The sequence below is a fragment of the Flavobacterium psychrotrophum genome, assembly GCF_003403075.1.
In the GTDB taxonomy this organism is placed as follows: domain Bacteria; phylum Bacteroidota; class Bacteroidia; order Flavobacteriales; family Flavobacteriaceae; genus Flavobacterium; species Flavobacterium psychrotrophum.
The window spans coordinates 2,421,270-2,478,940 of record NZ_CP031557.1; the positions used below are offsets into that span (position 1 = coordinate 2,421,270).

A 57,671-nucleotide genomic window follows, 5' to 3' on the forward strand; every position below is an offset into this window, starting at 1 on the left:
GCTTCTACACCAAAGACGGCGCTGCCGAAAACTTTTATGAGCATATGGAATGATTGGAGGCGTGAAAGTACGGAAAATATACTTTTAATAGTAATCTGCCATTTTTCTTTGGCCATTAATTATAAACAAAGAATTTTATACAATGTTAATATTTTTTTTCTTACAACATTTGGTAATATAAGAAAAAAATCTACATTTACAGTATTAAAATTTAAATCAACAACCTAATGAAAAAATTTATTTTAGCCGCTTTATTAGTGTGCACCGGTATTTGTGTAAATGCACAGAATCTTTTTGAACTTAAATATGACCAACCATTCACTACGCAAGTAGAAAGTTCTGTTCCCGGAAAAACTGCTGCTGATCTGTATTTAAACACATTAAAATGGATAAATACTGATATGGCAAATGTGCAGGTACATGGCACTAAACATGAAATGGACAAAACGGTAACTCTTGAGGCTGAATACCCTGCTCTTATGGCTGTAAATAGTCTTGGCAGCAAAGTTACTTATAAAACCCGTGTTTACATAAAACTCGAGTTTTTCGACAATAGATACACATTTAAATACCTTAGCTTGGAATATTACAATCCAACTTTGGGAAAATGGGTAGAATTTTTCATAAACGATCAAAAAAATCTTTTCAATAAAAAAGGAGAGTTAAGAAGTATGAATAAGCATGTTGCTGATATTCCTGTGGCTATAAATTCACTATATTTTGATCTCGACAAATATTTAAAAGATAGTAAATAATATTTCTTTTTTAACTGTTTACCTACTTAGGGGTTAAAAAAATTATAAACCGCCTCACTAATAGCCAAAGCACCGTTTGTTTTGGCTATTTTTATAGGATGCCACATTATTTTAAACCCGATAATTACACGCTCATCCTGCTGCTTGCAGGCGGTATTGCACTGCTTGCTGCGGTTGTGCCCACCATGCTGCGCAAAAGATATATCTCTGCCCCCATAGTATACCTGTTTATAGGCGCGGCAGGTTTTTTTATGTTTAATTATGACGATGTACACCCCTTAGAACATCTGGGCGAAATACAGCACGTTTCTGAGTTTGTAGTACTCGTAGCCCTTGCCAATGCCGGCCTGCGTATTAAAGAGCCCTTTAAATGGAGCAGCTGGAAATATGCCGTGCGCTTACTTGTAATTACCATGCCGCTAACCATTATTGTGGCGGCAGTTTTGGGTTGGCAGTTTATGGGTTTTGCCCCGGCTACGGCAATGCTGTTTGGCGCACTCATTTCGCCAACCGATCCGGTTTTGGCAAGCGAACTGCAAACATCGGCGCCCGGCAAAGACGACCGTTCTCAAAGTAAACTTGGCCTAACTGCCGAAGCCGGAATTAACGACGGACTGGCTTTCCCTTTTACATGGCTGGCAATAGCCCTAGTGACTAAAGGCAATGATTACAAAGAGTGGATAGGCATCTGGCTGCTACATGATGTGCTGATAAAAATGGCATTGGGTGTGGGCATTGGCTTACTAACCGGCTGGGGATTATATAAAATCATTTTTTCTATAAGCAATAAAGAAGATACCTTGGGGCGCATAAGCCGTGGCATACTGGCACTGGCACTTATACTCCTGCCCTACGCGCTGTGCGAAGTCACGGGCGGCTACGGGTTTCTTGCCGTGTTTTTTGCAGCCTGTATGTTTAGCCGTTATGAAAAGGGACAAAAGCACATGCACAGCCTGCACGATTTTAATGAGGAGCTGGAAGCCTTTGCAGTAGCAGCCATCTTTGTTACCATAGGCATTTTTATAGCCCTGCATTACCACTTGCTGCTAAACTTTAACATACTGGCAACGGCACTTATCATGGTGCTAGTTGTGCGGCCTTTAACCGGATGGATAGCTTTAGCAGGCAGCGGGCTGAATAACTTCCAAAAATTCGTACTTTCGTTTTATGGTATGCGCGGCATCGGCTCGCTGTTTTACCTGGCTTTTGCGTTGCAGCAGGCCGATTTTGACCAGCCTAAAAAACTGGTTGCCGTTACTACTGCCACTATTTTCTTTTCGGTGCTGATACACGGTATTTCGGCAAGGCACGTACAAAAGCGCATCAAAAAATATGATTTTAACGAATAACATTTTATGGATCAAGATACCCTGGTTATTATAGGTGGCGATGCAGCCGGTATGTCGGCAGCCTCAAAAGTGCGTCGTGTACATCCTGATAAAAAGATACTGGTTTTTGAAAAATCATCCTATACTTCCTACTCTGCCTGTGGTATTCCTTACTTTATATCAGGGCTGATAGCATCTGCTGAGAAACTGGTGCGCCGCAGTCCTGAGGAATTCCGCGAAAAATTTAATATCGATGTACGCACGCAACACTTGGTACAGGAAGTAGATACTAATAACAAACGCATACGCGTACTGGATAAAGAGAAGAATACCGAATTTTGGCAGTCTTACGCCCAATTGCTTATTGCTACTGGCGGAAAAGCCTATTGCCCTACCGATATAAAAGGGCATGATGCCGAAAATGTTTTTGGCGTAACTACACTAAAAAGTGGCATTAATATTGAAAATTACATTAAAGATAAAAAGCCGAAGACTGCCGTTATTATTGGCGGCGGCTATATAGGCCTTGAAATGGCTGAAGCTTTGCTGATACGCAATATTGAGGTAAAGATCATTAACCGTGGGGAGCAACTCATGAATACCCTAGACCCGGATATGGGTATTTTGATAAGCCAGGCGGTACACAACCTGGGCGCCAAAGTATATTTAGGCGAGGCTCTAAAAGCCTTTGAAGTTAAAGATAATAAGGTTACAAAGATTATAACCGATAAGCAGGAAATCACAGCTGATATTGTTGTTTTTGGAATGGGTTCATCTCCTAACACGGCATTTTTAGAGGGTTCAGGAATAAAACTGGGAGTCAAAAATGCAATAAAGGTTAATGCCCAGATGCAAACCAACATACCCGATGTATGGGCAGCCGGCGACTGTACCGAAACCCTGCATCTTGTAAGCAAGCAACATGTACATATAGCACTGGGCACGGTAGCTAATAAGACAGGACTTGTGGCAGGCAGTAGCATTGCCGGCGAAGCCGCTGTATTTCCGGGGGCGGTGGGCACAGCAGTATGCAAAGTATGCAGCTATGAGGTGGCACGCACCGGGCTTCAGGAAAAAGAGCTTGAAAAACTGGGTATTGAATATGTAGCTACCACTACCGATAGCCGCACCCGTGCCAACTACTATCCCGGCAGTAAAAAAATAGTGGTTAAGCTACTCGCCGAAAAAAACAGCGGAAGACTTTTAGGCGGACAGATAATAGGCGAAGAAGGTGCAGCAAAACGCATTGATGTATTGGCTACAGCCGTTACACACAACCTGACATTACAAAACATCATTGATCTCGATTTATCTTACGCCCCGCCATTCTCTCCCGTTTGGGATCCCGTGCAAACGTGCGCCAGAAAACTTGTAAAAATGGTGTAATGCTCTAACCCGGTTGCATACCAAATGCTTAAGCAAATAGGTATCAATTTATAGTTCATGGCAAAAAATAAGGCGAATCCCGTTTTCCTATTCCCCTTAAAAACCTTATATTTGCGCGCATAAATAATACAACACAAATATTTATGCATCAATTATCTGAGCTGAATGCCATATCGCCTATAGACGGCAGGTACAGGAGCAAAACACAGTCGCTTTCCCCTTATTTTTCTGAACAGGCGCTTATTAAATATCGCGTACTGGTAGAAGTAGAATACTTTATTGCACTTTGCGAACTGCCGCTTCCTCAACTTTCCGGCGTAGACAAAAACCTGTTTGAAGCCCTGCGCGATATCTACAGGAATTTTTCGGCAGATGATGCACTTTCCATCAAAGAAATAGAAAAAACGACTAACCACGACGTAAAAGCCGTGGAGTACTTTATAAAAAGCGCTTTTGATAAACTGGGCCTTGATGCTTATAAAGAGTTTATCCACTTTGGCCTTACCAGCCAGGACATTAACAATACGGCTATTCCGCTTTCAACCAAAGAAGCGTTTGAAAACGTATACCTGCCATCGTTAATTGGCCTTATATCTAAATTAAAAGAACTGAGCACAGAGTGGGCAGATATCCCTATGCTTGCCCGTACCCACGGACAGCCGGCATCGCCTACCCGCCTGGGCAAAGAAATACATGTATTTGTAGAACGCCTTGAAGAGCAGCTGCGTTTGTTGTTTAACGTGCCGTTTGCCGCAAAATTTGGTGGTGCTACAGGTAACTTTAATGCACACTTTGTAGCTTACCCTAAAAACGACTGGAGAAAATTCGGCCAGGATTTTGTTGAAGGTACACTGGGGCTTAAACACTCTTTTCCTACTACACAAATAGAGCATTACGACCATTTTGCTGCATTTTTTGATGCCCTTAAACGCATCAACAACATCCTTATCGACCTGGATCGCGACATCTGGACGTATGTATCTATGGACTATTTTAAACAAAGGATAAAAGCAGGCGAAGTAGGATCATCGGCCATGCCACACAAAGTAAACCCTATCGACTTCGAAAACTCAGAAGGTAACCTGGGTATTGCCAATGCGCTGTTTGAGCACCTTTCGGCAAAACTTCCTATCTCAAGGCTGCAACGCGACCTTACCGATAGTACTGTGCTGCGCAACGTGGGCGTGCCGATAGGCCATACCATAATTGCTTTTGAGGCTACCCTTAAAGGGCTTAACAAACTACTGCTTAACGCAGATAAATTTGCCGAAGACCTTGAAAAAAACTGGGCAGTAGTTGCTGAGGCCATACAAACCATATTGCGCCGTGAGGCCTACCCTAACCCTTATGAGGCACTTAAGGAACTTACACGTACCAATACCGTTATCAATAAAGAATCTATGCACGCCTTTATAGGCACACTTAATGTAAGCGATGCTGTAAAAGCAGAGTTATTAAATATAACACCTGCAAATTATTTAGGCATACAGCCATAAATGTTAAAGCCTGTTTAAATTTAGCCAAAAGGACGGTGTAAAGCCTATTTTTGGAAAAAGCACTGCAATTTTAAGGAGATAAATCCGTATATTGCTTGTGTCCAACTAAATTTAAACAGGCCTTTTTATGCCCAATAAGATACTGATTCTTTTTGCCCATCCGTTGTTCGAAAAGTCGAACGCTAACGGTGCGCTGGTAAAAAACATTCCCCAATCAGACAATATAACATTTCACGATTTATACGAACATTACCCTGATTTTGATATTGATGTAAAGCGGGAGCAGGAACTACTGCTCATGCACGACATTATAATATGGCACCACCCCATGTACTGGTACAGTTGCCCTCCGCTGCTTAAGCAGTGGATAGACCTGGTTCTTGAACACGGCTGGGCTTACGGGCGTGAAGGTGTTGCGCTTAAAAACAAACTCATTTTTCAGGCCATAACTACCGGTGGCCAGCATGAAAATTATACCCCACAGGGGCGCGACCATTTTACCATATTACAATTATTAGAGCCATTTTGCCAAACGGCAAAAGTTTGCAATATGCACTACCTGCCCCCTTTTGTGGTACATGGCGCACATTTTATTAAAGAAGATGATTTTGAACAATATGGCAAACTATACGGGCAACTGCTTCAATACATAGAAAACAAAACGTTTGACATTAAAGATATGGCAGGCCACTATTACATAAACGACTGGATAGCAACTAAAATCTCATAATCATGGCAGACGGATTCTTTTTTCAGGCAATTATTTACCTGCTGGCCGCCGTAATATGTGTTCCTATAGCAAAAAAGCTGGGGCTTAGTTCTATCATTGGGTATCTCTTTGCCGGTATCATCATAGGGCCTTATGTATTAGGGTTAATAGGACAGGAAGGACAGGATATTATGCACTTTGCAGAGTTTGGCGTTACCATGATGCTGTTCTTGATCGGGTTAGAACTTGAGCCGTATAAATTTTGGCGCATGCGGCAATTTATTGTTGGCATGGGTGCGCTACAGTTAGTGGGTACCACGGCAATAATTTTTATAGCCTGCTCTATTGTAATGCGCTGGGAATGGCAAACCACACTTATCATATCGCTGGCACTCGCACTCTCGTCTACCGCAATTGTAATGCAGACGCTTAAAGAAAAAGGGCTTTCTAAAACCTCTATGGGGCGTTCATCTTTTGCAGTGTTGCTGTTTCAGGATATTGCTGTAATCCCTATACTTGCCATACTACCATTACTGGCAGACGGACACGTTGAGCACCAAACCACAAACCATTCCCTTATTGGCGAATTCGACAACTGGCTGCAAACCCTTATTGTGTTTGGCACCATTGGGTTAGTTTATGTAGGCGGCAGGTACATTATCATACCGTTGCTGCACGTTGTAGCTAAAACACGGCTTCAGGAATTGTTTACCGCGTCTGCATTACTATTGGTTATGGGCGTATCGTTTATGATGCAGCTTGTAGGCCTTAGCCCGGCATTGGGCGCATTTATAGCAGGTATGGTACTTGCAAACAGCGAGTTTCGCCATGAACTGGAAGGCGATATTGCGCCTTTTAAAGGGTTGTTGTTAGGCTTGTTCTTTATAGGTGTAGGCGCTTCTATAAACTTTAACATCATGATGGCAGACCCTGTATTCATCATTGTGTTTACAACACTATTTAATGCTATAAAATTCCTGGTACTGCTGGGTGTAGGAAAAATATATAAAAAGAGTTCTGACCAAAACCTGCTGTTTGCCTTTGCACTGAGCCAGGCAGGAGAATTTGGGTTTGTAATTTTTGGCTTTGCCCTGCAATTAAATCTCATCGCTACAGAGCTTTCTAACCAAATGATGGCTGTTATTGCACTGAGCATGGTGGGTACACCTTTTTTATTGCTGATAAATGAAAAATGGATAGACCCTTATTTTGGCGTAAAAGAAAATCCTAAAAATAAGTACGACAATATAGAAGAGCAAAATGATGTTATCATTGCCGGCTTTGGTAATTTTGGCAGTACCATAGGACGCCTGCTTAAGGCTAATGGTATTCCTACAACCGTATTAGACATGGACTCTGACCGTGTAGATTCCCTCCGGAAAATGGGCTTTAAGGTGTATTACGGGGATGCTTCGAGACTTGAACTGCTTAAGGCTGCCGGGAGCGAAAATGCAAAGCTGTTTATAGCTGCCATAGATAACCCACAGGTTAACCTACAGGTGGTAGAAATGGTAAAAAAACATTTTCCGCACCTTAAGATATTAGCCCGTGCACGAAACCGCAATGATGCTTTTGACCTTGTAAACATGGGAGTCAACGATTTTTATCGCGAAAATCTTTATAGTGCGGTAAACCTGGGTATAGATGCCCTTACAGAAATGGGACACCGACGCTACACAGCTACACGCCAGGGACAACGGTTTATACGCTATGATGAAGAAGCAACCCTTAGGCTGGCACAGAAAAAAGGCGACAGGAAAGCACTCATTGCCGGTACACTACGTGAAATAGAGATACAGGAACAACTTTTAAAAGAAGACATATACAGCGCCCTGAGAGCACAGGATCATGGATGGGAAAGTGCCGACCTTAAAAGGGAAGAAAACCAAAGAAGCTAAAAATGACCATTTGATAATGCCACTGGCAATAGGGTAAATAAGCATATAAATGCTTAATAGGAAAACAGCAACAAATAACTTATTCGCATACTTTGTTTTTGCTAAAAACCAATTAAATAAAAACCATGCTAAAAAAAATGCTCTTTGCAGGTCTGCTTATTTTAAGCACCTGCTACAATGCCAGTGCGCAGTGCGACACGCCGTTAACATCAATCAACGAAAACTTTCAGGCATTTCAGGAAGATTCTTTTCCACAAAATTGCTGGACAAGCTCCAGCCTTCAAACTAATGTAATAGACTGGCATAGCGACGGCAATCTGTCTGTCTTTATGCTTACAGGACCCGGTGCACAAAACGCCTCATATCTTGTATCGCCACTAATAACACTAAGCGCAGCACGCACACTTACGTTTCAAGCTACAGGAACAGGTACGCTACAGGTAGGCACACTAACATCTGCCACAGATTTTTCTACTTTCGTACCATTAGTAACCTCTAATGTTTATGCAAATACTATGCAGTACCATGCTATAGTACCCGCGGCACAAACAGCGCAATATATAGCATTTAAAGTACTACCGGCACCCACAACATCACATATCTTAATAGACAATGTTGTTTTACCCTCAACGCCCGGTTGCGAAGTAGAAATAGCTTCGTTTGATGAAGATTTTTCATCTTTTGAAACCGGAAGCGCATCGCAGCACTGCTGGGTGGGCAGTATCGAAGAAAGCTATATGACCGTAACAGGTACAACCAGCAAGTCTATTTTAATGGTATGCGAAACTACCGAAAATGTAAACGAAATTTATCTTGTAAGCCCGCGCATTACAAGCCTTGCCGGAAACCATATCTTATCGTTTAGGGCATCGGGGGCAGATGGGCAGTACCAGGCAGGCACCCTATCGTCTCCTTATGATTTTAGCACCTTTACACCCGCCGGGAGCCCCGTTGTGATTACATCGGAACTACAAAATTTTAATATACCTATATCGGCCCCGGAAACGCATCATTACGCAGCGTTAAAATTTACCGTAATGCCGGGTTTAGAAAACGCCCTTGGCAGGTTGCGTCGCATAGCACTGGATAACCCTTTACTAACTTCGGATTTTGAAAATAAGGTCCTGTCAGTGTATCCTAATCCTGTCAATAATACTTTGAATATATCTGCTGCCTCCTCAGTCATACAAGCTAACATATTTGACATGAGTGGCAGGCAGGTAATAAGCACTAATGCTTCGGCTATCAATGTATCGCAACTTAATGCAGGGATATATTTACTAAGTGTAAAAGATGGAAACAAAACCATGAATACCCGCTTTATAAAAGAATAACATTTAATTTTTTGGTTACAAAGTCCCTCAATTAAGTTACAAGTCCACAGGGCTATCTGTCGAACTTTGCTTTATCAAAATTTAAATATAAAATTATGGCTGATAAGCAGGAAACTTCAGGAAACAATAAAGTATGGTTCATTACCGGAACCTCAAGGGGATTTGGCCGTGTGTGGACAGAAGCTGCATTAAAAAGGGGCGACAAAGTAGCAGCTACAGCCCGCAAGCTGGAAAGCATTGCCGATTTTAAGGAAAAGTATGGCGACAATGTGCTGACGCTGGAACTTGATGTAACAAATGCTGAGCAGGTAAAAAGTACCATAGAACAGGCTCACGCATACTTTGGCAGGCTGGATATTGTGTTTAACAATGCAGGATACTCGCTTGTAGGTACTATAGAAGAGGCCGGTGCCAATGACATTAGAGCGTTATATGAAACAAATGTTTTAGGACCTGTCGCAGTTATACAGGCGGCACTACCTATTTTAAGAAAACAAGGGTATGGGCACATACTAGGCACATCAAGTAATCTGGGGCATGTAACATTACCGGTTGTTGGCTATTACTGCTCATCTAAATGGGCATTTGAAGCCATACACGAAAGCCTTGCTAAAGAGGTGGCTGCTTTTAATATAAAAGTTACCATTATAGAACCGGGAGCTTTTGCCACTGAGTTTGGAAGCCAGGAATCGCTTAAGTTTGCACCGGAGCTTGATATTTATAACGACTTTAAGCAGGAGTTTTTTGGTTCTTTGCAAAACATGGAACGTGGCAACCCCGAGGCAACCCCTGATGCTATATTTGCGGTAGTAGATACAGATACCCCACCATTACGCTTATTTTTAGGTAGCCACAACCTGCCCTGGACACGCGGAGCTTATGCAGAACGTATGGCTACATGGGAAGCATGGGAAGAAGTAGCTAATGCAGCACAGGGTGAGACAAAATAATACCCCACGATATTGATTTACAACAAACGATAACCGATATTTACACTACCGGTTATCGTTTTAATTTTTTAGGCTATGAAAAAAGAAGAAATTGACGTCCATAAATTTGGATCCATATCAGAAGCACATGAAATTATGGGCCTGCCCAAGCCTAAACATCCGCTGATAAGCCTTATTAACGGATCTGACATTGAGGGCGAAGTAAGGATGCCCACGGGTACGCACATACTACAGTTTTATAAGATGTCGTACAAGCCAAAGCTGGGTGGCAAATTAAAGTATGGCCAGGGCTATTATGATTTTGATGAAGGCGGGTTGCTGTTTGCATCGCCCAACCAGGTTATTGGCCAGAATGAAAACGAAAGTGTAGCCGATTGCTCTCAATATACGCTGCTGATACATCCTGATTTTTTATGGAATTACCCATTAGCAAAAAAGATAAAACAGTATGGTTTCTTCTCTTATGCTACAGATGAAACACTACATCTTTCTGAAACGGAAAAAGATACGATCATGTCTATTTTTAAAATGATCGAAGCAGAGCTTAACAGCCGTATTGACGATTTTAGCCAGGACGTAATGATAGCACACATTGAGCTCTTACTAAGTTACGCCAATCGTTTTTATAAACGCCAGTTTATAACCCGTAAAGCGGTCAACCATGAAGTATTACAAAAGCTTGATGACCTGTTAGAAAATTATTTAAGTAACGAAGCAACAGTAAACCAGGGGCTTCCTACCGTACATTATCTGGCTGAAAAACTTAACCTTACCCCTAGTTATTTAAGTGATATGTTAAGGTCACTCATTGGGCAAAATGCACAGCAATACATTCATGCAAAACTTATAGATAAGGCAAAAGAGCTACTGTCTTCTACTACCCTTTCTATGTCGCAAATAGCCTACCAGCTGGGTTTTGAGCACTCACAATCGTTCAGTCGCCTGTTCAAAACAAAGACCAGCCTGTCGCCTCTTGAGTTCAGACAGTCTTTTAACTGATAATTACCAAAACCTGAAAGCTACCCTTCAGGACTATTTACTGTAGGAAAATTTGAGTATATTAGCCCGGTTATGTATGAACTTTTTCAAAAATACCTCGACGATAAAACAACTCTTACAGAGACAGAGTCAGCGCGTATCTGTTCGTTTGCCATCATCAAAAAACTACGTAAAAAGCAATACCTGCTTCAGGAAGGTGATATCTGGAAATATGATGCCTTTATAACTAAGGGCTGTTTACGCACCTACACTGTAGATGAAAAGGGTAGTGAACATGTAAACAGTTTCAGTATTGAGAACTGGTGGACGGGCGATCGCGAAAGCCTCTTATCCCAACAGCCGTCACGCTATAATATTGATGCGATAGAAGACAGTGAACTGATACTGTTTACCCATGATAATTTTGAGCTGCTGTGTAATGAGATACCTGCATTCAATACTATGATCAATACCATATTACAGCGCAGTTTTATAGCGGCACAAAACCGTATACAGGCAGCGCTGAGTTTTACCGCTGAAGAAAAATACCTTAATTTTATAAATAAATACCCGGGCTTTGCCATACGCATACCACAAACCATGATAGCTTCGTATCTGGGTATGACACCGGAGACCTTAAGCCGCATAAGGAAACTAACAGCAAAAAAATAACAATATAAAAACAAGGCTTTAAAAGGCCTTTTTTTATATCCTTTCCTCCCATTTCTGAACTCTTGATCTATATCAAGTTTTTACTTATTTCTAATCAATGTACAGGTTTGGTATCTGCCGCACCTTTGTAATGTTCAAAAGAAACATTATAAACATTTAAAATTTAGAAATCATGTCAAAAACAATTTTCATTACAGGTACAAGTTCGGGCTTTGGAAAACTTACAGCAATAACATTAGCTAATGCAGGGCATTCGGTTATTGCAGGAATGCGAAATACAGCAACTAAAAATGCGGCGGCGGCGCAGGAGTTATCTTCAATTGCAAATATTGAAGTAGTAGATATTGATATTACAGACGATGTATCAGTAACTACAGCTTTTGAAAAAACACTTGCTAAATATGGCAAAATTGATGTACTGGTAAACAATGCCGCTGTTAGTGGCTTCGGATTACTTGAAGGCTACTCAATAGAACAGGTGCGCAAAATGTTTGAGGTAAATGTATATGGCGTACTGCGCACTTATCAGGCAGTACTACCCTCAATGCGCCGGGAGAAAAGCGGCCTTATTATCAACATTACTACCGGTGCCAGCGGCCATACGCTTCCTTTTATGGTGCCATATATCTCGTCAAAACTTGTAGTAGAAAGTATTACTGAAGGCTTACAGGATGAACTTTCTGATTACGGTATCGAAAACGTAAGCATACAGCCGGGCGTATATCCTACAGAAATGAACAACGGCTCTAAATCGGGCATTAACGCTGATAAGGAGGATATTATTACTGATTATGGCACTGACGCTGCAAACAAGTTCAATGCCTTAGGAGCAGCACTGTTTGGTAAAATGGCAGAGTTTGATATGAATCCACAAACTATAGCTGATGGCATACTGGAACTTGTTGCCATGAAAAAGGGAGAACGCCCGCTTCGTTTCCCGCTTGATGCCATTGCCCAGGGCACCGATAAAGAATTTATACAGGCACGCGCAGATATTAAAGCTAAATGGCTTGCCGCTTATAGTAATTAATTATCAACCTTCTTAAAATATTTCATTCAACAACAATAAAATAAAAGTCATGATAACAAATCGTAATACTTCAAATCAAAAAGTACAGGCTTCTGCCATTGCCCTGCTTAACTTAGTAATGTTTTTCTCATCCTCAGAAAAGGCAACCGCGCAAAACGGTGCCGGAATTATTGGCATTGACCATGTGGGTATAAATGTGCCCGACCTTGCCACAGCCATACCTTTTTTTAGTAACGTGCTTGGTTTTACACCCGTAACTCAACTTGGCCCTATTCCGCTGGATGCAGCCTGGAAAAATCTTAACCATATTAATCCCAATACCGGGGCAGTAACTATAAAAATGATAAATGCGGGAACAGGCGCCAGCATTGAAGTTTTTCAGTATGCTGATAATAAGGGCAGCCGCATACAACCTAATGCCGATGATATTGGAGCATCGCACATAGCATTCTACACATCGGACATTAAGGCTACAGTAAGCCATCTTAAAAGCAAAGGTGTAAAAATACTGGGCGAACCTTTCCTTACCCCTTCTGGCGATACGGCAGGAGAAACATGGGTATATTTTGAAACCCCGTGGGGCTCTAAAATGGAACTTGTTTCGTATCCTGACGGCAAAGGCTATGAAAAAACAAGTCCTAAAACCGTGCTTTGGTCACCTAAAAATAGTACAATAGAAAAAGTGCCTGATGCTGCCAGCATGGATATCGAAAAAAATAAAGCACTGGTTGAAAAACACTTTGCACTATGGAATGAAAAAAATGCTGTAAAGCGTCTTGCCTTAATGCAGGAAATTTATGCTCCTGATATTGAGATGACTGACCGAAATTTTGTTGCCAATGGAAACAATGAGATCAACACATTTATTGTTGGCCTGCAACAAAAAAATCCCGATGCCGGGTTTGCAGTTAAATCAGTAACGGCACACCATAATATAGTACGGCTATACTGGGAGAATGGCCCAAAAGCAAACCCTGCTGCCGTAACAGGAATGGACCTCTTTGTCATTGAAAATGGCAAAGTACAAAAGCTGTATGTTTTTGTAGACGATGTTGAATAATTAAATTACCAAATACCCTAAACCGTGCCAACAGCAGGGTTTAGGGTATTTGCTAATATATACAAATGGTATTCTTAAATTTTTTAAAGTAGCTCCAGCCTTTTTGCAGCAGCCAGTAACACATCATCTGTCTTGGCAAAGCAAAAACGTATCAGCCTGTCATCCTGATGATCTGTATACAGACGGGAAACAGGTATTGCTGCCACGCCATATTCTTTAACCAGCCTTTCACAAAACGCAAGGTCGCCCTCGTCAGATATTGCCGAATAATCATATAACTGAAAATACGACCCCGGGCAGCTAAGCGGTTTAAACTTAGTAGTAGCCATAGCCTGCCTGAACAAATCGCGTTTTTGCTGGTAGAGTGTATTAAGGTTAAGATACTCATCACTTTCTGACAGGTACAGTGCAATGGCTTTTTGCAATGGGTGTGGTGTACTAAAAACCGAATTTTGGTGCACTTTTCTCAGTTCTGCAGTAAGCAGTGGCGGAGCAACGGCATAGCCTATCCTCCATCCTGTTATGTGTAGCGTTTTACCAAAGGAGTATACCGCAACGGTACGCTCCCTGAGTTCAGGATATTTGAGCGGGCTTTCGTGTACGGCACCATCAAAAACCATGTGTTCATACACTTCATCACTTAATATAATAATATTGGTACCTGCGGTAAGGCGTGCGAGTTCCTGCATATCTTCCCTGCTCATCAGCGCACCGGTGGGGTTGTTAGGTGTGCTAATGCAAATCATGCGTGTTTTTGGGGTAATGCACGCCGCCAGTTCTTGCCAGTCGATACTAAAATCGGGTGCTTTCATTTTATACACTACAGGCACACCCCCTACTACATCTATGGCAGGACGGTAACAATCGTAACCGGGCTCTATTATAATAACTTCATCTCCCGGCCATATAAAGGCAGTAATGGTATCAAATATCATTTCGGTAGCACCACAGCCTATGGTCACCTCGGTGTCAGGGTCAACGGCTACGTTAAAGCAGCATTGTATTTTTCTTGCTATTTCTTCGCGTAGCAGTGGCAGCCCGGGCATGGGTGCATACTGGCTTGTATTTTCAGAGAGGCATTTCGCTACCAGGTTTTTAAGCACTGCATCAGGCTCAAAATTAGGGAAACCCTGAGACAGGTTAATGGCATTATACTGGTTTGCGAGCCCGGACATATAAGAAAAGATGTGCGAATGTATGTAGGGTAGTTTTGATTTGAACTGCATAAGTGCGGGGTTAGTTTCTGTCCCGAAAATACAAATAAAACATTTACCATTTATTTTCTGTGCTAAGTAAAACCTAAGCCTTTTGTTGCTTACTGAGTAATAAACCGTTGCTGTAGCATTACATTTACCAAGCCCGTATTGTTAATAAATAAGCATCTTAAACGTTAGTTAAAGCCTTTTTACAAGTCTCAAATTTTAGTAGTTTTGCCCACTGAAACGAATGTGAAGAGCCGGGGGAATTACATTTCCGGAGTAATTTTTAAGGTTTAAAACATAGCGATATATGGGGATGTTTGTAATTAGCAAACGCGAAAACGGCGACTACAAGTTTGAATTTACATCCCGTAAGGGAACCATTATTTTTACCAGCATAAGCTGTAAAAACAAGTACGACTGCGAACGTATTATAGATGCTGTACGCGAAGACCTTACCTTATTTAAATTTACAAAAAACACCACTGTAGGCCGCAAGTTCTTTTTCAGGATATCGCGTGGCGGGCTTGTACTGGCTACCAGCCGCAGGTATTCTACAGAATTTAGTTTGCAAAAAGGCATTACCGAAATACACAAACAGGCGCCACTTGCAGAGACACTCGATTTTTCTGAAAATAGTTTTGCATTTCCTGATGCCGATGCTGTTTTTATCTAAGCACAGGATATTTAAAAAAGCGCACATCTTTACAGACAATAATCAGGTTATCAAAATTTTATGTAAATTTATGGTATAACCTATTCTTTATGAAAAAGCTGCTTTTCATGGCACTGCTTACAATAACGGTAAGCGCTGCCGCACAAACACAAGAACTATCAAAGCCTGATTATACCGGAATCGAAAAAAACATTAAGGATAAAACCTCTCAGTATTTTTATAAAAAGCTGTTTGCCCGCTTTACTACTGCCGATAGTACACTAACGCTGGAAGAGCGTCGACACCTGTATTATGGCTTTTCGTTTACCGAAAAATACAGTCCTTACAGCAGTAGCCCGAGTGGAGATGAATTAAAAAAACTGTTAGAGAAAGAGAATCTTACTAATAAAGAAATGCAAAAGGTGGTCTTGCTGGCCGGTAGGGAACTCGACCTTTATCCGTTTAACATCAGGATGCGTGAGTATCGCCAGTACTTCCTCAAAAAACTGGGCAAAAATGCTGATGCTGCCTTAGAAAATTCCCGTATCGAAATAATACTTGATGCCATACTCAGCACCGGAGACGGCACCAGTAAAGACAATGCTTTTTATGTAATAGAAGTAGGCAATGAATACCAATTGCTGGATATACTGGGTTTTGAATACGGTGGCGAGCAAAGCCTTGTAGAGGGGCGTTATGACTACCTTACACTCCAAAAAAATGCATATAATGTAGAGGGATTTTATTTTGATGTGAGCCGCAGCCTGCAAAGCATGCGGCATTAATGGTGTTAAACTAATGCTATAGTTGTACTAACGCTAAGCCAATTAAGTAAAACTTAAGGATAAGTAACTGTAACTTTATAAGTATAAAAAATGCAGGACTTATGAGAAAGATACTTACCTTACTGGCTTTCCTGATGGTATCAGGAACCACTTTTGCGCAACAAACCACTGCTCCTGATTATGCGCTTATCAAAAAAAATATTACTGATAAAACTTCAGACTACTACTACCCTAACCTTGTAGCACGCTATACAGCCGCCGATACCAGCATGACGCTGGAACAGCGCAGGCACCTGTATTATGGTACTGCAACTATAAATGCCAAAACAGACCGCAATGCCAGTACTGAGGCATTAAGAAAAATGAGCGAGTTACTTATGAAACCGGAACCAAGCCGCGATGACCTTGAGGCGGTACTTGATTATACCACCACGATACTGGCCTATGATCCTTATAGCATTACCATAAAACAATACCGCCAGTACTGCCTTAGAGAACTGGGGTATTACAAGCAGGCAATAGCCGAAAGGGCACAAACAGAAATTATTGTAGATGCCATACTTAGCAGCGGCGACGGCAGCACTGTAGATAATACAATACACGTTGTAAGCCAGGAAACCGAGTTTGAAATAGTACACCTCTTAGGCTTTGAACCCGAAGGTGACGAATATGCCACGAATGGACAGGTAGATTATATAACTTTAGGAAAAAACGCTTACGGCAAGCCCGGGCTTTATTTTGAAGTTCCCCAGCAGTCTAAACAGCTTACCGGCCTCTAAGCCGGATATTTTTGCCCGAAGCCCGCCTGCTCACAGCGGGCTTCTTTTATTATAGGTGGTAAACTGGCACAAAATTGGCTATAGAAGGAAAAAAACGTAAATTCGCACCCATGATGACACGCGAAGATATCGATACGGTAAAGCAGCTGCTTACCGCGCCTAAAAAAATAGCCATAATTCCGCACCGCAACCCCGATGGCGATGCTATGGGTTCTACCCTTGGGCTATACCACTTTTTACAGCAAATGGGCCATACGCCCGTGGTTATTACACCAAATGAGTTTCCTGATTTTCTTGCATTTCTTCCGTCTAGCGAAACCGTAAAGGTTTTTGAACGCGATATAGATGGTTGTACCAAATTATTACAGGAAGCTGAGCTTGTTTTTACACTAGATTTTAATACCCTTAGCCGTACAGGAGATTGTATGGCCGCGGCACTTAAAAATCTTACCGTGCCGTTTGTAATGATAGACCACCACCAGGCGCCAGATACCTATGCCGTAGTAACATTTAGCGATACAAGCTTTGGCTCTACCTGCGAAATGGTGTACCATTTTATACAGCAGCTGGGCGAAAGCCAATATATAAACAAAACCGTAGGCACCTGCCTGTATACCGGTATTGTTACAGATTCCGGTTCTTTCCGTTTTCACACTACTACCGGCACTACGCACCGCATAGTTGCTGAGTTTATTGACCTTGGGGTAGATAACAGCGCCATACACAGCCTGCTGTATGACAACCATTCGCAAAGCCGCATAAAAATTCTGGCAAAATCGCTTCAAAATATGCAGGTACTGCCACAATTTCATACTTCGTATATGTTTCTTACGCAGGAAGATCTTAATAGCTTTGGGCACAACAAGGGCGATACAGAGGGCATTGTTAATTACGGACTTAGCATGAAAGGCATTTGTTTTACTGCCTTTTTTACCGAAAATAAAGATGAAGGCATCATTAAGATATCATTCCGTTCTAAAGATGGTTTTGATGTAAATAAATATGCCCGCGAACATTTTAGCGGCGGAGGCCACATCAATGCAGCGGGAGGTAAAAGCACTGAATCTCTTGATGCTACCATACAAAAATTTATTGCTACATTAGCGCACATAAAAATTGAAGGATAATGAAAAAGATTTTAAGCACCGCTATGATACTTGCAGCGCTTAGCCTTGCAGGCTGTTCTCAGCAGCAGGCACGCAGGCCGGTATCACAAAGCTCTGGTACTTTTATGAAAGAGAGCATTGAGCGCAATAAAAAGCTGATCGCTAATGAGGAACAGCAAATAGATTCGGTAATGAAAAGTAATCCTTCTGTAAAATATACAGCTTCGACAAAGGGCTACTGGTACTATTACCAAAAAGAAAATACTACAGATACCATAACACCAAAACGCGGCGATATTGCTTATTTTGAGTATGATATAAAAGATGTAAAGGGTAACGTTATTTATAGCCAGACAGAACTGCGCCCGCAGGTGTACCATGTAGATAAGCAAAACATAATGATGGGCCTTAGAGATGGCATTAAGCTAATGAATAAGGGAGAAACGGTTACTTTCATGTTTCCGTCGCACATGGGCTTTGGTTATCATGGCGATAACGACCGAATAGGCACAAATGTGCCGTTAATATGCACCGTAACGCTTAATGACATTAAGCCGGAAAGTGAAGCACAAGAGAATTAATATAATATAAATGAAACCAATGACAAGTCTTTTTTTAGGTTTAATAGCCCTGTTTACATCATGCGTTAGCACGCCTCCGGCTAAGATAGATGCCGACAAATTAAATGATGGCCTGTATGCTGAAATGGTTACCAATAAAGGAACCATACTTTTACAACTGGAATACCAAAAAACGCCACTTACTGTAGCTAACTTTGTTACCCTTGCTGAAGGCAAGAACGAAATGGTAAGTGCAGAATATAAAGGAAAGAAATTTTATAACGGCCTTACATGGCACCGTGTTATTAAAGATTTTATGATACAGGGCGGCGACCCTAAAGGCGATGGCTCTGGCGGGCCGGGCTATAAATTTGCCGATGAAATAAATGCCGACCTTAAGCACACCGGCCCCGGCATATTAAGTATGGCTAATGCAGGCCCTGCAACTAACGGAAGCCAGTTTTTTATTACCCATAAAGCTACACCGCACCTGGATGGTATACACACTGTTTTTGGACATGTGGTTCAGGGTATTGAGGTTGTAAACGCCATAGAGCAGGGTGATAAAATTGAAAGCGTAAAAATTATCCGTGTGGGTAAAGAGGCTAAGAAATTTAATGCCGAAAAAGTATTTAAAGAATACTATGAGAAAGCTGCTGCCGAACTGAAAGCTAAAGAAGCTGCACTTGCAAAACATAAAGCTGACAAGCTTGCTGAATTTGCCGACCTTAAAACAAATGGTACTAAAACACAATCAGGCCTTATTTATAAGATTACTAAAAAAGGTGCTGCTGCAAAACCTGCAGATGGTACACAGGTACTTATAGATTATTCTGGCTACCTGGAAGATGGTTACCTTTTTGACTCAAGTGTGGCGCAAACGGCTAAAGATATGGGCAACTACATTGCACAAAAAGATGCTGCCGGCGCTTATAAGCCAATTCCTTTTAGCATTGGTACAAAAAGCGGAATGATCCCGGGCTTTTTAGAAGGTCTTGAGCAAATGGCTCCTGGTGATGAAGCTATAATTTACATCCCATCGCACCTTGGCTACGGAGAACGTGGCGCACCAAGGGGCAAAATTCCGGGCAATGCTAACCTGGTGTTTGAACTAAGAATGCTACCCGCAAATTAGATTTTTTGAATAATCAGATTTTTCAAAAATCCGGTTACCAAATATAAAAAAGAGGATTCTGTATAATACAGAATCCTCTTTTTAGTTTGTACTGACAAGCTCTAATATCCTGTCAATCTTTTAACTTATAAACATATCTACCCAGCGGCACTTTGCTTTCTGTTTATGATAGCTATAATAGCTTCGAAATTAAGGCTAATCTATATTCATAAATGGCATAAGAGAGTTCAACTATTTTTCTCTCGCTAAGGGAGCATTAAGTCGCAAATTTAGTAGCTCGGCTTTTCTGTATGACATTTAAACCATTGGAATAAATAAACGCTTTAAACATAAAAATACCCTGCACCACAAAAGTGGGCAGGGTATTAAATAAAAACTGAGAACTTATTTTTATCGCTTTAGTAAACGTGTAGTAAGCCATTTTCGTACCGGGGCATCATAAAGTTTAAGTGCCGCATAAGCTGCTACTATTGATACTATGAATACCAGTATCCCCATGGGCCAGGCATCTTCGGTTGCTACATTATTATTCTGTATCCAGGCATAATACAAATAAATCCAGGCATAGTGCGTAATGTATATAGGATATGAAATATCTCCCAAAAACCTGCAAACCTTTTGCATTGCAGTATTTTCTATCCTGCCACTTGCCCCTATGTATATAATTACAGGGAACATCAGTATAATAGCCAAAGAATCATAAATACCATTCATCCAAAGGTTATCGCTGCCACCCACGCGAGGGAAGGCAAGCACAGCGGCAATTAACAGGCTGCTCCACAAAAAGGCGTTCTTAACATTTCCGCCTTTATAAAGCCTCCTGAGTAACATACCCGCTAAAAACGGGAATGATAGCCTGGTTAAGCCCAGCCTTATCTGAGCGATATCTAAAGACCAGCCGCCTATAACATCTCCCTGGCCGCCAAATACGGCAAAGTGTACCAGCGCAGCCCCTGCAATTACTGTAAGAATGGTAAGCACGGTATTAGATGCCTTTCTTAAAAACAGGGCATAACAAATATTAGCTACGTATTCGTAAAAGAGCGACCAAGCAGGCCCGTTAGTAGGATACATTTCTCCCCAGCCCCTTATATCAAGCGCAGCCGTTACAGGAAGTAACGTAAACCCTATAACAGTTACCAATAACAGCTTCCACACCGGGGTGCTTTCTATAGCCGGAAACATGGCTGCCGCGCTCGGATAAAAACAGATACCACCTATAAGCATACCCATAATAATCATGGGGTGCAGCCTGATGATCCTGCGTTTAAAAAACCCTTTTAATGTCATTTTACCCCAACGGTCATCATAGGCATGTACAATTACAAACCCCGATAGCAGGAAGAAAAAGTCTACCGCCAGGTAACCATGGTTAATGATTTGTTTGGTATGGTCTCCACCTGCAAAATATTCAAATATGTGAAATGCCACCACAATAACTGCGGCAACACCCCTAAGGCCATCCAGTATTTCAAAATGCTTTTTAGAATCCGGAAAAACCGCTTCTGTTGAGGCTACGCTGTTCATTATTACTTAAGGGTAAATGTTGCAGTACCTTTTACATCCTGAGATGAAGCACCTATAATAGCCTGGAAATCGCCCGGCTCTGCTACCCACTCATGTTTTTTATCGTCAAAAAAGCTAAGTGCCGTTTTATCAATGGTAAAGGTTACCGTTTTTTCTTCGCCTGCTTTAAGGTTTACTTTTTCAAATCCTTTAAGTTCTTTTACCGGTCTTGGTAATGATGATTTTACGTCGGCTATATATAATTGCACAATCTCAGCACCTTCGCGCTTGCCTGTGTTTTTTACTTTAACAGATACCGTTACTTTACCATCTTTAGTAACCTGCTTTTTATCCAGAGTTACAGCGCCGTACTTAAATGTTGTATAGCTAAGTCCGTGTCCAAATGGAAACAATGGTTTTATCTTTTTGTTCTCATGCCAACGGTAGCCTACAAAAATGCCTTCGGTATAGTTTACGTCTTTAGTACCCGGAAACTCTCCTACCGAATGTGCAGGATTATCACTAAGTTTTACAGGGAAACTAAATGTAAGCTTGCCCGATGGGTTAACATCGCCAAAAAGCACTGCTGCAAGCGCATTACCTGCTTCTGTACCTAAATACCAGCCCTGCACTATTGATGGCACCTGCGTTACAAATGGCATAGCCACCGCATTACCGGATATGTTTACAAACACAAGGTTCTTATTAACTTTAGCCAGTGCGCTTATTAGGTCGCTTTGGTTATATGGCAGGTCTAGCTCTTTACGGTCGCGGCCTTCGCTATCCTGAAAATCGCTCTTGTTAAGACCACCTACAAAAATTACCACATCGGCACCTTTAGCCGCATTTAATGCTTCAGCCTTTAGTTCTGCTGCAGAACGGGTTTCTTTCAGGTTCTGCCCAGATACCACACCGTTATAGTCGCCACTGGCATCGCCCACATAACCACGAACGTATACTACCTCAGCATCTTTACCTACCCTGTTTTTTATTCCGTCAAGCGGAGAAACTTCATATTTTGCTTTAAGCGAAGAGCTACCGCCACCCACAGTCATCATCTTAATGGCATTTTCGCCAATAACCACGATCTTTTTGCTTTTGTTTACATCAACCGGTAGCACATTGCCTGTGTTTTTAAGCAGTACAATACCTTCTTCAGCAATCTTTCTTCCCGCAAGGGCGTGTTCCTGTGTACCAAAAGAACCATACGGCCTGTTTGGGTTCATGGTAGTGCGGTAGGCAAGGCGCATAATGTTGCGCACCTTCTCGTCAAGTTCTTTAGTACCCACTTCTCCGGATTGTATCATCCTCAGGTAAGGATTTGCCAGGTAGTAACGATCATATACATTTTTTTCTCCTTTAGAAAGACCATCTGTCCAGGTACCAAACTCCATGTCAAGCCCATTAAATATTGCTTGCTTGGTATCGTTAGCCCCACCCCAGTCGGCCACTACAACACCGTTAAAACCCCACTCCTTGCGCAGGATGTCCTGTAGCAGGTACTCGTTATGGCAATTGTACTGGTTACGGTATTTGTTGTAAGAACCCATTATAGCCCAGGCATCACCTTCCTGCACAGCTGCTTTAAAGGCAGGCAGGTAAATTTCGTATAAAGCACGGTCGTCTACATTAACGTTTACCGTGTGGCGGTTTGTTTCCTGGTTATTAAGAGCAAAGTGTTTAACACAGGCGGCAACACCACTACCCTGTACACCTTTGATATACGGTACAACCATTTGCCCGGCAAGGAAAGGATCTTCGCCCATGTACTCAAAGTTACGGCCGTTTAACGGGCTGCGGTAAATATTTACACCGGGGCCTAATAGTACATTCTTATTACGGTAACGGGCTTCTTCGCCAATGCTTTTACCATATAGTGCAGACATTTCCCTGTTCCATGTAGCTGATAAAGCCGTTAGTGCCGGGAATGCGATACAAGAGTCGTTATTCCAGCCGGCCTGGTCCCACTCATCCCACAACACTTCAGAGCGTATACCGTGAGGACCATCGGTCATCCAGTTTTCAGGGATACCAAGCCTTGGCACGCCCGGCGAACTGAATTTAGACTGTGCGTGTATCATGGCTATCTTTTCTTCAACCGTCATTTTAGAGACTGCATCTTCTATGCGCTCCTCTACAGGCTTAGAATTATCCAGGTATACCGGGAGTTTTTGCTGCCCGTTTACCGTGGCTACTATACAAAGTACGCCCAGGGTAATAAGTTTTTTTATCATTTGTATCTATTGTTTTATTTGAGGTTAAAGTTAATGTTCTTTACGCTGTCGCTGCTTGTACCTATCATCAGCTGGAATTCACCAGGCTCGCTTGCATACTCCAGGTTTGAGTTATAAAATTTAAGCAGGTCTTCAGTTATTTTAAAGGTAACGGTTTTAGATTCGCCTGCTTTAAGCACTATCTTTTCAAAGCCCTTAAGCTCTTTTACCGGTCTTGATATGCTGGCAACAAGATCTCTTATATACAGCTGCACTACTTCGGCACCGTCTTTTTTACCTGTGTTTTTAACGGTTACTGTTGCGGTTATATCATTGCCTTTAGCCATTTTATTGCTGCTCAATGTTATATCGCTATATTCAAAAGTAGTATAACTTAACCCGTAACCAAACGGATACAGCGGTGCGTTCTTCTCATCCATGTAATTGCTCCTGAATTTTTCAAAGCCTTTATCAGATGCCGGCCTGCCTGTATTAAGGTGGTTATAGTACAACGGAATTTGCGCTACACTCCTTGGGAAAGTTGAAACCAGTTTACCACTAGGGTTTACATCGCCAAACACCACATCTGCAATAGCCTGTGCAGCCTCTGTACCACCAAACCATACATTAAGAATAGACGGCACATTTTCCTGCTCCCAAACAAGCGTCATGGGGCGGCCTGCAAAAAGAACCAATACCACCGGCTTACCGGTTTGCAGCAGTTTTGCCAGCAACCTTTTTTGTACCTCCGGTATGCCAATATCAGTACGGCTGCTTGATTCGCCACTCATTTCAGAAGCTTCGCCCATAGCCGCAACAATAACATCGGCTTTAGAGGCAATGTCAAGGGCTTCTTTAGTCAGTTCTTCCTCTGTCCTGTTATCACGCGGAATATCCCTGCCAAACATCGTGGCATCCTGCTGCATTTTAGCATCTGCCAAAAGGTTAGATCCTACCGCATATAGTATTTTAGCTTCTTTGCCTCCTACTTCTTTTAAACCCTCAACAAGTGTTAGTGGTTTTTCAAGTTTGGCAGCCACACTCCAGGTACCTACCATGTTTGAGCCTGAATTAGCCAATGGGCCTATAACAGCAATGGTTTTTTTACGATCTATCGGCAGTATATTACCTTCGTTTTTAAGCAGTACAAAACTTTGTGAAGCCGTTTTTCTTGCTGCAGCCCTGTGTTCTTTATTATAAATTTCTTTTTTGGCTCTTTTATCATCGCAAAATTTATACGGATCTTTAAAAAGCCCAAGCCTGTATTTTGCCTCCAGTATACGGCGGCACGCCTGGTCTATTTGTGCTTCCGTTACTTTGCCTTCTTTTAGGGAAGCAGGCAGTGTACCCACAAATCCTTCGGCTACCATATCCATATCAAGGCCTGCCTTAAGCGCCAGTACCGATGCCTGTTGCAAATCGCCCAGGCCATGGCTGGTAATTTCGCCCACACCCTGATAATCGGCTACTGTAAAGCCCTGAAAATCCCATTGCTTACGCAGCACATCTGTAAGCAGCCACTTATTAGCGTGTGCTGGCACTGCATCTACCACGTTAAAAGATGCCATAACACTAGCTACCCCCTGCTCTACAGCAGCTTTATACGGGTAAAAATATTCGTTGTACATCCTTACATGGCTCATATCTGCAGTATTATAATCACGACCCGCTTCTCCTGCACCATAAAGCGCAAAGTGCTTTACACAGGCAAGTATATTTGAGTTTTGAGAAAATGAATTGTCTTTGCCCTGGTAACCCCTAACCATAGCTTTGGCAATCTGGCCTCCAAGGAACGGGTCTTCACCACTACCTTCAGACACACGGCCCCAACGCGGGTCTCGGGCAATATCTACCATAGGGCTAAACGTCCAGTTAATACCATCAGCGCTGGCCTCTTTAGCGGCAATCTGGGCAGATTGCTCTATGGCATTCATATCCCAGGTACAGGCGATGCCTAATGGGATAGGAAAAACCGACTCATACCCGTGTATTACATCCATACCAAACAGCATGGGAATTTTCATGCGGCTCTCAGTTACGGCTATTCGTTGTATCTCTTTTATCTTGGCAACACCTTTAATATTGAACATACCCCCTACCTGGCCTTTGCGTATTTTATCGGCAATGCCACTATTGCTGCCAAGGCCTGTAATAATGTCGCCTTCGCTGGGTAAGTTAAGCTGCCCTATTTTTTCTTCTACCGTCATTTTGCTCATCAGGTTGTTGATGAACGCATCCATTTTCGGGTCTTTTGGTGCCTGTGCCTTTAGCGATATCGCCGAGGCAGCCACCAATAATAATGTTACAATTTTTTTCATTTTATTTATTTTGTGTCGTTAGCCCTCTTGCCATGAAGGCTCTTTAATTGAATGTAAAACTAAAACGATATAGTAGCATTACAATACCCTATATTGTAAAATGTAGATGATTTTGTCACACAACTTATTGATTTACTTAATTTTAAAGAAAAAGAAGACAATAAAAAAGTAGGGAAATACAGGCGTTTATGTAGAAGATTAAACTGTATTTTATAACAACAAACACTTCATCATTTGCTATACAAAAAATACACAAAATACTAAAAAACAAATACTTATCACATTTTAGATGCTTTTTACGCTATACTACTGCCAACTCCTATCTTATCGATTTTCGATTCAAATTCTTCACGTGGTACGGCTGCCTTATTACGCACTTTTGTACGGTAATTATATATGGTACTAATAGAGTATCTGAGGAAAGAAGCAATCTTAACGCTGTCTGTAATGCCTAATCTTTCCAACGCAAAAATGCGGAGTTCAGTATTTAAAATTTCGCCTTCGCGAAGTACAATCTGTTCCTGCGGAATGAGCATTGCATTAAATTCATCTACAAATGTGGGGTACAGATTTACAAAGATCATATCGAAATTTTTGTACAGTCCCTGCAACTCATCGTCGGTAAAATCTGTTGACTTCAAAATTTTTGACAGCTCGTCAAACTGTTTGCTTACGGCTTTTTTATTGAGCATTCTTCGATACTCCTCGAGCTTGTTTATGTAAGACGAACATATGTCAAAAAATTGCGCAATGTATTCTTCCTTAACACGGTTAGCTTCGTGCAACTGATCATTAAAATCTTTAAGACTGTCATTAGCCAATAAAATATCGGCGTTAAGCAATTGTAGCTGCTTACCGGAAAGTGAAAGTTCTTCCTTTATCTTAGAGACTCTTTTCATCTGGCGGTACACATACACAATGGCTATTGCCAAAAATACTGTCAACACACTAATAAGCACAAGGTAGCCTTCGAGCTTGCTCCTGCCATTTGCTTCTTTTTCCTGGTAGGCAGCGTTAATGATCGAATAAAACTCAGACATCATGAGCGTACGGAACTTTACGTTACAAAACACAGCATCTTCGAGTGCAGAACGGGCATACTTGTAAGAAAGGTCAATTTTACCTGAATAGTAGTAATATATGGCCAGGTTTTGCATGGCACCGTGGTCTTTAATACCATTTTCTATATCAGTTATGGCAGCGCGTGTATAATACTCCAGCCCTTTGTCTTCATTTTTTTGCAGCATATATACATCTCCCAAAAGGTAGACAAACATGGCATAATCAGCTTGTTGCTTTTTAGATTTAGCCATCAGCCCGTAAAGTAGTTTTTCGGCTTTAGCCAGGTCTTTTTTGTAGATGTAGCGTTGCGCGAGGTTGATGCTGTACTTCGCCGAGCTTTTATCAAGCACCGCAATTAACGAATCGCGATACACTTCTATTTGCTTTTTGTAATATTCGCCGGTATTGTTAGTGGTATAATGCTCATAGAACTGGCTATAAAACTCATAATACAGGGCTTTAATATCTGTAGGCAGTGTTTTACTTTTAATACCTTTCAGCAATGCCTGTGCCTCCAGAAAACTACCGGCAGAAGAATATAAGTTGGCCTGTTGTATTTGGGTCTTTTGTTTACGGTATGGGTCTTTTAATAATTCGGCTATCTCTAAATTGCGGTTGATATAAAATTGCGCCGAGTCGATCCTGAATTTACGGTACTCGCCATATAGCTTTTCGTTAAGCATATACTCTTCCTGCCGTGAAACATCGCCTGTTAATGACAGCTTGTAAGCAGCAATACGCCTTTCTTTAAGGTTAACATATTGCTGCTTATTTTTAATAGCTGCATCAAGTTTATTTAAAAGCGAATCGCTAACACCACAATAGCCGTGCAGGCCGGTTAAGAAAGCGATAAGTGTATATAAAAAGTTTTTCAAGTAGATAGATGTCTGGTTGTAAGCAAAGATAACAAATACGGCATATTCTCAAAATTATCATTTTGCATTACATTATCCTTATATATGCTATGCGTTATTTATTTCATCCATAATTTCTGCTACAATACTGTAAGACTTAACCCGCTCCTTATGACCATAAATATTAGAAACCACCATAAGCTCGTCTACACCCGTACGGTCTAAGAAATCCTTTATCTGCTTACTTACAGCTTCTTTCCTGCCAACAAAAGAATACTTTAACATATCGCGTACCGATGGATTGTGTTGTACCATCATCAGATCATCTGTCATGGGCATGGGTGGCTGCAGGTGCTCGCGCTGCCCCGTTAATACGCCTATAAACATACGAAGCAATGAGGTAAAATTCTCCTCGGCTTCTTCATCCGTATCGGCAGCAATCACGTTTATGCCAGCCATGGTGTAAGGCTTATCAAGATATTGCGATGGCTTAAACTCCCTGCGGTATATTTCGAGCGCATCAAACAGTAACGATGTAGCAAAGTGGCTTGCAAAAACATAGGGTAATCCCATTTTAGCAGCCAGATGAGCGCTATCTGTACTTGACCCCAATATGTAAATAGGCACATCTACACCTTCGGCCACTGTGGCGCGCACCTGGGCATTTGCATTATCTTCAGATAAATACTGCTGTATCTGGGCTACCTCGCCGGGAAAGTTGTTTACCGCCTGCATCCGGTCAGACCGTATAGCGTGAGCGGTAACCTGGTCTGTTCCCGGAGCACGGCCAAGGCCAAGGTCGATACGTCCGGGGTAAAGGTTGCCTAGCGTGCCGAACTGCTCTGCAACAATAAGCGATGAATGGTTAGGCAGCATTATGCCGCCTGAGCCAACCCTTATAGTTTTAGTACCTCCTGCAATGTAGCCTATAAGTACTGATGTAGCCGAACTGGCAATACTGATCGTGTTGTGGTGTTCTGCCAGCCAAAAGCGCTTATAGCCCATAGCTTCGGTTTTCTGTGCAAGGTCAAGGCTGTTTTTAAATGTATCGTTAACGGTAGTACCTTCTGATATAAACGCCAGTTCTAAGAGCGAATAGGCAATGTTTTTTTTAGTCTCCATAAGTAATCTTGGCAGGAATGGAAATATTTGATATTTATCATTCCCTTAAAGCTGCCGCAGCAACTTTAAATTTTTGAATTAATATAATATATACCAAAAGTAAAAAATCCTGCTGCCAATTAAGGCAACAGGATCAATTATATAAACTAAGACCGTATATTTTTATTCTTCGGCCTTTACAACTTCTTCAGCAGGAGCTTCTACAGTTTCTGTAGCGGCAACAACTTCTTCTTTGCTTACAAGGCCTTTTGCCTGTAGCATACCATACCAGTTAAGTATTTTTTTAATGTCAGACGCGTATACCCTGTCTTCGTCAAATTCAGGAAGTACTTCCCTGAAATAGCTTTCAAGTTTAGCGTTGTCTTCTTTGTGAGAAAGCGCAGGGCCATTATCTTCTTTTACAGCAATAGCACGTAATACCTCTGCCAGGCGAATCTCACCATTATAAGTATATACAGATATTTCAGAAAGAAGGCTTACGTTACTCCTAAGGCCTACTGTTATTTTTTTACCGTCTAAAAGCGATTCAGCAACAAAGCCGGTACGTGTTTGCAATTTCAGTTCATAAAGTCCCGGCTTGCCCGAGATAGCTAATATTTTTTCGATGCTCATTATGCAGTATTTTTAAATCCAGTGTTTTTTATAAGGTTGGCAAATATCTAATCTTTGGTTTTAAAATCAAAAATTATCTGCCTTTTTTGGCAATAAATTTCATTTTATAGTCAGGCCTTGTCTTGCCTTCCATAATATTCTGAAGTTTCTTGTTTATTAAACGCTTTTTTAGCGAAGATAGTCTGTCTGTAAACAAAATTCCCTCAATATGATCGTATTCATGTTGTATAACCCTGGCTATCAAACCATCATAAACATCAGTATGTTTATTAAAATCTTCATCAAAATATTCTATGGTAATGCGCTCGTGGCGGTATACATCTTCACGCACTTCGGGTATACTAAGGCAGCCTTCATTAAAGCCCCATTCTTCGCCCTCTTCTTTAGTAATAACAGGGTTTATAAATGTTTTTTTAAACGTAGACAATAGCTCCTGCTCTTCTTTAACAAGATCTTCGTCTTCGCTAAAAGGGCGGGTATCTATAATAAACAGGCGTATGGCAAGGCCTACCTGCGGTGCCGCAAGGCCCACACCATAAGCATTATACATAGTTTCGTACATATCAGCAATTATTTGCTTAAGGTTAAGATAGTCCTTTGGTATTTCTACACCTTTTTTGCGCAAAACCGGGTCGCCATATCCTATAATGGGTAGTATCATAATCGTTGTTTCATTTGCCGGTATGTGTCGCATACCTCCTGTTAAGCCGCAAAAATAATAAATAAAATGCTATTAAGCACCATTGAATTAAATGCTAAATTTTTGTGAGAATTAACCGTATATTACTGTATTCAAAATCGCAATGTTTACCTTTGGCCATTATCAACAGGCATGATACAACGCGTAAGGCAGTTTATTGAAAACACCTATTTTACCCGGGCACTTATTGTTACGGCAGCGGCTTCATTGCCTGTGGTGATATTAGGAAAACTTGGTTTTTTTGACGCCGGCCTTACCATAGCTATAGGTGCTTTTCTTACCTACCCTGCCGATATTCCCAGTACGTTAAAACACCGTGCAAGAGGGCTGCTTAGCGCTGCCGTTATAATATCGGGCTCTACACTACTGCTCAACCTGTTGCACCCCTACCCCTGGCTTTTTTACCCATTAATGACGGCATTGGTCTTCCTGCTCTCAATGATATCGGTATACGGGCAGCGCGCTACCATGCTTGCCTTCTCTGGCCTGCTGGCAATAGCGTTAGGTACAGGGCATATACATACCGGCGAAGAAATTTTTTCTTACTCCGGCTTAGTATTGCTAGGATCGTTATTTTACATTACCCTCTCGCTGCTGTTCAACTTCCTGAACCCGCACCGCTATGCCGAGCTTCAGGTTGCAGACTGCCTTAAGCTTACCGCCAAGTACATGAAGCTGCGGGGCGACCTTTGGGATGCCAATGCCGACCGCGAGGCCATTGTAAGCAAACAGCTGCACCTACAGGTAGAAATAAACACTACCCACGAAAACCTGCGCGAGGTACTGATACGCAGCCACAGCAACGCCGGCAGCAGTAACCGCAGCCGTAAAATGCTGATGGTTTTTATTTCGCTTATGGAGATATTAGAGTTAGCCTTGTCAACCTCTTTTGACCACAGTACATTACTGCAAAAATTTGGTGCACACTCTAAGGTAATGTCTACCTACCAAAACCTGGCATACAACCTGGGTGCTACCCTGAAAAAAATTGGCAAAAGCCTTGAAAACCGTAAGCAGTATGTACCGAAACACAACCTTACCGCCGACCTTGAAGCGCTTGAAAAAGCAATAACCGAATATGAAGAGCAACTGGGCAAAGAGGCCGCTGCCGAAGGAGTCTGGATGCTGCTTAACATGGTGCACTATGCCGAGAAGCAGATAGAAAAGATAAAAACCATAGAACGCGCCTTTACCCAAAACATAATTTATAAAGACCTGGGTGCAAACCGTGGCCGCGACCTCGAAAAATTCCTGACCCCAGAAGATTATCCGTGGCGCACCCTTAGAGAGAACCTTACGTTTTCGAGTACCATTTTCAGGCATTCGCTACGCATAACCATTACCATAGTTATAGGTTTTGCTATAGGGCTAATATTTCCGTTCCAAAATGTGTACTGGATATTGCTCACCATAATAGTTATTATGCGACCTGGGTACGGCCTTACTAAACAGCGTTCTTACCAGCGTATTATTGGCACTGTGGCGGGTGGTATTATTGCTTTTGCTTTTTTAAGTTTTGTGCACCAGCCGGTAATAATTGGCACACTGGTTATAGTGTGTATGCTGCTGGGCTTTACCTTCACGGCTATTAACTATAGCGTGGGTGCCACTTTTGTAACCATGTATGTAATATTTTTATACGGGTTGCTAACGCCTGATATTGGGCAGGTATTGCAATACCGCTTTATAGATACAGCAATGGGGGCAATACTGGCGTTTATAGGTAATTACTTTTTTTGGCCGTCGTGGGAGTTTATGAATATGCCCCAATACATTAAAAAGTCTATTGAAGCCAACCGCGATTACCTTAATGAGATATCGCGATATTATAACCAAAAAGGCACTGTTACTACAGGATACCGCCTTGCCCGTAAAAATGCTTTTGTGGCACTGGGCAACCTGATGCAGAGTTATCAGCGTATGGCGCAGGAACCTAAGAGCAAACAAAAGCAGCAACAGCAGGTGTATAAAATAGCGGTGCTAAACCATACGTTGCTATCATCTCTGGCATCTTTAGGCACCTATATACAATCTCACAAAACCTATAAGGCTAGCGAAGCTTTTAATGTGGTGGTAAATACCGTTATTAAAAACCTGGAGCACGCTATTGCACTTATGGCTATGGATGTACAGGCCGAAGAAGCACAACAGGCACAAAACGAAGAGCTGGCACTGCGTTTTACCGAACTAAAAAACATAAGGGCACGCGAGCTTCGTGAAACACACATAGATAACGAAGATGAGTTTCGCCTTAAGATGGAAGAAGCGCACCTTGTTATAGAGCAGCTGATATGGCTGCACAGCCTATCTGAACGTGTGGTGCGTGCCGTAAGGAAACTGGAAGTGGGTAAGTAATTTACTCTCTTGGCACTATAATTTCAAACTGTACATTTTTTTGAAATAATATTTTAAAAGCATTATAGTCGGCATCTGGCATATTTCCTGTCGCATTTTCTTTCTTAAAAAGGCGTAACAACTTTTTATCATGTGAATTTTTACGAATCGTAAAATTCAATGGATTAAATATATCACCGTCTTCAAGTGAAATTTTTATACGTTTTAATGAAGGATAGCCATATTTTTCAGTGATCTTAATTAACTCTTCCGCATTTTTTTCAAAGACAAAATCTATAAAATTTTGACGTGACTTCGGCTTATATTTTCCAAAATAAGAATATACATAACTCGTTAACATATCGTTATTCTTTAAAATATCTTCTGTATAATATGATTTAAAATCAGTAGAATATTTTTCCCTCTCGTCATCATTCCCTGCCATAACCATTAGCTTCATTGCTACCGTATCTAGATAATGCATAATCATGAGACGTGATTTAATTAAGTTATAATCCTTGGTCAACAGAGAATCTTTAGAAGTCTGCGCATTGCAAAAAATAACAGAAAAAAACATGCAAACTAATATAAAATTTTTCATAACTGCTATTCATCAATTAATTTACTACCCTTATGTAACGCGGCGCCCTATGAAAGGTAGCATTGGTGTTTTTATCCAGCCACTTCATATCCCTTTCTATCATAATCCTATTCCACCTTATAAAGAACCTAACAAGGTTATAATCTTTCTCGTCTATGTTGCCTAATTTATATTCGCTTTTAAACAATCGCTTAAACTCTTTACGATACTCGCCTCCTAATTACATAAACCAAATTATCAGCTGTAGGTTTAAAACCCGGCGGCATGCGCTTTGCTGATGGAAAGCCGTATTTATTTATGAGACTTATTGTAATCTCATTAATACGTTTGTAAACTCTGTTAACAAATGTATCATAGTTTTCAAAGTTATCTAACTGCGTTGTTTTTAAAAATTGTCTATATCTATTGTGTAAACAGTATTAGCCCCTTTTATTTCATCTTCATAAAATCGTGAAAAATTAACGTTACTTGCACGTTGCTCCTCTTTAGTCATTATCAGGTAATTACTTGCACGGCTATCTAAATAAAATATCATATCTAATGTATCCCTTACCGGAACGGCATCAGCAAGCAATAAAGAATCTTTGTGGGATTGCGCTGTACAAGTAGTAATATACAACAATGTGCACAGCAGTATAATAGTTTTCATAAATTGTTAGTTGGTAGCGCAATGTACTATTTTTCGATAAACATATCAGCATTATAGTCTGCTTTTTTAAAACAAAAAAGCCCTGAAAATCAAGGCTTTAGAGCAGTATATTATAATGTGTTACTTACTTAAACCAAGCACTTTGTGCGAATGTTCCCTTACCTTATTAAGAAGTTCAGGATTATTGTTCAACTCCTGTCCGTAAGACGGTATCATGGTACGCAGCTTTTGCCCCCACGCTTCAGATTGCATCTGTTCCGGGAAACAGCGCCCCATAACATCAAGCATTATTGATACGGCTGTACTTGCGCCCGGAGAAGCACCCAGTAGCACCGCAAGTGTACCATCTTCACTATTTATAACCTCGGTACCAAACTCAAGCTTGCCACCCTGCTTTTCATCTTTTTTAATAACCTGCACACGCTGTCCGGCAGTTTCCAGTTCCCAGTCTTCCATTTTTGCATCCGGAAGATATTCCCTAAGCGCTTCAAACCTGTCTTCCCTGCTTTGTGATACCTGCTGTATAAGGTACTTGGTAAGCGGTATATTGTGCCATCCGGCTGCAAGCATAGGCCTTATATTACCCGGACGTATTGACGTAAATAGATCTGAATAAGAACCTTCTTTAAGAAATTTGGTACTAAAGCCAGCATATGGACCAAAAAGCAACTCTTTTTTGCCATTTATCATACGGCTGTCTACATGAGGTACAGACATTGGAGGTGCCCCTACAGATGCCTTGCCATATACCTTTGCATTATGTTTTTCAATTACCTCCCGGTTAACACACTTAAGCCATTGCCCGCTTACAGGAAAACCACCAAAGCCTTTACCCTCAGGAATATCTGCTTTTTCAAGCAAATGCAAAGAACCGCCTCCTGCGCCAATAAATACAAACTTGCCATATACACGCACTTTTTCGCCCGTGGCAAGATCTTTAATCTTTAGTTTCCATTTTGGAGCTTTTCCGCTACGGCGCATGTTTGTAACCTCTGTTCCAAAAAACAGGTTTACGCCGGGCTGCTTGCCCAGCCACGCAAACATATCGCGGGTAAGTTCGCCAAAGTTAACATCGGTACCTATAGGCATATTGGTAGCAGCTATAGCTTCTCCCTCTTTGCGTCCCTGCATTACCAGCGGCATCCAGCTGTTAATAGTCTGAGCATCGTCAGAATATTCCATACCTTTAAAAAGCGGAAACTTTTCGAGTGCAGCGTGTCTTTTATTAAGATATTCTACATTGTCTTTACCCCACACAAAACTCATGTGCGGTATGCTCCTTATAAACTCTTCCGGCTTAGTAATAAGATTTTTCTCGACCAGGTAGGCCCAGAATTGTTTAGACTGCTCAAACCATTCTGCAATTTTAACCGCCTTAGCAGTTTCAATACTCCCATCAGGCAACTGCGGGGTATAGTTTAGTTCGCAAAAAGCAGAGTGACCTGTACCGGCGTTGTTCCAGGCATCGCTGCTTTCGGCAGCCGCCACATCCAGCCTTTCGTAAATATTTATTTTCACTTCGGGCATTAGTTCTTTTAAGAACATGCCTAACGTAGCGCTCATTATACCAGCGCCTATAAGAACCACATCGGGCTCCTGTTTTATATCAGTGGACATCAGCTAATTTTTGAAAAAACAAATTTACTCTGAAATTATCAAAATATTAATACGAAATACAATGATATATTAATAAAAATTCATTTTTAACAATATAGAAAAAATTAAAGCATATTTTTTCGGGATAAATAATCCTGAAGCAAAATCGTTGCCGAAATTTCATCAATCAGTGCTTTATTCTGTCGCTGCTTTTTTTTAAGCCCACCATCAATCATACTTTGAAAAGCCATTTTACTCGTAAAACGTTCATCTACCTTTACAAGTTCCATTTTAGGGAATTCTGCAATAAATTTTGTGGTAAAAGCTTCTATCAGCGGAGCACTTTGAGAAGGCAATCCGTTCATTTGCTTAGGATCTCCTATAAGTACTTTTTCGACATTTTCTTTCTGAAAATAGTCTTTTAAAAATACAATTGCAGAAGCAGAATCTACCGTAGTAAGTCCAGATGCTATAATCTGGAGTTCATCTGTAACAGCAAGGCCGGTGCGCTTTGCTCCATAATCTATAGCTAGGATACGAGGCATAAATTTAATTATCAGTTTAAGGATGTATGTTAAAAATTTACAGCAAAAATAGCGATTAAACAATAGCCGCAATCTTAAACTTTACCTCTGCATTAAATTTACATACGGCTAAAACCCTCTACACACTTTTTTGCATGGAATTTTGTAATAGCAAAAACACGCCTTTTTGCATCGGCATCTTTTTCCAATCCATTTTTTTTGATAAAATCCTGTGCTATAACTTCAAACTCCTGCTGGAGTTCAGTTATAAATGCCTCTAGTTTAGCACCTCCTGCAGAAAGATACATGTTTTTGCTGTACTTTTTATGAAATAGCCTATTTACGTCAATACAAGAACTCTCCAGTTGCCGCTCCAGCTCATTATAATCAAAACTCATTCGTAGCGAAAAATTTTTAGAAATTTATGAGGGGCAAATTAAAGAAACAACCTACAATTAAAAGTTATAAAATTGAACAGCTATTTAGTAAAATTATTCGTTAAACTACGCTATTTTACCATAAGACTCAAGGCATTTTTTAGCATGCTTCCTGGCAATTTGCCTTATACGCCTCAAAGCTTCGGGGTCTCCTGCTATTTTTGCACTCTCAATAAACACCGCCTCAGCCTTTTCAAATGAGGTTTTTATAAGATCCAGAAAAGCTTCCAGCTTTCCCGGCCCTCCGCCGCTATATCCTGATTTGTACTGCTTAGATAAAGTTTCTACTACATCATTGCAGGCACAATCAAAATCATTTTCTAATATAGAATAGTCCATAATAAAATGTTTTTTTTGTTAGTAGATTACTGCAATATACAATGTTTTTTTATTAAAAAATTTATAAGATTTTACTAACAAAAACAAAAAAACCCTTCAAGTTACCTTGAAGGGTCAAAAGAAGGGTGGAATACCGGGTTCGAACCGGCGACCTCTAGAACCACAATCTAGCGCTCTAACCAACTGAGCTAAAACCACCATTTATTTCGAGTGCAAATATATATACTTTGATACATTCCTGCAAACAAAATTTGCACTTTTTTACAACAAATCTCCTAAGCTGTTCACTGCCAAATACCTTTCGGTTGTAAAACCTTCGGCATATTCGCTGTTTATAAGCCTGCCAAGGTCGGCAGCACGGTAAAGTATGCTCTCTTTAAAGTTTTTTGTAGCTATTGGCGTTACAGGTTCGCTACTATCCGGGTCATAAAACTGCGATTTATATGCCATAAGCGACGCCACCTTTACATCTATAAAGCCGGTAACATCTACTACAAAATCGGGCGTAAGGTTTTTCCACTGTATGTAATGATACACAACCTCCGGCCTCCATGAGAGTTGTGGCTCGCCATCAAGCTCCGTTTCTATACGTCGCAGGCCCGAAAGGAAACAAGCATCACTAACCAGTTTACTGCCCTTGGCATGGTCTATATGACGGTCGTCTACAGCATTTGCAATTACAATTTGCGGGCGGTATTTACGTATCATTTTTATAACCTCTAACTGGTGCGCCTCATCGTTTACAAAAAACGCATCGCGAAAGTTAAGGTTCTCTCTTATATTAACACCCAGTACACGGGCAGCTTCGGCAGCTTCGGCATCACGAATTTCTGCAGTACCACGGGTACCCAGTTCGCCACGGGTAAGGTCTACAATTCCTACGGTTTTACCCAGCGAAATTTCTTTTGCCAGAGTAGCTCCACAGCTTAGTTCTATATCATCGGGGTGTGCCCCAAATGCAAGTATATCAAGTTTCATTTATTTTATGTTGCAAAGTTTTAAAGCTACAAAGTTACAAAGGGGTTAGCTATTTAAAAATACGAATTCCGAATTTTAAATTACCTCCCTGGGTCACTCTGGAGTTCTTCAATCTTTAATTTTTTCAATCTTTAAATCTCAAAGCACCTTTCTCATGGTAGCGCTTTTGTTTACGGTTTCAAAAAACTCCTTTTCGGGGTCGCTGTCTGCGGTAATACCACAACCAATAAATAATTGTGCACTATTTGACTTTAACTTCATGCTACGCAGGTTAACAAACAAATCAGTTTTAGGTTGCCCGGTAACGAAATCATGGTTTAGCTCTCCAAGGAAACCACTATAGTATTCGCGATTATATCCTTCATTTTCTAACAGAAATTGTTTTGCTCCAGCTTTAGGCAAGCCACATACTGCCGGCGTAGGGTGTAATTTATTAATTACTGCCCCTAGCGGCGTTCCTTGCTTTAATACTGCCGAAATATCGGTCTTAATGTGTACAATATTTCCTGCCCTAAAAGTATAAGGTGCGGTTTGCTGTATTGTTGTTGTAAACTCAGCCAACTGGTCTAAAATGTAATTTGTAACAAACTGCTGCTCCTGCTGCTCCTTATCTTGCCATATGGCTTTATTTTCAGGATCGAACAACTGTGTACCGGCAAGCGCTACAGTATGTACTGTGTTGTCTTCTGCCTTTAAAAGCTGCTCTGGCGTTGCGCCCATCCACATACCTGTTGCAGGACTGTAAAAGCAATAGCGAAACGCATTAGGATATGTGTAGAGTAAGCGGCTGTATATTGAAAACGGACTGGTAGTATGCGCTACATTTTCGGTTCGCGATGTTACCAGCTTATCAAACTTCCCGGTTTTTATAGCTGCTACGCTTTTAGACACCAGTGCCTCAAAAGATGCCTTAGCAGCAGCATCAATGGTTATTTCAGGAAGTTCAGAAACTATATTGTTATCTCCCGGGGCTTCTGTTACAATAACATCGGCTTTATCAAAGGGAATAAAAACAGTTGTCCCTTCTGCAAAGGGCGCAAAAACAAATCCCGCTCCTGTAAAATCGTTTGTATTATATGATGCTTTATCTACCTGAAAAACACCAGTAACAGTATTACTGCCAGGTTTAGCATATACCGCAAAAGGCAACTCTGCCAAAAAATGCCCAAGCATCTTGTCGTATAAATCTTTCATCTGGGTATTATTCTTCTGCAAGTATTTTCTTTTTTGGCAGCACCATATTGGTAATTTTACAAAGCGATATCAGCCTGCCCTGCTCATCGGTAATTTTTACTTCCCATAAATGCAGGCTCCTGCCCTGGTGCACTATACGGGCAGTACCTGTAACTATGCCATCGCGCTTACTACGCAGGTGGTTTGCAGCAATTTCTATACCACGCACCTCCTGTATTTCAGGGTTTACAAACAATAACGATGCCGCACTACCTACACTTTCGGCAAGGGCTACGCTTGCCCCACCATGCAACAATCCCATAGGTTGGTGCACACGCGGGTTTACCGGCATTGTGGCTTCAAGAAAGCCCTCTCCAGCATCGGTATACACAATTTCGAGGGTTTCCATCAGGGTATTTTTACTATAGTCGTTGCACATTTTTAGTGCTTTTTCTTTATCGAATGCCATTAGAAAGAAGTTTTTGTAAAAGTACAAAAAGTATAGAATGCCTATGACACGGATATAACAGATGATGGCAGATTTAGCATAATACAGACTAAAATACTTTTTGCTGCGTTTACATTCAGGAGTTTTACATTTGCTCTGAAAAAAATTAGCTATTTTTACCAAAAATTGTTTATTCGCTATGCGCCAACTTTTATACCTGCTGCTTATTGGTTTTTGTATCACCATATCATCATGCCGTGATGATTTTGAATTTGAAACCAGTAATGGCGGACTTCAGTTTAGTAAAGATACCGTATACCTTGACACGGTTTTTAGCAACATAGGGTCAAGCACTTACACCCTAAAAGTATATAACCGCAGTAATAAAGATATTAGCATACCCAGCATAAAACTTGGCCAGGGGCAAAACTCTAAATACCGCCTTATGGTAGATGGCATACCCGGCAAAGAGTTTAATAATGTAGAGCTACTGGCTAAAGACAGTATGTTTGTTTTTATAGAAACGACTATAGATTACAGCGAATACGCCAATAATTCGGCAACTTTTTTATATACCGATAATATACAGTTTAGCAGTACTACAGGCACACAACAGGTAGAACTGGTTACGCTTGTACAGGATGCTTACTTTTTGTATCCGCAGCGGGATGATGAGGGGCAGTATGAAAATGTACCGTATAACGATACCCTTAACGTTTATGGTTTTAACTTAAACCGTGCAGAGCATGACAACGAGCTGCACTGGAACAATACTAAACCCTATGTTGTATATGGCTATGCCACAGTACCACGAGGAGAAACCCTTACCGTAGACCCGGGTGCACGGGTGCATTTTCATGCAGACTCAGGACTAATGGTGCGCCCCGGAGCAAAACTTGTAGTTAATGGAGGGCAGTCTGCTACGGATGCCTTAGAAAATGAAGTTATTTTTGAAGGCGACAGGCTGGAGCCTGATTTTGCAGATATTCCGGGGCAATGGGGTGCTATACTCCTTATGTCATCTGAAGATAACACGATCAACCACCTAACACTAAAAAACGCCAACATTGGTATTTATGCAAGATCTGTAGATGATATTGCAGTTCCTAAACTAAGCATTACTAATTCGCAAATATATTATTGCTCAAACTTTGGGCTGCTTGCCTGCGGCGCAAATATTAAAGGAGAAAACCTGGTGGCTAATAACGCCGGACAGGCAGCCGTGGCGCTTATAAAGGGCGGCACTTATGATTTTAAGTATAGCACCTTTGCTAACTATTTTAATAGCTATGACCAGGTTCCGCTACTAATAAACAATTATCAGATTATAGGTAATACGCGCTATCCTGGCAATGTAAATGCTAATTTTGATAACTGTATTATGTATGGATCCGGAAATATAGGTATCTCGATGGAGCAGTTTGATTTTAGCCAGATTGGAAACTATCCTTTTCACATTCGCTACAATAACAGCCTGATTAAGTTTATTGATTATAGCAACCAGTTCAGAAGTAACAAACTGTATCCTGCATCTGGTAATGATGCCACATTGGTAGAATATACTGCCGGCTGTAAACTTGCCACGTCATCTACTCTTAATAAACCTGCTTTTAAAGACACACGTACTAACAAGCTACAACTTATAACTGCTGATAATGGTACAGGCCCGGAAGGTACTGCTGATGGAAGTGTGATTACCCTGTTTACTACTGATATAACCGGAACAACGCGTAACAGCAGTAATCCTGATATGGGCGCGTACGAAAGTGTACCTGAGGAAGATTAACGTTATCTTAGATTTTTATTACGGGCTTTTTTCATAATTTTAATGCTAACAAACTTAAAACAGGCAAATTATGAAAAATTCATTTTTACTTGCAGGGCTGCTTGCTGTGTGCTTTGCCTCCTGCAGAGAGGAAAAGAAAACAATAGTAACCACTACCGAGACCGATACTACGCTGGTAACAACATCTGAAGTTGATACTACTACGGCAGGCGAAACAATGGATTCTGCCGCTATAGATCGTGCATGGAAAGACTACATGACTCCGGGCGCGCAGCACAAAATGCTGGCTGATGAAACCGGATCGTGGAATGTAACACTCAAATTCTGGATGTCACCTGATGCCAAGCCCCAAACTGATAAGGCTACTGCCGAAGCAAAAATGATAATGGATGGCCGCTATCAGGAAGTAACTTACAAAGGCACCATGATGGGGACGCCCTGGGAAGGTAAAAACACTGTAGCATTTAATAACAAAACCGGTATGTTTACCTCAACATTTATTGATAATAGTGGTACAGGTATGATGGTGGCTACAGGTATTTATGATGAACCTGCTAAAGCTGTAAATTACAAAGGTGAAAGTGTAGATCCTATTACCGGAAAAACCATTAGATACAGGGAGGTTTATACCATTGTAGACGCTAAAACACGTAAGATGGAAATGTTTGATACCAAGGGCGGACAGCCGGAATATAAAAGCATGGAAATTGTAATGACCAGAAAATAGATAACGCTATAAAATTGGAGAACCGCACCCCCTTAAGGATGCGGTTCTTTTTTGGTTTGGAGATTGGTTAGGAAACAGCGCCAAAAGCGCTTCTCAAAAAAAAATTGACACACAACGTTGCAGTGCGCTGCATTTTAAATATTTTAGGAATAAAAATCCTGGTTCCAGTACTTAAGTAGCCAGGATGTTATTTCGCTACGGTTTTTTATATTAATGGGTAAATGATTATATAACAAAAACTCAGCACGTTTAAAGGTTATCATGCTTCCAAGATTATATACCCTAAAAAATGTATTTATAAAATACAACACCTCATACCCGTTTGTCCTGTCGAGCGTTGTTTTAGTAACAAGGGTAAGCTCTTTACGGCTGTCCCACTTATATTTATATATTAGGCAACTTCTGTCAAACACCTGCATATCATTTGTTGTCATTACTCCCATCTTTATTACTTTTTAAAGTTGGTATCAAGCCATATCATTACATCATAATGCGTGCGGGCCGTAAACGGCAAACGCGTTTTTAGCAGCGACTCTAATTTCTGGAAGGTAATTTGCGAAGCCCATCCTTTATACTCCATATACCGGTTTATAAAGTGAAGTACCTCATACCCTTCCCTCCAGTTAAAAATACGGTCTTTAGGAAACCCCTCTATTTCCCTGCTCATTATTTCGGGGGCTGCCCAGCGTGCCGAATGCCTTAGCATTGCTATAGAAAATCCTGCCATAGTAATAGTGTTTAGATGCAGTGTAAAATTCTAAAAATACCACTACATGGTTAAGCGCAATTTTACCTGAATTTTTAAAACAGGTATTTTTACGCCGGAAATTTTTACTTAATATTGGGCTTTCTAAATCTAATCGCCATGAAGAAAATTGCTGCTATACTATTTTTGCTATATTCCGTCTTTGCAACTGCTCAAAAAGAAGCCCAGAACTTTTGTGATGGCGAAAAAGACGGGAGCTATTTTCCGTTCATAACTAAAAAAAAGTTACTGTGGGCAGACACCTTTTACTTTGAAGAATATAAAGGAGAAACAGTGCTTAATGGCAAAAAATACAACACCTACCTTCAAACCTGGAACAATGGCGATACAACTACATTATACCTGCGCGAGCAAGATGGTAAAATATTACAGTACGAAAAGTGTTGTGAAAGCGAGACAATACGCTACGATGATTTTTTTGAACCGGGACACTCCTGGAAGAGTCAGGATAAAAAAATTACTTACAAGCTACTTTCTTATGACAGCAAGCTCGATACACCATATTGTAAGTACGAGCACCTGATGGCAGTACAGGCTGAATATGACAAAGTAACTTTTGTATACTACTATCAAAAAGGTTACGGCTACATAGGCGCTACACTAAAGGGCAAGATAATGTCTTGCGCCACACCAGAGTGGTAAACGTTTACAAGAAACTTTATTGGGTATATTTTTATAATATCCTAACAGCCAAATTACTTTAAAAAAAGTACCGAAAAGCCTGCTCCAAAAAAATATCGCTTACCTTTATAAGAAAATTAGTTGTATGGATAACGTGAGGCGCGATTTTCAGGAAGATATAGAGGACATAAACCGTATTCCGGGAATTGAAAACCTGCTAAGAATTGTATGCCATACCACCGGTATGGGATTTTCGGCCGTAGCCCGCGTTACAGAAGAACACTGGATAACGTGCTGTGTTCATGATGCTATAAGTTTTGGCCTAAAACCCGGCGATGAACTGGAAATACAAACTACTATTTGTAACGAGATACGCGCTGCCCGCGAAGCCGTTGTAATTGACAATGTAAGTGAGGATCCTGTATACTGCGAGCATCATACACCAAAAATTTACGGTTTTCAAAGCTATATTTCTGTACCCATTTTTCGTAAGGATGGGAGTATGTTTGGAACCCTATGCGCAATAGACCCTAACGTACATAAAGTAAGCAGCCCTGAAATAACCGAATTGTTCAGGCTTTTTACCGACCTGATTTCATTTCACCTGAATGTTGCTGAAAACGTGCGCGACAGCGAGAAAAAAATACTGGAAGAAGTGGCGCTCAATGCAGCCCTGGATAACCTTGTAACGCAGCGTACAGCACAACTGGCAGAAAAAAATGTACTCCTGGAAAAGATGAATAAAGAGCTTCAGGCATTTAACTATATTTCCAGCCATGATTTACAGGAGCCACTAAGAAAGATACAAACTTTTGCATCAGCACTTAAGGCACAGGAAATAAACCTGAGCCCAAAAGGCAAAGATTATTTTGAAAGGATGCAAAATGCAGCACAGCGTATGCAAAAACTTATTAACGACCTCCTGCTCTACTCCCGTGCCAGCCTTGCCGACCGCAAATATGAAAAAACAGAACTGGCAACGATCTTAGAAGAAACAGAGATAGAACTGGCTGATGAAATAATTAACCGTAACACTACACTTGTAATAGAAAACACCTGTAATGCGCAGGTAATACCGTTCCAGATAAAACAACTGTTTATTAACCTGGTTAGTAATTCTATAAAGTTTTGCCCCGAAAGCCGTAACCCTGTCATAAAAATTTCGTGTATTATAGCGTCTGGTCTCGAAGTTATACAGGACATACCCCAGGATACCAACTATTGCCATATTAGCGTAGAAGATAACGGTATTGGTTTTGAGCAAAAATTTGGCGACCGTATATTCGAGGTATTTCAAAGGCTACACAATCGTGCTCAATATACAGGCACCGGCATAGGCCTGGCCATAGTAAAAAAGATAGCAGACAACCACAATGGATATGTGTTTGCTACAGGAACTCCGGATAAGGGTGCACGTTTTGATATTTACATCCCGCAGGAGGACTAGGTTTAATCTACAGCCTCATCAACCCAGGGGCGCTGACGGCCGCCAAAGTTCTTAGCCTCGATGTATATCTTTTTTATTGCAGGATATTTTTCTTTTATTTTTCTTTCAAGGGTGTCTATTTCAGAAAATAACTGGTTTACCGTCATGGCTTTGTCAAATTCCACATCAAGTGCCAGCAATATTTCTTCGGGTGCCAGGTGCATGGTAAGCGGATAGTAAAGTGTTTTTACATTAGCTTCGGCGTTTACAAGGTCATATACGCCTTTAACCACACCATAGTCTGCACTCTCTCCTACCAGCAATCCGCGGCTTTCTTTAACCATATTTATTGCTACAAAAACAAGCACCACGCCTATAAGTATAGAAGCTACAGCATCATACATTGGGTTACTAAAATAGTGCCCTAAAAACACGCCTATTAATGCTATGGTAAGCCCTGCAATGGCAGCACTTTCTTCATAAATTACAGCAAAAAGCCCAGGATCTTTACTCATGCTCAACTCCTGGAAAAAGCCAAGCTTGCCCCTGCTCTTGTTAAACTGGCGTATGGCATAAACCAGCGACGCACCCTCAAACACCATAGAAGATAACAGTACCACATAGTTCCAGAACGGGTCTTTCATTACCTGTGGATGCTGAATATGGCTTATACCTTCGTATATAGACATACCGCCGCCTAATGAAAATACCAGTATTGCCACTATAAGCGACCAGAAATAAATCTCTTTTCCGTGCCCGAAAGGGTGTCCCCTGTCCGGAGGGCGCTGGCTGCGGCGCATACCCAGCAATAAGAGCAATGAGTTGCCGGTATCTACCGTGCTGTGTATCCCCTCGCTAAGCATGGCAGAGCTACCCGTAATACCCGCCGCTACAAACTTTACTGCCGCTATCGCAAGGTTTGCAGCAAGGGCACCATATATTGCTATTTTAGAATTGCCTGTCATATGTAATAAAAATCCCCAATAACAAACGGGTTACCGGGGATGGTGAATTTATAATTTAGTAAAAGTGAAATCCTTAGTTTGTGTAGCGTTCGTTAGACTCTTCAAAGTCTTCATCATCGCTCGATATGGACTGGTTTTGGTCTTCGTCAAGGTCAATGTTATCTTCCAGCATATAATCATCCTGGTTAAAGGCATCGCTATTTTTGCTATTGCCGCCCTCTTCGCTCCACTCATCGTCATCATTAGAATCGTATTCTGAAAAATCAGAATTCTCTGTAGGGTTTGTATCTTCTGTATAACTTACTCCGGGTTGCTCCAGTGCGAGGTATTTGTCAGTATCGTCTTCAGGATGCTCTGCCTTATCTATATCTGCAGATACATCTTTTTCATTTTTAAAACTTATTGGCTTTGCTGCACTACTGTCGTTACCCAGTGCATCACCCAATAGTTCATCTTCGGTATTAAATTTTGGTGTCTTATCCATAGCTTCTCCGTTTTATTTAGAACATTAAAATCGAACTGATCTCGTTCAATTTTAAAAGTTTCAGGTTTGTTTTCAAAAGATTTTTAAGTTGCAGGCTGCACGATACTTCTTCGGCCTGTTTAATTTCTTTTTCAAATTCGGCAGCAGCCATTTCAAAAGAAATAGCCCTGGCATCTGCTCCCATATTATTTGTAGTAGTTATCCGTTCCATGGCTTAGCAATTTTAAGATTAAAAAATGTCTTATTTACATTATCTAAGTTACTCACATATTTTGTAATTAAAATACAAAAGTCTATTAAATAAAAGCTAAATGCCGTCGAAATACAATTAACTGACGATTAACTGAAACTAAGAATGCGCAAACTCATATACAATATATCTTTACAATTGTACTACTAAAATGTTATGAAAAAGCTATGCCATATTACATGAGCATTTTAATGCAAAGTGTTATAACATCTAAATGCTTCTAAAACTCAAACACTTTGCCATCATCGGCAATTTCGGTATTTTCAAAAATTGTCCTGGCTTCATCTTTAAATAATTCGATTGACTCATAGCGTGTAGAATAATGACCCAGTATCAGCGTGCCTGCATTAGCCTTTTGCGCAATGAGCGCGGCCTGTTTTGCCGTGCTGTGCATGGTAACCTCACAATATTGTACTTCGCTTTCTAAAAAGGTACTTTCGTGGTACAGCACATTTACATCTTTAATTATGGGTATTATGCTTTCAAGATATTGCGTATCACTACAAAAAGCATAGCTCTTAGGCGCAGGCGGGTCAAAAGTAAGGTCGGCATTAGGTACTACCCTGCCATCATCAAGCGTAATGTCTTTGCCTGCTTTGATATTATTATAATAACAGGTATCAATTTTATAATCTTCTACTACGCCAATGTTTAGTTTGCGTTCGGCTGGCTTTTCTTCGAAAAGATAACCGTTAGTATATACTCTGTGTTTTAAGGGTATTGTACTTACCTTAACCTTGTCATCCTCAAAAATAACTTCAGATTCTTTACTCTCCAATTCGTGGAAATAAAGGTTATAGCTCGTCCAGGAATTAGACAGCTTTAATTGCATAAGGATAAGCTCCTTAATACCTTTTGGCCCATAAATATGCAGGTCGGTTTTACGCCCTAGCAAGGCAAAAGTAGACACCAGCCCTATAAGCCCATACACATGGTCGCCATGCAGGTGCGATATAAATACCTGGTTTATTTTACTAAACTTAATTTTGTGCTTACGCAGCTGTACCTGGGTACCCTCGCCACAGTCAATTAAAAACATACGGTTTTTAATTTCAAGCACTTGCGATGTAGGGTTGGTTAGCGTTCGTGGTGTGGCTGCATAACAGCCAAGTATGGTTACAGTCATTATTTTGTATTTAGGGCTTAAAGCACAGGCTGGCGTTAGCTTTAAGCAGCCCCCAAATTACAAAATATGCCGTAAAAAACAGATAATAAAATATTAAAAGCCCAGGTCGCGCTCTATTTCTTCCATTTCAATAACATCATGTGCCTCCTGTACGGTAGGTACAATAATCAGTTCCTCCGGTGCTTCGTCGATATCAAAACCCTTAACCACAAGTACAAAAGAGTGTTTTGCCTTTCTGTGTTTGTCTGATAATGCCAGAAAACCCAAAACGCCATTAAGCGAAAGCCCTTCCTGCCCACTAAGGTCAAGAATAATATTCTTATCCTTGAAACTATTATATTCTGCTGAGAACTTTTCTAAAAAAACCACGGCATCTGCCTGGGTATCTTTTATGGTAACGGTATGTCCTTTTTCTTGTAATTTCATCTTTTAAAGCTTCTTAACTACCCAGTAGCTAAGAGGCTTAGCTGCTAAGTAGCTCTTGTTACTGTTTAATTTTACTTGCCAATAAATAGATAACCGCCATCCTTACGGCTACTCCGTTCTCTACCTGGTCTAATATTACAGATTGTTGCGAATCTGCCACATCGCTGGTTATTTCTACCCCACGGTTTATTGGGCCGGGGTGCATAATAACAACTTCTTTATTTAACGAATCAAGAAATGCTTTGTCAACACCATACTGCTGTGCATATTCTCGCGTAGACGGAAAGTAGTTTACATCAAGCCTTTCGTTTTGTACACGCAGCATATTAGCTACATCTGCCCATTCTAAAGCCTTGCGCAGGTTAGGTTCTACCGTTACACCCAACGATTCAATATAGCGTGGTATAAGCGTTTTAGGGCCGCAAACCTTAACTTCGGCACCCTGCATTTGCAGGGCAAATATGTTACTAAGTGCTACGCGGCTGTGCAGCACATCGCCTACTATTACTATTTTTTTACCTTCTACGCCACCAAGCCTTTCGCGAATGGTAAACGAATCGAGCAATGCCTGCGTAGGGTGCTCATGGGCACCATCACCGGCATTTACAATGCTTGCATTTACGTTATTGGCTAAAAAGTGTGCAGCACCCGGTTTTTCATGGCGCATTACCACCATATCTACCTTCATGCTCAGTATGTTATTTACGGTATCTATAAGTGTTTCGCCTTTTTTAACAGACGATTGCGCTGCGCTAAAGCTTATAACATCGGCACTCAGCCTTTTTTGCGCGAGCTCAAAAGACAGGCGCGTGCGGGTACTGTTTTCAAAAAAAATGTTTGCAATGGTAATATCCCGCAGTGAAGGCACTTTTTTAATGGGGCGGTTTATTACCTCTTTAAACTGGTCTGCCGTTTCAAAAATAAGGTCGATATCATTTTTAGTGATATACTTTATGCCTAATAAATGATTAACGCTTAGTTCTTTCATTTCAGGGTGTATGTTGTGTTGTTGCGTGTTCTATAAAATGTAAACGGAATCTTCTCCCTCGTTTTCCTGCCATGATACCCTTACCTTTTCATCGTTAATGGCATCTACCTGTCGGCCACGATAATCTGGCTGTATAGGCAGGTGGCGGCTAAAGCGGCGGTCTATAAGCACCATAAGCTCTATCTCGCTGGGGCGGCCGAATGATTGTATGGCAGTAAGCGCGGCCCTGATGCTGCGGCCGGTATACAGCACATCATCAACAAAAACCACTTTTTTGTTTTCTACAATAAAATCTATTTCTGTTTTATTAGCCTCCAGCGGCTTATCGCCACGGCGAAAATCGTCCCGAAAAAACGTAATGTCAAGATTACCCAGTTTTACCTCGGGTACATCGTATTCTTTTTCAAGTATCTCTTTAATGCGGCGTGCCACAAAACCGCCCCTTGGCTGTATGCCAATAAGTACGGTATTCGAAAAATCGAGGTGTTTTTCAATCAGCTGACAGGCCAAACGGTGCAGGATGATATTGACTTCGCGCGATGTAAGCAATATTTTATGGCTCATAATGCGGTATTGTGTTTGGAGTGTAAAGTTAAGGGATATTATTTAAGCACAAAATATTATCAATAGCTCTTTTATTAAATGCGCAATAATTATACTTTTACACCTGAAAACCAACACCTTTAATGAAAAAATTACTTACAACCATTATACTTTTGTGCGGGCTGTTCTTAAATGCACAGGAAATATGCGACAACGGCATAGATGACGATGGCGACGGACTAGTTGATGTTAACGACCCGGATTGTCCCTGCCAGTCAGGTACATCAATATCATCCCTGATACCGAATGGTTCTTTTGAAAATTATTCGCAATGTCCTGACAGCTATTCTCAACTGAATTATTGTAACGGATGGGTACAGGCTACTGCACCAACCACAGACTATTTTAATACCTGCGGGTTTTTAGTAAACAGCATTAACGATGCAGCGCTGCTTCCTTTTCCTGACGGCCAGGGTTGTACAGGTGCTATTTTTCAGACTGGTTATAGAGAATACCTGGGCAGTTGCCTGCCACAACCCTTAGTAAGCGGCACCGATTATCATCTTTCATTTTATGTAGCCTCGACCAGTAATGATAACTATGGTGATATCTGTGGCAATAATGTTATTAAGCACGGCCCGGTAGAACTTACACTTTATGGAAGGAATACCTGCCCGCAATTTCCTCTTGATGTCTGGCAAAATCCTAACATGCATGATGCAGCCTGGAAGGTATTAGGTAAAGTATATTATGACCCTAAAAGTAAATGGCAAAACGTAACTATTAGTTTTAAACCTGAAGAAAATGTAAATGCGATTATACTGGGTGCTCCGGAATTTTTGGACGAATCTTACCAGGATGTATGTGTTCCTTATTTCTTCTTTGATAAGCTTGTACTGAATGAGGCGTTCCTGTTTGGCGCCCATATTACACAAACAGGAAATTATTGCGACAACACTATGCAGTTACACGCAGTATTAGATGCACAGGTTATAGGTAATGTGCAGTACCAATGGTATAAAGATGGCATAGCACTGCTTAACGAAACCAACGCTTTTTTAAACATTGCGGCAGTTACCGGAAATTATGCCTCTTACAAGGTTAAAGTAAACATTGACACTAATTGCTACATAAGCACGCCCTATATGGTTTCTCAAACTATATTACCACCTGTGGCGCAGCGTATAAACCCTGATTGTATTAACGATGGTACAATTACAATTACAAGTCCTGCTGCTTACTACAGCTTTGATGACGGGCTTACATGGGTAACAAATCCTGTAAAAACAGGCCTGAGGCCGGGATTTCATCTTTTAAGGATAAAAACAACTGCCGGATGTATATCTGATGCTACTGGCATATACTTATCACGGCCGGTATTATCGGCACAGCCTAATTATATTTATAACCAGATAAGCTGTACTTCTCCCGGAAGTATTGTTATTACAACACCCGGCAGCCAGTATAGTTTTGATGATGGTGTAACATGGCAAAGCTCTAATACCCTAACCGCCCCGGTTCCTTTTGGCGTATATATGTTATGCGTTAAAGATAGCTCAGGATGCAGGAACGAAGCTATTCAGGTATATGCGTGGACAAATGCCAATCCTGCCGCAGAGCCACAGTTTAGTGTTGCGCAGCCCATTTCATGCACGACACCAAACGGAATTATTACTATTACTACACCCGCTGACGAATATAGTTTTGATAGTGGCACTACATGGAGTACCTCTAATACATCTGCCCCTTTGCCGCAGGGTATTTACAATTTATCTGTAAGAGGTACAGACAGGTGTATGTCATCAATATCTGTAGCTACAATAAATCCTCCGCCTAATGCTCCGGCTGCGCCCACAGCTGTAGTTACAGACCCTACCTGCAGCCTGGCTACTGGTGGCATAACAATTACAAGTACTGCTGCATCTTACAGTTTTGACAACGGTATAACCTGGACGCCTGTAAACAGTAAGTTTAATTTACCTCCGGGAGATTATTCTATAAAAGTAAAAAGCGCGCAGGACTGTATTTCTGCGGCTACACTTGTAACCATCAGCAGTCTTACCGGTACGCCGCCGCCGCCGTCATTTTCGGTAGTACAGCCCAATTGTTTTTCTCCTACAGGAATAATAACCATTACCACAACGGCACCACAATACAGTTTTGACAATGGCCTTACATGGGTAACTACAAATACATCTCCCCCCCTGGCCGTGGGTAGCTACAATATACTTATTAAAAATGCGGCAGGTTGCCCATCTTCATCCGTAGCAGTAAGCATAACTCCGGATATTGTTGCACCACCTGTAGTACAAGACATTACTTATTGCAAAGATGTTACGGCATCAGCATTAACCGCCAACGGAAGCAACCTGCTATGGTATGACCAGCCTACGGGTGGCGTGGGAATGTTAACTGCCCCAACGCCACAAACAACAATACCCGGCATTTATAAATTTTATGTAACATCTACTACTAATTGCGAAAGCGCCCGGGCGGTAATTAATGTTACTGTTATTGATGTACTGCTTCCGCCCGTGGTTGATGATATAAGCTATTGCCAGGATAGCGCCACCCTGCCTTTAACCGCAATAGGGACTAATTTATTATGGTACACTAATGCCACTGGCGGCATGCCAAATACTACTGCTCCAACACCCTCATCTGCAATTTCTGGCACTTACATTTACTTTGTAAGTCAGTCTGCCTATGGTTGCGAAAGCAACAGGACACCGCTTGTTGTAACTATAATTGCAACTCCCGATATACCTGTAACAGAACAATATATTAGCCATAAACACAACACTACAGTATTGCCGCTAACAGCAGAGGGTACATCTTTAAAATGGTATGACAAAGATTTAAACCTTTTGCCAAACGCTCCCACCCCATCTACTAAAAAAATTGGCATTACTTACTATTATGTAAATCAAACTGTAGATGGTTGCGAAAGCGAACTGGTAAAAATAACGGTCGAAATAGTACACAATTATATTAAAATAACTTATCCACGATATTTTACTCCCAATGGCGACTCCCACAATGAGAAATGGAATATTAACCATCCTGAAAACGGTGTAAAAGCAACCGTTTTTATATTTGACCGTTATGGTAAAATCATCACACAGCTGTTTGCCCCCGGAAACGGATGGGATGGAACTCTAAATGGCAACCCGCTACCTGCAACAGATTATTGGTTTAAAGTAATTTATAGCGAATATGGAGAAGAAAAAACAATGTCATCGCATTTTAGCCTGATAAGATAAGCCACCAAAAAAAGTTTTAATTGTTCCTAAATGTTTCCAGTTTCGGGTTATAATCTTGTACTATAATTTTAAAACAAAGAAACTATGAAAGCAATATCCGGAACATTAAAAACATTAGCTGTAGCTGTATTATCTTTTAGCTGTTTTGCCTGCAATGCGCAAAAAAGAAACATTACAGTTAAAGAACTACCTGCAACGGCACAAAGTTTTATTAAAACAAATTTCCCTAATCAGGCTACGTCCTATATCATAGAAGATAAAGACCTTAAGGGTACAGAATATGAAGTGCGATTTACAGGTGGTGCCGAAGTAGAATTTGATGGGCAGGGCAACTGGAAGGAGATAGATGCTAATCATAGCCTTATGCCTGCCGGAGTACTGCCTAAAAATATTGCTGCTTATATAGTCCAGAATTATAAAGGCCAGCAAGTTGAGAAAATTGAGAAAAAACACCGGGGCTATAAAGTAGAATTTGTAAACGACCTGGAACTGGAGTTTGACGGCAACGGCAATTTTTTAAGGATAGACGACTAAGTTTATCATGCTTTTAAACATAAAGTCCCGCTAAGAAATGCTTAGCGGGACTTTATGTTTTTCTATATCCTGAAAGAGATTAGTAGCATAAACTGATACCAAATACTTATTACTTCTTTCGCCTGTTGCGGCGATACTCCCAGGGGGCAGTAGGATTTTTATCTGCCCATAGGCCAAGGTGCTGTTCGCGGGCACGGTTTTCGAATACACCTATCTGCTCATTGTTACTGTACTGCTTATAATGCCAGGCAAAACCTGCTTTTACAAGCTCTTCGTTTACATTAGTGCCATCCTGTGTGGTAATGGTACCCACTACCCTGCCATAACGGTCGCGACCGGTGCTGGTTACGGTAACTATTTTACCAAAGCAAAGGTCAGACGCATACTGTTTGGATTATTACCAAAAGCCTGAGATTTTTCAGGGCAGTCTATCTCCGCAAGCCTTACCCTTTCGGGTACGCTGTCACACAGTACTTCAAAAGTATCGCCATCTTTAATACCTGTTACTTTTCCGGTAAAGGTGGTAAGATTGCGCAATGGCGCCTTTTTCCTGCTTTTTTTAGAATGCCTTTGTTCATGCCCAGGTGCTTCGGGCTTTGCAGGCTCTGGAGTATCAAAACGATTATAATTGTATATCGCTATAAAAGCAATTAGAAACAGTGCCGTTACAATACCAAACTTAGGCTTATTCTTTCTGCGTGCCATAATTAAATATTACGCAGCTTTTCGGTTTGCTGGTACACTTCGGCAAGTATGGCTTCATCCTGCTCTGTAAATTCAACATTGCGTCGGCTCATAACAATGCGTGCTGTTTCAAATGCTTTTTTAACATCGTAGGTAGCCATTCCGGCTGCACCACCCCAAGAAAAGCTGGGTACAAAATTTCGGGGAAAGCCACTGCCAAAAATATTGGCGCAAACCCCTACAACTGTACCGGTATTAAACATGGTGTTAATGCCGCTCTTACTATGGTCGCCCATAATAAGGCCACAAAACTGAAGTCCGGTTTTTACAAAACTGCCCTTTTCATAGTTCCACAGCTTTACCTCTTCATAATTATTTTTAAGGTTAGAATTGTTAGTATCAGCACCAAGGTTGCACCATTCTCCAAGTACAGAGTTCCCTAAGAACCCATCATGCCCCTTGTTGCTGTAGCCAAATAATACCGAGTTGCTTACCTCGCCACCTATGCGGCATTCAGGGCCTACAGTAGTTGCACCATATACTTTAGTCGCCAGCTTTACCACCGCACCTTCGCACAATGCAAAGGGCCCGCGAATAACCGAAGCTTCCATGATCTCAGTATTTTTGCCTATGTATATAGGTCCTGTCGAAGCATTAAGGGTTACATACTCCAGCCTGGCACCTTCTTCAATAAAAATATTGTGCGGTGCTATAGTATTTACGCTTGCAGGTATGGGCTGCGATGTACGCCCTTCGGTAAGGAGCTCAAAGTCTTCGCGAATGGCTGCGTCATTCTTTTGAAAAATGTCCCAAACATACTCTATCTTAAGCACCTCTTCTTCATATTCTATAATGTCATACGCATCAAAGTCTACCTCTTCCTGCGTATCATTAGTATAAAAGGCTATAACTTCATCTCCGTTAAAAATAGCCTGGTTTTCCTCTAACGCCATAACCATTTCGGCAAGTACCTCATTAGGCAGGTAAGCACTGTTTATAAGCACGTTTTGCTCCATTTCTACCATTGGATATTTATCCATAAGGTATTCTTCGGTAACGGTTGTTGTAGTATAACCTAAATATTTTTCCCATTTCTCACGAATGGTAAGTATCCCCACGCGAATATCTGCCACAGGGCGTGTAAAGGTAAGTGGTAGCAAGGCGTTGCGCACAGGGCCGTCAAAGAGGATATAGTTCATTTTAGTCAGAAAATTGCAAAGTTAGAAAGTTCAAAGTTAGCAAAAAGGGACTTAGCTTCTAAGCTGCTTAGCCACTAAGTTTAAAAAAAGCCTAACAACCAAGGCATTCAGCAGCTAAGCTGCTTCCAAAAAAAAAGCCTCCCGTTTCCGGAAGGCTTCTGTATGTTTGTGGAGACTAAATTACTCTTCAGTAGTTTTAGTTTCTTTAGCAAATTTAGAGTATTTGTTTTTGAACTTGTCGATACGTCCTGCAGTATCAATAAGTTTAGATTTACCTGTATAGAAAGGGTGAGAAGTACGAGAGATCTCCATTTTCACTACCGGGTATTCAACACCTTCGTGAGTAATTGTTTCTTTAGTGTCTGCTGTAGATTTAGTGATAAAAACTTCGTCGTTAGACATGTCTTTAAAAGCAACTAATCTGTAATTTTCCGGGTGAATACCTTTTTTCATTTTGAGTAAATTTTTATTTTTTGCTGCAACTTGATCCGAAGCTTCCATTATAAGCGGAAGGTGTAAACGCATTGCAACTTTTGTTTATACTGTTTTTAAATCAGGCTGCAAAATTACAATTATTTTATTAATATCAAAATAAACATTATATATTTTTGCATGTGTAACACCGTACACATTTTTGCGACATATACAGCCATATATTGTATATTTGTCAATTAAAACAATCAATGACCATGAATGAAAATACTCCTGCAGTAAACACTGTATCTCCTGTAAAAGCAGCCCTTAACTATGGCGTTATATTTGGTGCTTTGCTTATTATTGAGTTTGTAACCATGTACCTGTTAGATATAAACCCACAGGAACAGGGCACTATAGCTGTTGTAAACGCATTAGTAAACTATATAGTATTACCGTTTACATTTATAATTCTTGCATGTAACACTTACAAAAAACTTAATGGCGGTTTTATTTCATACGGGCAGGCATTAAAAATAGGAGTTATTGTTACTGTTATTGCGTCTATTGTTTTAGGCATATTTAATATTATATTTAATCTTATATTACCGGAGATACAGGTAGAAATGATACAAAAGGCAAAAGAGAACATGGTAAAACAAAACCCTAACATGACCTCTGAACAATTAGAGGCAGGGCTACAGGTAGCTGAAGTTTTCATGAAGCCTTATGTTTTATTACCACTTTCTATTTTAATGTATGCATTTATAGGACTTATAAATTCGCTTATAATTGGCGCTATTGTTAAAAAAGAAAACCCGGGCGGATTTTAATCAATGAATTTATCTATAATTATCCCTCTTCTTAACGAAGAAGAATCGCTTCCTGAACTACACCGCTGGATTGTTAGCATAATGGTACAAAACCATTACAGCTATGAAATATTGTTTATAGACGACGGCAGTACAGACAATTCATGGAGCATTATACAAAAACTTGGTATAGCTGACCCTAATGTAAAAGGGATTCGTTTTATGCGGAATTATGGTAAAAGCCAGGCGCTGCACGCCGGTTTTGCCCGTGCACAGGGCGATGTTATTATTACCATGGATGCAGACCTGCAGGACAGCCCGGACGAAATACCCGGTTTGTTTAACATGGTTACGGCTGGTGGTTTTGATCTGGTTAGCGGCTGGAAAAAGAAACGCTACGATAACGTAGTGATGAAAAACCTGCCCAGCAAACTTTTTAACTGGGCGGCCAGAAAAACATCGGGCGTAGTGCTGCACGACTTTAACTGCGGGCTAAAGGCCTATAAAAATGTTGTAGTAAAAAACGTAGAAGTATCTGGCGAAATGCACCGCTATATACCTGTACTGGCTAAAAATGCCGGTTTTGGTAAAATTGGAGAAAAGATAGTAATACACCAGGCACGCAGGTATGGCAATTCTAAATTTGGCATGAACCGTTTTGTAAATGGCTTCTTAGACCTTATAACAATATGGTTTTTGTCGCGCTTTGGTAAACGCCCCATGCACTTTTTTGGTGCCATGGGTGTTGTAATGTTTTTAATAGGGTTGTTTTCGGCAACATATATTGGTTTTTTAAAGCTTTATAAGTTATACAACCATGAAAGAACTATACTGGTTACAGATAATCCGTGGTTCTTTATAGCATTGGCAACAATGATAATCGGCACACAACTTTTCCTTGCAGGCTTTTTAGGCGAAATAATTCTTCGTACAAAAAACAACGAAGACCGCTATAAAATCAGCGAAACTTTATAATTTTATTACCCGATCAATACGTTATAAAAAACTCACAATCATGGAAATTGAAAAAGCATTACTGGATAAGGCAAACGTTTGGTTAACTCCTGCCTTTGACAGCGAAACACAGGAAGCCGTCAAACAACTGATAGCTTCATCTCCTAACGAGCTGGAAGACAGCTTTTACCGCAACCTCGAATTTGGTACAGGCGGTATGCGCGGCATTATGGGCCCGGGCACTAACCGTATCAATAAATATACTCTGGGCAAAGCAACACAGGGGCTTTCAGATTACCTGAAAACATCGTTTCCGGGCAAGGATCTAAAAGTCGCCATTGCTTACGATTGCCGTAACAATAGCGACACACTGGCTAAAGTTGTAGCCGATGTATTTTCTGCAAATGGCATTAAGGTTTTTC

59 protein-coding genes and 1 tRNA gene (2 of these 60 cut by a window edge) are annotated in these 57,671 nt (G+C 41.0%); 28 read left to right on the forward strand and 32 right to left on the reverse strand.

All coding sequences use genetic code 11. From position 1 onward, the window contains the following. Positions 1-44 carry the start of a YifB family Mg chelatase-like AAA ATPase gene (locus tag DYH63_RS10460; protein WP_116790803.1) on the reverse strand. 1,492 nt of this gene lie to the left of the window's left edge, so the window shows 44 of its 1,536 coding nt (coding positions 1-44); the start codon lies at positions 42-44; its stop codon lies off the left edge, out of view. A gap of 183 nt (positions 45-227) precedes the next feature. Here DYH63_RS10460 and DYH63_RS10465 point away from each other — a divergent pair, with 183 nt between their 5' ends. From DYH63_RS10465 to DYH63_RS10520, 12 genes are all read left to right on the forward strand, one after another. Then, positions 228-755, forward strand: a complete 528-nt coding sequence (locus tag DYH63_RS10465; RefSeq protein WP_116788753.1) for a hypothetical protein — start codon at positions 228-230, stop codon at positions 753-755. A gap of 98 nt (positions 756-853) precedes the next feature. Continuing rightward, a complete protein-coding gene (locus tag DYH63_RS10470) occupies positions 854-2,104 on the forward strand; it encodes a cation:proton antiporter (RefSeq protein ID WP_116788754.1) in 1,251 nt (416 codons plus the stop codon). A 6-nt stretch (positions 2,105-2,110) separates the two neighbouring features. After that, positions 2,111-3,469, forward strand: coding sequence for an FAD-dependent oxidoreductase (locus DYH63_RS10475; protein WP_116788755.1), 1,359 nt, complete (start codon positions 2,111-2,113; stop codon positions 3,467-3,469). A 143-nt stretch (positions 3,470-3,612) separates the two neighbouring features. Next, a complete protein-coding gene (purB, locus tag DYH63_RS10480) occupies positions 3,613-4,965 on the forward strand; it encodes an adenylosuccinate lyase (protein ID WP_116788756.1) in 1,353 nt (450 codons plus the stop codon). Between the two features lie 127 nt (positions 4,966-5,092). Then, on the forward strand, positions 5,093-5,695 hold the full coding sequence (locus DYH63_RS10485; RefSeq protein ID WP_116788757.1) for an NAD(P)H-dependent oxidoreductase: 603 nt from the start codon (positions 5,093-5,095) through the stop codon (positions 5,693-5,695). Positions 5,696-5,697: 2 nt separating this feature from the next. Then, a complete protein-coding gene (locus tag DYH63_RS10490) occupies positions 5,698-7,572 on the forward strand; it encodes a monovalent cation:proton antiporter-2 (CPA2) family protein (protein WP_116788758.1) in 1,875 nt (624 codons plus the stop codon). 125 nt (positions 7,573-7,697) lie between these two features. Next, entirely contained in the window at positions 7,698-8,906 is a 1,209-nt protein-coding gene (locus DYH63_RS10495; RefSeq protein ID WP_116788759.1) for a T9SS-dependent choice-of-anchor J family protein, read from the forward strand. A gap of 95 nt (positions 8,907-9,001) precedes the next feature. Next, the gene (locus tag DYH63_RS10500) at positions 9,002-9,856 is read left to right on the forward strand and encodes an SDR family NAD(P)-dependent oxidoreductase (RefSeq protein ID WP_116788760.1); all 855 of its coding nucleotides are present in this window, start codon (positions 9,002-9,004) and stop codon (positions 9,854-9,856) included. A gap of 75 nt (positions 9,857-9,931) precedes the next feature. Next, the gene (locus tag DYH63_RS10505) at positions 9,932-10,855 is read left to right on the forward strand and encodes a helix-turn-helix domain-containing protein (RefSeq protein WP_116788761.1); all 924 of its coding nucleotides are present in this window, start codon (positions 9,932-9,934) and stop codon (positions 10,853-10,855) included. A 72-nt stretch (positions 10,856-10,927) separates the two neighbouring features. After that, positions 10,928-11,506 carry a Crp/Fnr family transcriptional regulator gene (locus DYH63_RS10510; RefSeq protein ID WP_116788762.1) on the forward strand — a complete coding sequence of 193 codons (579 nt, stop codon included), beginning with the start codon at positions 10,928-10,930 and terminating at the stop codon, positions 11,504-11,506. Between the two features lie 172 nt (positions 11,507-11,678). Continuing rightward, a complete protein-coding gene (locus DYH63_RS10515) occupies positions 11,679-12,536 on the forward strand; it encodes an SDR family oxidoreductase (protein ID WP_116788763.1) in 858 nt (285 codons plus the stop codon). A 49-nt stretch (positions 12,537-12,585) separates the two neighbouring features. After that, positions 12,586-13,596, forward strand: a complete 1,011-nt coding sequence (locus DYH63_RS10520) for a VOC family protein (protein WP_116788764.1) — start codon at positions 12,586-12,588, stop codon at positions 13,594-13,596. An 83-nt stretch (positions 13,597-13,679) separates the two neighbouring features. Here the strand turns inward: DYH63_RS10520 and DYH63_RS10525 are convergent, their stop codons facing one another. After that, the gene (locus DYH63_RS10525; protein ID WP_116788765.1) at positions 13,680-14,822 is read right to left on the reverse strand and encodes a methionine aminotransferase; all 1,143 of its coding nucleotides are present in this window, start codon (positions 14,820-14,822) and stop codon (positions 13,680-13,682) included. Between the two features lie 283 nt (positions 14,823-15,105). Here DYH63_RS10525 and DYH63_RS10530 point away from each other — a divergent pair, with 283 nt between their 5' ends. From DYH63_RS10530 to DYH63_RS10555, 6 genes are all read left to right on the forward strand, one after another. Beyond that, complete coding sequence (locus DYH63_RS10530) at positions 15,106-15,471, forward strand: YegP family protein (RefSeq protein ID WP_116788766.1); 366 nt, start codon at positions 15,106-15,108, stop codon at positions 15,469-15,471. Between the two features lie 89 nt (positions 15,472-15,560). Further along, a complete protein-coding gene (locus tag DYH63_RS10535; protein WP_116788767.1) occupies positions 15,561-16,235 on the forward strand; it encodes a DUF4919 domain-containing protein in 675 nt (224 codons plus the stop codon). A 101-nt stretch (positions 16,236-16,336) separates the two neighbouring features. Further along, positions 16,337-17,014, forward strand: coding sequence for a DUF4919 domain-containing protein (locus tag DYH63_RS10540; protein WP_116788768.1), 678 nt, complete (start codon positions 16,337-16,339; stop codon positions 17,012-17,014). A gap of 110 nt (positions 17,015-17,124) precedes the next feature. After that, positions 17,125-18,141, forward strand: coding sequence for a DHH family phosphoesterase (locus tag DYH63_RS10545; RefSeq protein WP_116790804.1), 1,017 nt, complete (start codon positions 17,125-17,127; stop codon positions 18,139-18,141). Then, positions 18,141-18,701 (forward strand): gliding motility-associated peptidyl-prolyl isomerase GldI, encoded by a 561-nt coding sequence (gene gldI, locus DYH63_RS10550; RefSeq protein ID WP_116788769.1) that lies wholly within the window; start codon positions 18,141-18,143, stop codon positions 18,699-18,701. Before DYH63_RS10545 ends, gldI begins: the two co-directional genes overlap by 1 nt. A gap of 19 nt (positions 18,702-18,720) precedes the next feature. After that, positions 18,721-19,815 (forward strand): peptidylprolyl isomerase, encoded by a 1,095-nt coding sequence (locus DYH63_RS10555; RefSeq protein ID WP_116788770.1) that lies wholly within the window; start codon positions 18,721-18,723, stop codon positions 19,813-19,815. A 390-nt stretch (positions 19,816-20,205) separates the two neighbouring features. Here DYH63_RS10555 and DYH63_RS10560 read toward each other — a convergent pair whose 3' ends face one another. The 7 genes from DYH63_RS10560 to def form a co-directional block, all read right to left on the reverse strand. Beyond that, the gene (locus tag DYH63_RS10560; protein WP_116788771.1) at positions 20,206-21,342 is read right to left on the reverse strand and encodes an acyltransferase family protein; all 1,137 of its coding nucleotides are present in this window, start codon (positions 21,340-21,342) and stop codon (positions 20,206-20,208) included. Positions 21,343-21,344: 2 nt separating this feature from the next. Further along, a complete protein-coding gene (locus DYH63_RS10565; RefSeq protein ID WP_116788772.1) occupies positions 21,345-23,555 on the reverse strand; it encodes a glycoside hydrolase family 3 C-terminal domain-containing protein in 2,211 nt (736 codons plus the stop codon). A 14-nt stretch (positions 23,556-23,569) separates the two neighbouring features. Then, positions 23,570-25,852, reverse strand: coding sequence for a beta-glucosidase BglX (bglX, locus tag DYH63_RS10570; protein WP_116788773.1), 2,283 nt, complete (start codon positions 25,850-25,852; stop codon positions 23,570-23,572). Positions 25,853-26,148: 296 nt separating this feature from the next. Then, the gene (gene susR, locus DYH63_RS10575) at positions 26,149-27,789 is read right to left on the reverse strand and encodes a SusR family glycan utilization regulator (protein WP_116788774.1); all 1,641 of its coding nucleotides are present in this window, start codon (positions 27,787-27,789) and stop codon (positions 26,149-26,151) included. Positions 27,790-27,876: 87 nt separating this feature from the next. Beyond that, on the reverse strand, positions 27,877-28,890 hold the full coding sequence (locus tag DYH63_RS10580; RefSeq protein WP_116788775.1) for an LLM class flavin-dependent oxidoreductase: 1,014 nt from the start codon (positions 28,888-28,890) through the stop codon (positions 27,877-27,879). A 162-nt stretch (positions 28,891-29,052) separates the two neighbouring features. Next, complete coding sequence (locus DYH63_RS10585) at positions 29,053-29,502, reverse strand: DUF5606 family protein (protein ID WP_116788776.1); 450 nt, start codon at positions 29,500-29,502, stop codon at positions 29,053-29,055. 73 nt (positions 29,503-29,575) lie between these two features. Further along, positions 29,576-30,163, reverse strand: coding sequence for a peptide deformylase (gene def, locus DYH63_RS10590; RefSeq protein WP_116790805.1), 588 nt, complete (start codon positions 30,161-30,163; stop codon positions 29,576-29,578). Positions 30,164-30,334: 171 nt separating this feature from the next. On the opposite strand from def, the gene DYH63_RS10595 reads away from it, so the two are divergent. Continuing rightward, entirely contained in the window at positions 30,335-32,557 is a 2,223-nt protein-coding gene (locus DYH63_RS10595; RefSeq protein WP_116788777.1) for an FUSC family protein, read from the forward strand. A gap of 1 nt (position 32,558) precedes the next feature. Here the strand turns inward: DYH63_RS10595 and DYH63_RS10600 are convergent, their stop codons facing one another. From DYH63_RS10600 to DYH63_RS10645, 10 genes are all read right to left on the reverse strand, one after another. Further along, a complete protein-coding gene (locus tag DYH63_RS10600) occupies positions 32,559-33,137 on the reverse strand; it encodes a hypothetical protein (RefSeq protein WP_162926992.1) in 579 nt (192 codons plus the stop codon). Positions 33,138-33,522: 385 nt separating this feature from the next. Next, a complete protein-coding gene (locus DYH63_RS10605) occupies positions 33,523-33,786 on the reverse strand; it encodes a hypothetical protein (protein WP_116788779.1) in 264 nt (87 codons plus the stop codon). 120 nt (positions 33,787-33,906) lie between these two features. Continuing rightward, on the reverse strand, positions 33,907-35,403 hold the full coding sequence (locus tag DYH63_RS10610; protein WP_116788780.1) for a malate:quinone oxidoreductase: 1,497 nt from the start codon (positions 35,401-35,403) through the stop codon (positions 33,907-33,909). Between the two features lie 104 nt (positions 35,404-35,507). Then, a complete protein-coding gene (gene ruvX / locus DYH63_RS10615) occupies positions 35,508-35,927 on the reverse strand; it encodes a Holliday junction resolvase RuvX (RefSeq protein ID WP_116788781.1) in 420 nt (139 codons plus the stop codon). Positions 35,928-36,025: 98 nt separating this feature from the next. Continuing rightward, a complete protein-coding gene (locus DYH63_RS10620) occupies positions 36,026-36,304 on the reverse strand; it encodes a hypothetical protein (RefSeq protein WP_116788782.1) in 279 nt (92 codons plus the stop codon). 105 nt (positions 36,305-36,409) lie between these two features. After that, complete coding sequence (locus DYH63_RS10625) at positions 36,410-36,682, reverse strand: hypothetical protein (protein ID WP_116788783.1); 273 nt, start codon at positions 36,680-36,682, stop codon at positions 36,410-36,412. A gap of 123 nt (positions 36,683-36,805) precedes the next feature. After that, a tRNA-His gene (locus DYH63_RS10630) sits at positions 36,806-36,881 on the reverse strand. Positions 36,882-36,943: 62 nt separating this feature from the next. After that, entirely contained in the window at positions 36,944-37,660 is a 717-nt protein-coding gene (gene bshB1, locus DYH63_RS10635) for a bacillithiol biosynthesis deacetylase BshB1 (protein WP_116788784.1), read from the reverse strand. A gap of 138 nt (positions 37,661-37,798) precedes the next feature. Continuing rightward, the gene (locus DYH63_RS10640) at positions 37,799-38,875 is read right to left on the reverse strand and encodes an isochorismate synthase (RefSeq protein WP_240408973.1); all 1,077 of its coding nucleotides are present in this window, start codon (positions 38,873-38,875) and stop codon (positions 37,799-37,801) included. Next, positions 38,862-39,302, reverse strand: a complete 441-nt coding sequence (locus DYH63_RS10645; protein WP_116788786.1) for a hotdog fold thioesterase — start codon at positions 39,300-39,302, stop codon at positions 38,862-38,864. The genes DYH63_RS10640 and DYH63_RS10645 overlap by 14 nt, the downstream gene beginning before the upstream one ends. A gap of 178 nt (positions 39,303-39,480) precedes the next feature. Here DYH63_RS10645 and DYH63_RS10650 point away from each other — a divergent pair, with 178 nt between their 5' ends. Together DYH63_RS10650 and DYH63_RS10655 are read left to right on the forward strand one after the other, a co-directional pair. After that, positions 39,481-41,067 carry a hypothetical protein gene (locus tag DYH63_RS10650; RefSeq protein ID WP_116788787.1) on the forward strand — a complete coding sequence of 529 codons (1,587 nt, stop codon included), beginning with the start codon at positions 39,481-39,483 and terminating at the stop codon, positions 41,065-41,067. 70 nt (positions 41,068-41,137) lie between these two features. Beyond that, on the forward strand, positions 41,138-41,794 hold the full coding sequence (locus tag DYH63_RS10655) for a DUF1579 domain-containing protein (protein WP_116788788.1): 657 nt from the start codon (positions 41,138-41,140) through the stop codon (positions 41,792-41,794). A 143-nt stretch (positions 41,795-41,937) separates the two neighbouring features. Here the strand turns inward: DYH63_RS10655 and DYH63_RS10660 are convergent, their stop codons facing one another. After that, on the reverse strand, positions 41,938-42,237 hold the full coding sequence (locus tag DYH63_RS10660; RefSeq protein ID WP_162926993.1) for a hypothetical protein: 300 nt from the start codon (positions 42,235-42,237) through the stop codon (positions 41,938-41,940). 5 nt (positions 42,238-42,242) lie between these two features. Next, positions 42,243-42,521 (reverse strand): hypothetical protein, encoded by a 279-nt coding sequence (locus DYH63_RS10665; protein ID WP_116788790.1) that lies wholly within the window; start codon positions 42,519-42,521, stop codon positions 42,243-42,245. Between the two features lie 138 nt (positions 42,522-42,659). Between DYH63_RS10665 and DYH63_RS10670 the strand changes: the two genes are divergently transcribed. After that, the gene (locus DYH63_RS10670) at positions 42,660-43,202 is read left to right on the forward strand and encodes a hypothetical protein (RefSeq protein WP_116788791.1); all 543 of its coding nucleotides are present in this window, start codon (positions 42,660-42,662) and stop codon (positions 43,200-43,202) included. 124 nt (positions 43,203-43,326) lie between these two features. Then, the gene (locus DYH63_RS10675) at positions 43,327-44,628 is read left to right on the forward strand and encodes a GAF domain-containing sensor histidine kinase (protein WP_116788792.1); all 1,302 of its coding nucleotides are present in this window, start codon (positions 43,327-43,329) and stop codon (positions 44,626-44,628) included. Between the two features lie 2 nt (positions 44,629-44,630). Here DYH63_RS10675 and DYH63_RS10680 read toward each other — a convergent pair whose 3' ends face one another. The 7 genes from DYH63_RS10680 to pyrR form a co-directional block, all read right to left on the reverse strand. Then, positions 44,631-45,572 carry a cation diffusion facilitator family transporter gene (locus tag DYH63_RS10680; RefSeq protein ID WP_116788793.1) on the reverse strand — a complete coding sequence of 314 codons (942 nt, stop codon included), beginning with the start codon at positions 45,570-45,572 and terminating at the stop codon, positions 44,631-44,633. A 73-nt stretch (positions 45,573-45,645) separates the two neighbouring features. Continuing rightward, positions 45,646-46,056 (reverse strand): hypothetical protein, encoded by a 411-nt coding sequence (locus DYH63_RS10685; RefSeq protein WP_116788794.1) that lies wholly within the window; start codon positions 46,054-46,056, stop codon positions 45,646-45,648. A 16-nt stretch (positions 46,057-46,072) separates the two neighbouring features. After that, on the reverse strand, positions 46,073-46,267 hold the full coding sequence (locus tag DYH63_RS10690; protein ID WP_116788795.1) for a hypothetical protein: 195 nt from the start codon (positions 46,265-46,267) through the stop codon (positions 46,073-46,075). 259 nt (positions 46,268-46,526) lie between these two features. Beyond that, positions 46,527-47,432 carry a ribonuclease Z gene (locus tag DYH63_RS10695; protein WP_116788796.1) on the reverse strand — a complete coding sequence of 302 codons (906 nt, stop codon included), beginning with the start codon at positions 47,430-47,432 and terminating at the stop codon, positions 46,527-46,529. A gap of 93 nt (positions 47,433-47,525) precedes the next feature. Beyond that, entirely contained in the window at positions 47,526-47,858 is a 333-nt protein-coding gene (locus DYH63_RS10700) for a ribonuclease Z (protein WP_116788797.1), read from the reverse strand. A 58-nt stretch (positions 47,859-47,916) separates the two neighbouring features. Then, positions 47,917-48,846: an aspartate carbamoyltransferase catalytic subunit gene (locus DYH63_RS10705; RefSeq protein ID WP_116788798.1), complete on the reverse strand. Its 930-nt coding sequence runs from the start codon at positions 48,844-48,846 to the stop codon at positions 47,917-47,919. A gap of 30 nt (positions 48,847-48,876) precedes the next feature. Further along, positions 48,877-49,410, reverse strand: a complete 534-nt coding sequence (pyrR, locus tag DYH63_RS10710) for a bifunctional pyr operon transcriptional regulator/uracil phosphoribosyltransferase PyrR (protein ID WP_116788799.1) — start codon at positions 49,408-49,410, stop codon at positions 48,877-48,879. Positions 49,411-49,532: 122 nt separating this feature from the next. Between pyrR and DYH63_RS10715 the strand changes: the two genes are divergently transcribed. Together DYH63_RS10715 and DYH63_RS10720 are read left to right on the forward strand one after the other, a co-directional pair. Next, on the forward strand, positions 49,533-52,652 hold the full coding sequence (locus tag DYH63_RS10715; RefSeq protein ID WP_116788800.1) for a T9SS type B sorting domain-containing protein: 3,120 nt from the start codon (positions 49,533-49,535) through the stop codon (positions 52,650-52,652). A gap of 84 nt (positions 52,653-52,736) precedes the next feature. Continuing rightward, the gene (locus DYH63_RS10720) at positions 52,737-53,186 is read left to right on the forward strand and encodes a PepSY-like domain-containing protein (RefSeq protein WP_116788801.1); all 450 of its coding nucleotides are present in this window, start codon (positions 52,737-52,739) and stop codon (positions 53,184-53,186) included. Between the two features lie 109 nt (positions 53,187-53,295). Here the strand turns inward: DYH63_RS10720 and DYH63_RS10725 are convergent, their stop codons facing one another. From DYH63_RS10725 to DYH63_RS10740, 4 genes are all read right to left on the reverse strand, one after another. Continuing rightward, a complete protein-coding gene (locus tag DYH63_RS10725) occupies positions 53,296-53,544 on the reverse strand; it encodes a thermonuclease family protein (protein ID WP_116788802.1) in 249 nt (82 codons plus the stop codon). Further along, positions 53,541-53,891, reverse strand: a complete 351-nt coding sequence (locus DYH63_RS10730) for a thermonuclease family protein (RefSeq protein ID WP_116788803.1) — start codon at positions 53,889-53,891, stop codon at positions 53,541-53,543. The genes DYH63_RS10725 and DYH63_RS10730 overlap by 4 nt, the downstream gene beginning before the upstream one ends. Before the next feature lie 2 nt (positions 53,892-53,893). Beyond that, positions 53,894-55,069, reverse strand: coding sequence for a GlmU family protein (locus DYH63_RS10735; RefSeq protein WP_116788804.1), 1,176 nt, complete (start codon positions 55,067-55,069; stop codon positions 53,894-53,896). Positions 55,070-55,249: 180 nt separating this feature from the next. Further along, positions 55,250-55,522, reverse strand: a complete 273-nt coding sequence (locus tag DYH63_RS10740; RefSeq protein ID WP_116790806.1) for a type B 50S ribosomal protein L31 — start codon at positions 55,520-55,522, stop codon at positions 55,250-55,252. 236 nt (positions 55,523-55,758) lie between these two features. Here DYH63_RS10740 and DYH63_RS10745 point away from each other — a divergent pair, with 236 nt between their 5' ends. The 3 genes in view from DYH63_RS10745 to DYH63_RS10755 are tightly spaced (at most 40 nt apart) and all read left to right on the forward strand, a layout consistent with a single transcriptional unit that may run on beyond the window. Beyond that, the gene (locus tag DYH63_RS10745; RefSeq protein WP_116790807.1) at positions 55,759-56,316 is read left to right on the forward strand and encodes a DUF4199 domain-containing protein; all 558 of its coding nucleotides are present in this window, start codon (positions 55,759-55,761) and stop codon (positions 56,314-56,316) included. A 3-nt stretch (positions 56,317-56,319) separates the two neighbouring features. Continuing rightward, positions 56,320-57,270, forward strand: a complete 951-nt coding sequence (locus DYH63_RS10750) for a glycosyltransferase family 2 protein (RefSeq protein WP_116788805.1) — start codon at positions 56,320-56,322, stop codon at positions 57,268-57,270. Between the two features lie 40 nt (positions 57,271-57,310). After that, on the forward strand, positions 57,311-57,671 hold the 5' end (the start) of the coding sequence (locus DYH63_RS10755; protein ID WP_116788806.1) for a phospho-sugar mutase. It continues 1,367 nt past the right edge of the window; 361 of the gene's 1,728 nt are visible here — the first part of the coding sequence; the start codon lies at positions 57,311-57,313; the stop codon falls past the right edge of the window.

Bases quoted from the DNA above. Each gene is read 5' to 3' on its own strand.
- DYH63_RS10465 (WP_116788753.1), top strand. From the start codon at position 228: ATGAAAAAATTTATTTTAGCCGCTTTATTAGTGTGCACCGGTATTTGT.
- DYH63_RS10470 (WP_116788754.1), top strand. From the start codon at position 854: ATGCCACATTATTTTAAACCCGATAATTACACGCTCATCCTGCTGCTT.
- DYH63_RS10475 (WP_116788755.1), top strand. From the start codon at position 2,111: ATGGATCAAGATACCCTGGTTATTATAGGTGGCGATGCAGCCGGTATG.
- purB (WP_116788756.1), top strand. From the start codon at position 3,613: ATGCATCAATTATCTGAGCTGAATGCCATATCGCCTATAGACGGCAGG.
- DYH63_RS10485 (WP_116788757.1), top strand. From the start codon at position 5,093: ATGCCCAATAAGATACTGATTCTTTTTGCCCATCCGTTGTTCGAAAAG.
- DYH63_RS10490 (WP_116788758.1), top strand. From the start codon at position 5,698: ATGGCAGACGGATTCTTTTTTCAGGCAATTATTTACCTGCTGGCCGCC.
- DYH63_RS10495 (WP_116788759.1), top strand. From the start codon at position 7,698: ATGCTAAAAAAAATGCTCTTTGCAGGTCTGCTTATTTTAAGCACCTGC.
- DYH63_RS10500 (WP_116788760.1), top strand. From the start codon at position 9,002: ATGGCTGATAAGCAGGAAACTTCAGGAAACAATAAAGTATGGTTCATT.
- DYH63_RS10505 (WP_116788761.1), top strand. From the start codon at position 9,932: ATGAAAAAAGAAGAAATTGACGTCCATAAATTTGGATCCATATCAGAA.
- DYH63_RS10510 (WP_116788762.1), top strand. From the start codon at position 10,928: ATGTATGAACTTTTTCAAAAATACCTCGACGATAAAACAACTCTTACA.
- DYH63_RS10515 (WP_116788763.1), top strand. From the start codon at position 11,679: ATGTCAAAAACAATTTTCATTACAGGTACAAGTTCGGGCTTTGGAAAA.
- DYH63_RS10520 (WP_116788764.1), top strand. From the start codon at position 12,586: ATGATAACAAATCGTAATACTTCAAATCAAAAAGTACAGGCTTCTGCC.
- DYH63_RS10525 (WP_116788765.1), bottom strand. From the start codon at position 14,822: ATGCAGTTCAAATCAAAACTACCCTACATACATTCGCACATCTTTTCT.
- DYH63_RS10530 (WP_116788766.1), top strand. From the start codon at position 15,106: ATGGGGATGTTTGTAATTAGCAAACGCGAAAACGGCGACTACAAGTTT.
- DYH63_RS10535 (WP_116788767.1), top strand. From the start codon at position 15,561: ATGAAAAAGCTGCTTTTCATGGCACTGCTTACAATAACGGTAAGCGCT.
- DYH63_RS10540 (WP_116788768.1), top strand. From the start codon at position 16,337: ATGAGAAAGATACTTACCTTACTGGCTTTCCTGATGGTATCAGGAACC.
- DYH63_RS10545 (WP_116790804.1), top strand. From the start codon at position 17,125: ATGATGACACGCGAAGATATCGATACGGTAAAGCAGCTGCTTACCGCG.
- gldI (WP_116788769.1), top strand. From the start codon at position 18,141: ATGAAAAAGATTTTAAGCACCGCTATGATACTTGCAGCGCTTAGCCTT.
- DYH63_RS10555 (WP_116788770.1), top strand. From the start codon at position 18,721: ATGACAAGTCTTTTTTTAGGTTTAATAGCCCTGTTTACATCATGCGTT.
- DYH63_RS10560 (WP_116788771.1), bottom strand. From the start codon at position 21,342: ATGAACAGCGTAGCCTCAACAGAAGCGGTTTTTCCGGATTCTAAAAAG.
- DYH63_RS10565 (WP_116788772.1), bottom strand. From the start codon at position 23,555: ATGATAAAAAAACTTATTACCCTGGGCGTACTTTGTATAGTAGCCACG.
- bglX (WP_116788773.1), bottom strand. From the start codon at position 25,852: ATGAAAAAAATTGTAACATTATTATTGGTGGCTGCCTCGGCGATATCG.
- DYH63_RS10580 (WP_116788775.1), bottom strand. From the start codon at position 28,890: ATGGAGACTAAAAAAAACATTGCCTATTCGCTCTTAGAACTGGCGTTT.
- DYH63_RS10585 (WP_116788776.1), bottom strand. From the start codon at position 29,502: ATGAGCATCGAAAAAATATTAGCTATCTCGGGCAAGCCGGGACTTTAT.
- def (WP_116790805.1), bottom strand. From the start codon at position 30,163: ATGATACTACCCATTATAGGATATGGCGACCCGGTTTTGCGCAAAAAA.
- DYH63_RS10595 (WP_116788777.1), top strand. From the start codon at position 30,335: ATGATACAACGCGTAAGGCAGTTTATTGAAAACACCTATTTTACCCGG.
- DYH63_RS10600 (WP_162926992.1), bottom strand. From the start codon at position 33,137: ATGAAAAATTTTATATTAGTTTGCATGTTTTTTTCTGTTATTTTTTGC.
- DYH63_RS10605 (WP_116788779.1), bottom strand. From the start codon at position 33,786: ATGAAAACTATTATACTGCTGTGCACATTGTTGTATATTACTACTTGT.
- DYH63_RS10610 (WP_116788780.1), bottom strand. From the start codon at position 35,403: ATGTCCACTGATATAAAACAGGAGCCCGATGTGGTTCTTATAGGCGCT.
- ruvX (WP_116788781.1), bottom strand. From the start codon at position 35,927: ATGCCTCGTATCCTAGCTATAGATTATGGAGCAAAGCGCACCGGCCTT.
- DYH63_RS10620 (WP_116788782.1), bottom strand. From the start codon at position 36,304: ATGAGTTTTGATTATAATGAGCTGGAGCGGCAACTGGAGAGTTCTTGT.
- DYH63_RS10625 (WP_116788783.1), bottom strand. From the start codon at position 36,682: ATGGACTATTCTATATTAGAAAATGATTTTGATTGTGCCTGCAATGAT.
- bshB1 (WP_116788784.1), bottom strand. From the start codon at position 37,660: ATGAAACTTGATATACTTGCATTTGGGGCACACCCCGATGATATAGAA.
- DYH63_RS10645 (WP_116788786.1), bottom strand. From the start codon at position 39,302: ATGGCATTCGATAAAGAAAAAGCACTAAAAATGTGCAACGACTATAGT.
- DYH63_RS10650 (WP_116788787.1), top strand. From the start codon at position 39,481: ATGCGCCAACTTTTATACCTGCTGCTTATTGGTTTTTGTATCACCATA.
- DYH63_RS10655 (WP_116788788.1), top strand. From the start codon at position 41,138: ATGAAAAATTCATTTTTACTTGCAGGGCTGCTTGCTGTGTGCTTTGCC.
- DYH63_RS10660 (WP_162926993.1), bottom strand. From the start codon at position 42,237: ATGGGAGTAATGACAACAAATGATATGCAGGTGTTTGACAGAAGTTGC.
- DYH63_RS10665 (WP_116788790.1), bottom strand. From the start codon at position 42,521: ATGGCAGGATTTTCTATAGCAATGCTAAGGCATTCGGCACGCTGGGCA.
- DYH63_RS10670 (WP_116788791.1), top strand. From the start codon at position 42,660: ATGAAGAAAATTGCTGCTATACTATTTTTGCTATATTCCGTCTTTGCA.
- DYH63_RS10675 (WP_116788792.1), top strand. From the start codon at position 43,327: ATGGATAACGTGAGGCGCGATTTTCAGGAAGATATAGAGGACATAAAC.
- DYH63_RS10680 (WP_116788793.1), bottom strand. From the start codon at position 45,572: ATGACAGGCAATTCTAAAATAGCAATATATGGTGCCCTTGCTGCAAAC.
- DYH63_RS10685 (WP_116788794.1), bottom strand. From the start codon at position 46,056: ATGGATAAGACACCAAAATTTAATACCGAAGATGAACTATTGGGTGAT.
- DYH63_RS10690 (WP_116788795.1), bottom strand. From the start codon at position 46,267: ATGGAACGGATAACTACTACAAATAATATGGGAGCAGATGCCAGGGCT.
- DYH63_RS10695 (WP_116788796.1), bottom strand. From the start codon at position 47,432: ATGACTGTAACCATACTTGGCTGTTATGCAGCCACACCACGAACGCTA.
- DYH63_RS10700 (WP_116788797.1), bottom strand. From the start codon at position 47,858: ATGAAATTACAAGAAAAAGGACATACCGTTACCATAAAAGATACCCAG.
- DYH63_RS10705 (WP_116788798.1), bottom strand. From the start codon at position 48,846: ATGAAAGAACTAAGCGTTAATCATTTATTAGGCATAAAGTATATCACT.
- pyrR (WP_116788799.1), bottom strand. From the start codon at position 49,410: ATGAGCCATAAAATATTGCTTACATCGCGCGAAGTCAATATCATCCTG.
- DYH63_RS10715 (WP_116788800.1), top strand. From the start codon at position 49,533: ATGAAAAAATTACTTACAACCATTATACTTTTGTGCGGGCTGTTCTTA.
- DYH63_RS10720 (WP_116788801.1), top strand. From the start codon at position 52,737: ATGAAAGCAATATCCGGAACATTAAAAACATTAGCTGTAGCTGTATTA.
- DYH63_RS10730 (WP_116788803.1), bottom strand. From the start codon at position 53,891: ATGGCACGCAGAAAGAATAAGCCTAAGTTTGGTATTGTAACGGCACTG.
- DYH63_RS10735 (WP_116788804.1), bottom strand. From the start codon at position 55,069: ATGAACTATATCCTCTTTGACGGCCCTGTGCGCAACGCCTTGCTACCA.
- DYH63_RS10740 (WP_116790806.1), bottom strand. From the start codon at position 55,522: ATGAAAAAAGGTATTCACCCGGAAAATTACAGATTAGTTGCTTTTAAA.
- DYH63_RS10745 (WP_116790807.1), top strand. From the start codon at position 55,759: ATGAATGAAAATACTCCTGCAGTAAACACTGTATCTCCTGTAAAAGCA.
- DYH63_RS10750 (WP_116788805.1), top strand. From the start codon at position 56,320: ATGAATTTATCTATAATTATCCCTCTTCTTAACGAAGAAGAATCGCTT.